Consider the following 43,531-nt stretch of genomic DNA (forward strand, 5'->3'; position numbering starts at 1 on the left):
CTCCGCTACCCTGGAGTGACTGCACACTCAGGCACCTCACCATCGACACGGTGCCGCATATACCGAATCGGAGAACGATGAACGCCGCCAACCCGGTGCCGGACAAGCCAGCCCTCGAGGGCCTGGAAGCCAAGTGGGGCTCCCACTGGCAGACCGCCGGAACCTACCTGTTCCCCCGGGATGCGGCGCTCGCCGCCGACCGCGACTGCATCTACTCGATCGACACGCCCCCGCCCACGGCGAGCGGTTCGCTACACATCGGGCACGTCTTCAGCTACACGCACACCGACGTGGTCGCGCGCTACCACCGGATGCGCGGACAGCACGTCTTCTACCCGATGGGCTGGGACGACAACGGTCTGCCCACCGAGCGCCGCGTGCAGAACTACTACGGCGTCCGCTGCGACCCGACGCTGCCGTACGACGCCGACTTCGTCCCGCCGTTCGAGGGCGGAGACAACAAGAGCAGCAAGGCGGCCGACCAGAAGCCGATCTCGCGCCGCAACTTCATCGAGTTGTGCGAGCGCCTGACCGTCGAGGACGAGAAGCAGTTCGAGGCGCTCTGGCGCTCGCTCGGCCTCTCGGTCGACTGGAGCCAGACCTACCGCACCATCGGCCAGGAGGCGCTGCTCACCTCGCAGCTCGCCTTCCTGCGCAACATCGAGCGCGGCGAGGCGTACCAGGCGATGGCCCCGACACTGTGGGACATCACCTTCCGCACCGCAGTCGCCCAGGCCGAGCTTGAAGACCGCGACCAGCCGAGCGCGTACCACCGGGTGTCGTTCCACGGCGCCGACGGGCCGATCTGGATCGAGACCACGCGTCCTGAGCTGCTGCCCGCCTGTGTCGCGCTGGTCGCGCATCCGGACGACGAGCGGTACAAGCCACTGTTCGGCACCACGGTGACCACCCCGGTGTTCGGCGTCGAGGTCCCCGTGCTCGCGCACCACCTCGCCCAGCCGGACAAGGGCTCCGGCATCGCGATGATCTGCACCTTCGGCGACATCACCGACGTCACCTGGTGGCGCGAGCTCGACCTGCCGAACCGCGCGATCATCGGCTTCGACGGCCGCATCGTGAGCGAGGCGCCTCTCGCCATCGAGACCGAGGCAGGAAAGACCGCCTTCGCGGAGCTGGCGGGCAAGACCGTGTTCTCGGCCAAGCAGGCCGTGGTGGAGTTGCTGCGCGCCTCCGGCGACCTGGAGGGCGACCCCAAGCCGATCCAGCACCCCGTCAAGTTCTTCGAGAAGGGCGACAAGCCGCTCGAGATCGTCTCGACCCGTCAGTGGTACGTCAAGAACGGCGCCCGCGACGAGGTCCTGCGTGCCCGCCTCATCGAGCTCGGTCAGAGCATCGACTGGCACCCCGAGTTCATGCGTGTCCGATACGAGAACTGGGTCGGCGGCCTCACCGGCGACTGGCTCATCTCCCGTCAGCGCTTCTTCGGCGTGCCGATCCCGGTCTGGTACGCGCTCGACGGCGACGGCAACCCGCTGTTCGACGAGCCGATCCTGCCCGCGCACGACCAGCTGCCGATCGACCCGTCGTCGGATGCCGCCCCCGGTTTCGAGGAGTCGCAGCGCAACCAGCCGAACGGCTTCGTCGGCGAGCACGACGTGATGGACACCTGGATGACCTCCTCGCTCACCCCGCAGCTCGCGGGCGGCTGGAAGCGCGACGACGCCCTGTTCGACGCGGTGTACCCGTTCGACCTGCGCCCGCAGGGTCAGGACATCATCCGCACCTGGCTGTTCTCCACGATGCTCCGCAGCGAGCTGGAGAACCATGTGGCCCCGTGGGCGCACGCTGCGCTCTCCGGCTTCATCGTCGACCCCGACCGCAAGAAGATGTCCAAGTCCAAGGGCAACGTCGTCACCCCGGCCGACATCCTGGAGAAGCACGGCTCGGATGCGGTCCGCTACTGGGCTGCGTCGTCCCGCCTCGGCACCGACGCGGCCTTCGACCCACAGAACCCGACGCAGATCAAGATCGGACGGCGCCTCGCCATCAAGATCCTGAACGCGGCCAAGTTCATCCTGGGCTTCGAAGCGACCGGCGCGGACGACCTGGCGCTCGTCACCAGCCCGCTCGACCGGAGCATGCTGCAGAATCTCTCGACGGTGGTCGCCGACGCGACGACAGCGCTCGACGGCTACGACCACGCGCGCGCCCTGGAGATCGCGGAGACCTTCTTCTGGACGTTCTGCGACGACTACCTCGAACTGGTCAAGGAGCGCGCGTACGGCGAAGCGAGCGCCGAGCAGACCTCGGCCGTCGTCGCCCTCCGCGTCGCGCTGTCGGCCTTCCTGCGCCTGTTCGCGCCGGTCGTGCCGTTCGCGACGGAGGAGGCGTGGAGCTGGTTCAACGACGGCTCGGTGCACACCGCATCCTGGCCAGCCCCCTCCGAGGTCGCCTCCGTCGGCGGGGACGCCGCCTGGGACGACCAGGCTGCTGTTCTCGGCATCGTCGGCCGCGCCCTGACCGCGATCCGCGGTGCGAAGACCACCGCCAAAGCCTCGCAGCGCACGGCGGTCGACTCGGCCGTCATCGCCGGTCCGGAGACCGAGATCGCCGCCATCGAGAGCGCGGCGGGCGACCTCCGTTCCGTCGGCAAGATCGCAGAACTGCGTTTCGCAACAGCCGATGAACTATCAGTGACCGATATCCTGCTGGCCCAGGCCCCGAGCGAGGAGGAACGATGACCGTGACGGTCCGGAGTGTGGAAGACAATGAGTTCTTCACCTGGCTCGACCTCTACGCGGGGTACGGCGAGTTCTACGACCAGCCGCTGACGGATGAGAAGGCACTGCTCGTGTGGAGCTGGATCACCGACTCCGGCAACGAGCTCGAAGCGTACTTCGCCGTGAACGACGACGGAACGCCGATCGGCCTCGCGCACGTTCGCGAGTTCGTCCGCCCGCTGGACGGCACGCGCGGCCTCTACCTCGACGACCTGTTCGTCGCGAAGGACGCCCGCGGCGACGGAGCAGGCACGGCACTCCTGGAGGCGCTGCGCGACCGCGCACGCGACCAGGGCCTTTCGGTGGTCCGCTGGATCACCGCGAAGGACAACGAGACAGCACGACGGGTCTACGACCGCGTCGCAGAGAAGACCAAGTGGGTCACGTACGACCTCGTACCGTGACGCACTCGTGCGCATCCCGGACCCCCGACGGCATCGACCGCTCGGGATGCGCGCGATAAGGTCGAAACACGCACCGATGAACTGCCGTGCGGGGAAGGCGAACGGAGGCACCTATGTCGATTGAGATCCGACCGGTCGCAGACGGCGATTTCTTCGCCTGGCTCGACTTGTACGAGAAGTACGCTGCGTTCTACGAAACCCAGCTCACCGACCAGAAGGCCCTGCTGCTCTGGTCCTGGCTCACCGCTCCCGACCACGAGGAAGACGGCCTCGTGGCCGTCGACGACGGTCGCATCGTGGGCCTCGCGCACATCCGCGAGTTCGCCCGTCCGCTGGAGGGCGACCGCGGCCTGTTCCTCGACGACCTGTTCGTCGCAGAAGACGCGCGTAGCAAGGGCGTCGGCCGCGCCCTCATCGACGCCGTCCGTTCGCGCGCCAAGGAACGCGGCCTCGGCGTCGTGCAGTGGATCACCGCCCACGACAACACGCAGGCGCAGCAGGTCTACGACTCGGTCGCGAGCCGCACCTCCTGGGTGACCTACGAGATCGACCTCCCGGCCGCGCAGGCGAGCGCCTGATGCAGCTGGGTACCCGCTGGTCCGTCGGCGACGGCGCGCCGAGCGCTCTTCCCGAGGTTGTCGCGTATGCGGTCAGCACCGTCGAGGAGGAGCTCGTGGCGACCGATGTCGCCACCGACGGCTGGAAGTGGACGCTGACCTGGCTGGAGGGCAATCCGGTGGTCGAGCTTGACGACGGCACGGTCATCCGCTTCAACGCCCACGAGGACTCCGCGACGATCACGCAGCCTGTGCAGCAGGAGCCGGATGAGTTCGACCTGGAGAGCTAGCGAGTTCGACCCGGAGAGCTAGCGAGTTCTCCGGCGCGGGTCATCGCGGCAGCTGAGGCAGGTCGCGCGCGGCGAGGTCGCGTACGCGTTCCACCGCGGCGAGCTGGTCGACGAAGCGTGGCGCCGTGCGGAGGGTCGCCCTGCGCACACCCCACTCGGTGAGGGCGCTGCCGAACTTGATGGCGGTGCGCTGGGTCCAGGTGGCCTGGTGGATGTTCGGGACGGTGACTGCGAAGGCGGTCATGATCCGGTTCCTTCCGTTGCTGGTTCGGTTGTCGATTCGGTGGCCGGCCCATGGGAGCCGGCCGAGAGCAGGAGGCGCACCGCGATGAGCGTCAGTGCGATGACCACGCCGCCGCCGATGAGGAACGGCAGCCGCAGGTCGATGCGGGCGACGAACCCGCCGATCACCGTGGCGATCGGCGTCAGTCCCCAGCCGATGGTGCGCACGATCCCCATTGCGCGGCCGAGCATGTCGTTGGGCACGATCGCCTGACGGAGAGCACCCCAGGGCACGTTCCAGACGGCGACGCCGAACGCGCCGAACGCGTACGCCACGATGGCGACGACCACGTTGCTCGTGACGCCGACACCGACCATGCCGATCCCGCCGACGAGCATCGAGCAGAACATCACCGTTCCGCGTCCGAACCGTTCGACGAGCCGGCTGGCGAACAGCGCGCCCACCAGCGCCCCGACGCCGACCCCGGCCGTCACGACGCCGATGAGGGCGGCAGGGACCGAGAACGTCTGAAGGAGGAGCAGCACGACGCTCCCCTGCGCGAACGCCAGCGCCGAGGCGGTGATGGAGGTGAGGATGATCATCGCCCGTAAGAACTTGTGGTGGACGAGGAACGAGACGACGGCCCGGAACGTCGGCCGGTCGGCGACCGGCTCGCCGTGCACCGTCGCGCCCTTCCGGTATGCGCCTGCCGCCGCAGCCGGGATCGTGAGCGCCAGCATTCCGGCGATCAGGAACCCGCCGCCGGTGAGCCAGATGGGCAGCGCGATGGCCGCGGCGAACAGGAAGCCTGCGATCGGGGTGGCGATGAAGTTCTGCACCACGATCTCCGCCGACTGCATCCGCCCGTTGGCCCTGTCGAGCTGATCGCGGGTGACGAGGCTCGGCACCACCGTGGTGGTGGCGTTGTCGAACACGGTCTCGCCGAGGCCGAAGAGGAGCACGCAGCCGTAAAGCAGCCAGATCGTGAGCGAACCCGTGGTGACGAGCACCGCGAGCAGGGCGGCCACCCCGAATCGCAGTGAGTTGGCGACCGCCATGGCGACGCGCCGGTCGACGCGGTCGAGCAGCATCCCGGCCGGGATGCCGAACAGCAGCCACGGCAGGAACGTCACGGCACTGAGGCCGGCGATCAGGGCGGGGTCGCGGGTGAGGGTGGTCGCGATCAGCGGAACGGCCGTGCGGCCGATCCCGTCGGCGAGGTTGCTGGCGATGGCCGCCGTCCAGAGCCGGTTGAACCCGGCGCTCATCGGCGTCCTGGTGACGCGCTGCTGGGTGGCGGAGGTCATCGCTCGCTCGCCTCCACCAGCGGGAACGCGTTGAACTGCACCTGGACGCGCAGGCTTCCGTCCGCGGTGTCGTCGACGGCCGCGCCGTCGGCGGCGCCGTCAGCGCCTGTCGAGGCGGTGCGCCACTTCTCGCGGAGCCGCTCCTGCAGCGCGTAGTACTCGCGGCCGAATTCGGCGAGCTGGTCCATGGTGAGCTGGAGGTGCGAGGTGGAGAGCGTGCTGGCCTGCATCCACTCGGTGCCGTAGACGTCGAGGCCGCGTCGCAGGAAGGCGGTGAGGCGGCGCTCGTTGTTCTGCTGCCACTCGCGCGAGATGAGCTCGTTGGCCTCACGGCCCGCCGGGGTGGCCAGGGTCTCCAGCGATCCGATGGTGACGCCGCCCGGCGCCATCTTCCACCAGCGTTCGCGTCCCGAACCCTTCTCGGGGTCCTCGACGATGATGTTGTGCTTGGCGAGCTGACGCAGGTGGTAGCTGGTCGAGCCGCTGGACTCCCCCAGTCGCTCGGCGAGGCCGCTCGCGGTGGCTGCGCCGAAGTCGGACAGCTCGTTCATGATCTCGACCCGCAGTGGATGCGCCAGGGCACGCAACGCTTCCATTCCGAGGGCGTCGTGCATCGGGTGGGAGATCGCCGCGGGCTTCTCGGTGGACTTCTCTGCCGGGCTGCCTGCCGGCTTGTCTGCCGGAGTGGGCTGGGTCTCTTCGCGGTCTTCTTCGGTGGCCATACTCAGAGAATACATATGCAAAGACTTCTTTGCAAGCATGTCTTTGCAATTGGATCTTTGCAACTATTCGTTTGCATAGAGACCTTTGCACGGCGGACCGCCGCGGCCCTAGGCTGGATCAATGGCAGACACCAACCCGTTCTTCACGCCCAGCACCCTCCCGTACCAGTTGCCGCCGTTCGCGGACATCCGCGACGAGCACTACCGTCCAGCCTTCGACCGGGGTTTCGAGGAGCAGCTGGCCGAGATCGCGGCGATCACCGCATCCACTGCTGAGCCGACATTCGAGAACACGATGCTGCCGCTGGAGACCTCCGGCCAGACGCTGCAGCGCGTCGCCGAGGTCTTCTTCAACAAGAGCTCGTCCGACTCCAGCGACTTCACGAACGCTCTCGAAGAGGAGATCGCTCCCCTGCTCGCCGCCCACGCAGACGCGATCCGGCTCGACCCAGCGCTGTACGGCCGCATCGCGGCGCTTCACGACCGACTGGATGCACTCGGTCTCGATCCCGAGTCCCGCTATCTGGTCGAGCGGTACTACGAGGAGTTCACCCTCGCTGGCGCGGGCCTCAGCGACGCCGACAAGGCGCGCCTCCGCGAATACAACAAGCAGCTGTCCACCCTGACCACCCGGTTCGAGAAGAACCTGCTCGCCGACACCAACGACCTCGCCGTCGTCTTCGACGACGTCGCCGAACTCGACGGCCTGGGTGACGGCGCCATCTCCGCCGCCGCCGAGGCGGCCAAGGAGCGCGGCCTCGACGGGAAGTACGTGGTCACCCTGGTCCTCCCCACCGGGCACCCGTTCCTCGCAGCGCTCACCGACCGTGGCGTGCGCGAACGCATCATGGCCGCCTCGCGCGCCCGCGGCATCCGGGGTGGCGAAAACGACAACCGCCAGCTCGTGCTCGACATCACCCGCCTCAGGGCGGAACGCGCCCGCCTGCTCGGCTTCAGCAGCCACGCCGCGGCCGTGACCGCAGGCCAGACAGCGAAGACGCCGGAGGCCGTCGCCTCGATGCTCGGCCGCCTCGCCCCCGCCGCCGCCCGCAACGCGCTCGCGGAGCAGGCCGACTTGCAGCTGCAGCTCGGCGACGACGCAGAGCTCGCGGCGTGGGATTGGGCGTACTACACCGAGAAGGTGCGGCAGGCGACCTACGACATCGACGTCGCCGAGATGCGTCCATACTTCGAGGCGGAGCGCGTGCTGCGCGACGGCGTCTTCTACGCCGCCACGCGCCTCTACGGCATCACGTTCTCGGAGCGACCCGACCTGGTGGCCTACCACCCGGAGGCGCGCGTCTTCGAGGTCCGCAACGAGGACGGCACAGAGCTCGGCCTGTACATCCTCGACCTGTACACCCGCGACTCCAAGCGCGGCGGAGCCTGGATGAACCCCCTCATCTCGCAGTCCGCTCTGCTCGAATACCCGACGGTCGTCGTCAACAACCTGAACGTGCCGAAGCCGGCAGCTGGCGAGCCAACGCTGCTCAGCTACGACGAGACGAACACGCTGTTCCACGAGTTCGGCCACGCCCTGCACGGACTCTTCGCGCGGGTGACATACCCGAAGTTCGCCGGAACCAACGTCTACCGCGACTTCGTCGAGTTCCCCAGCCAGGTCAACGAGATGTGGATGCTCTGGCCGGAGATCCTGGAGAACTACGCCGTGCACAACGTCACCGGCGAACGGATGCCGCAGGAACTCGTCGACAAGCTGCACGAGTCGGAGGCGTTCAACGAAGGCTTCCAGACCAGCGAATACCTGGGCGCCGCGCTGCTCGACCAGGCCTGGCACGCGATCACCGCCGACGACACGGTCACCGACGTGGCCGACTTCGAGGCGAAAGCCCTCGCAGCGGTCGGCCTCGACAACCCGGCCGTCCCTCCGCGTTACGCGAGCACCTACTTCGCGCACACCTTCTCCGGCGGCTACGACGCCGGGTACTACTCCTACATCTGGAGCGAGGTCCTCGATGCGGACACGGTGGCCTGGTTCACCGAGAACGGCGGCCTCACCCGCGACAACGGCGATCGCTTCCGCCAGCGCCTCCTCGGCGTCGGCGGCTCGAAAGACCCGCTGGAGGCGTACCGCGACTTCCGCGGCCGCGACGCGGTGATCGAGCCGCTGCTCGAACGCCGCGGGCTCGCCGGCTGACGCCGCGGCGCGTCGCTACCCGGCGCGCCGCCGCCACTGGATGCGCGGGTCCGACCCTGCGCATCCAGTGGGCACCGCTCGTGCGAAAAGTGCGGTCACCGACCCGCGCACCGCACCTTTCGCACGAGGCGACGGCGTGGAACGCAGCGAGCGACGGGCTACGCGGACTTCTCTTCGCGGCGCGGGCGATGCGGCACGATCGTCGGGGCCGCGTTCTCGAGGACGGCCTCGCGCGTTACGACGACGCGGGCGACCTCTGAGCTGGACGGCACCTCGAACATGATCGGCCCGAGGACCTCTTCCATGATCGCGCGCAGACCGCGAGCGCCCGTCTTGCGAAGCACGGCGAGGTCGGCGATCGCCTCCAGCGCCGGCTCCTCGAAGTCGAGCTGCACACCGTCGAGTTCGAACATGCGCTGATACTGACGGACCAGGGCGTTCTTCGGCACCGTGAGGATCTGCATCAGCGCGTCCTGATCGAGCGGCGTGACCGTGGTGACCACGGGCAGACGACCGATGAACTCCGGGATGAGCCCGAACTTGTGCAGGTCTTCCGGAAGCACCTCGCTGAAGAGGTTGACGTCGTCGCCCTTGGAGTGCAGCGGGGCTCCGAAGCCGATGCCCTTCTTGCCCGCACGCTGGGAGATGATGTCTTCGAGCCCGGCGAACGCGCCCGCCACGATGAACAGCACGTTCGTGGTGTCGATCTGGATGAACTCCTGATGCGGGTGCTTGCGGCCGCCCTGCGGCGGAACCGAAGCCACTGTGCCTTCGAGGATCTTGAGCAGCGCCTGCTGCACGCCCTCGCCGGACACGTCGCGCGTGATCGAGGGGTTCTCGGCCTTGCGGGCGATCTTGTCGACCTCGTCGATGTAGATGATGCCCGTCTCGGCCCGCTTGACGTCGTAGTCGGCGGCCTGGATGAGCTTGAGCAGGATGTTCTCGACGTCTTCTCCGACGTAGCCCGCCTCAGTGAGGGCTGTCGCGTCGGCGACGGCGAACGGCACGTTGAGCCGCTTCGCGAGCGTCTGTGCCAGGTAGGTCTTGCCACAGCCCGTCGGGCCGATCAGCAGGATGTTGCTCTTGGCGATCTCGACGTCGTCCATCGTGTCCGCCGAGGTGATGGACGCCTTGGCGCGGACCCGCTTGTAGTGGTTGTAGACCGCCACAGCGAGTGCGCGCTTCGCGGCCTCCTGGCCGATGACGTACTCCTCGAGGAATCCGAAGATCTCCTTGGGCTTCGGCAGGTCGAACTCGCCGGCCGCTTCTTCGCCCGCTTCTGCGAGCCGCTCTTCAATGATCTCGTTGCACAGCTCGACGCACTCGTCGCAGATGTACACGCCTGGTCCGGCGATCAGTTGCTGGACCTGCTTCTGGCTCTTGCCACAGAAGGAACACTTGAGCAGATCGGCGCTTTCCCCGATGCGTGCCATCCCTCTCCCCTCCTAGGAGTCTTTCCCGTCGAGCCTAACCTGTGCGAGCGACATTGGCGTGCACCTGGCCGCATTTGGTCACGCGCGCCCCGCGCGTCCCGTTCTGCTTACAGCAGATGGCGGAAGTAGCGGCCGGGCGCGTCGAGGAACGACCGCCAGTGCCGCACGATCTCCAGTTCCTCCCAGGCACTCTCCCTGATCCCCCACTCGCCCACTTCCAGGATGCGCGCGCCCGGCAACGCGGCGAGGATCGGCGAGTGCGTCGCGCACAGTACCTGCGTGCCGCGCCCGATCATCTCGTTGAGGTTCGCCAGCCAGCGCAGCGACGACTCGAACGACAGAGCCGCCTCCGGCTCGTCGAGACAGACCAGACCGGCGACGAACTGCGGGTGGTTGAGCTTGTTCTCCAGCAGGTCGTTGAACGACTCGCCATGACTGAGCGCATGGAGGTTGCCGTCGGGGCCGCCGAGACTTTCCAGGTATGAGTAATACCCGTGCATCGTCTCCGCGCGCAGGAAGAACCCCCAGCGCGGCGCCGATGGACTGCGCTCCACCGCCAGCCACTCTCCGAGCGGCGACTCCGTTGGCCGCGTCGTGTGCGACCCCTGGTTGCTCCCGCCCTCGGGCGGCAACCCGTATGCGGTGGCGACGCCCTCGACGAGCGTCGACTTGCCGCTGCCGTTCTCCCCCACCAGGAAGGTCACGCCCGGCGCGAGCTCCAGACCGTCACGCAGCACCTGCGCAACAGCCGGGATGTTCGCGGGCCACGCATCCGGATCGTACGCGGCGTCCGCGAACGCCCTGACACGACGAACGGGGCGACCGTCGTCCAGACGATCGCCCCGTTCGTTCATCGCGTCAGGCTCCGCGAGCGCCGGCTACTTGACCAGCGCGGGCAGGGACTTGCGGCTCGTGAGCACCTGGTCGATGAGACCGTACTCGAGCGCCTCGTCCGCCGACAGGATCTTGTCGCGGTCGATGTCCTTGTTGACCTGCTCCTGCGAACGGTTGGAGTGGCGCGCGAGCGTCTCCTCCAGCCAGGTGCGCATCCGCATGATCTCTTTGGCCTGGATCTCGATGTCGGACGCCTGCCCCTGACCGGCCTCGCCGACGGCGGGCTGGTGGATCAGGATGCGCGCGTTCGGAAGCGCGAGGCGCTTGCCCGGCGTTCCCGCCGCGGTCAGCACGGCCGCGGCGGAGGCCGCCTGCCCGAGGACGACGGTCTGGATGTGCGGACGGATGTACTGCATCGTGTCGTAGATCGCGGTCATCGCGGTGAACGAGCCACCGGGCGAGTTGATGTACATGACGATGTCGCGGTCGGGGTCCTGGCTCTCGAGCACGAGGAGCTGGGCCATGATGTCGTCGGCGGACGCGTCGTCGACCTGCACGCCGAGGAAGATGATGCGGTCCTCGAACAGCTTCGCGTACGGGTCCTGGCGCTTGTAGCCGTACGCCGTGCGCTCCTCGAAGCTCGGCAGGATGTAGCGCGAGCCCGGAGCCTGGACCCCGTTGAAGGCCTGACCTCCGAAGTTGGGGATGTTCATGTCGATTCCTATTCCTTCCGAGGTCTTACTTCTCGTCCGCGGTGCCGCCGCCGCCGACGACCTCGGTCGCCGTCTCGCGGATGTGGTCGACGAAGCCGTACTCGAGGGCTTCCTGCGCGGTGAACCAGCGGTCGCGGTCGCCGTCTGCGTTGATCTGCTCGACGCTCTTGCCTGTCTGCGCCGCGGTGATCTCGGCGAGGCGCTTCTTCATGTCGAGGATGAGCTGCGCCTGGGTCTGGATGTCGCTCGCGGTGCCGCCGAAGCCGCCGTGCGGCTGGTGCAGCAGGACGCGGGCGTTCGGGGTGATGTACCGCTTGCCCTTGGTGCCGGCGGTGAGGAGCAGCTGCCCCATCGACGCCGCCATGCCGATGCCGACGGTGACGATGTCGTTCGGGACGAACTGCATGGTGTCGTAGATGGCCATGCCGGCCGTGATCGACCCACCGGGCGAGTTGATGTAGAGGTAGATGTCGCGCTTGGCGTCTTCCGCAGCGAGGAGAAGCAGCTTCGCAGCGATCTCGTTCGCGTTCTCATCCCGCACCTCGGACCCGAGCCAGATGATGCGGTCCTTCAGCAGTCGGTCAAAAACACTGGGTTGCATGCCCATGTCGGCCATGTGTCGCTCCGTTTCGTTGTCGCTTCGGAAATGAATCTATCGGAGGCCGTGCGCCATTTCCGTGCTGTTCGCCCTGGGCAGACGAGCGCGCCGCCGTTTCAGCTGAGAGCGAGCATGGCAACGCCGCCGAGGACGACGACCGCACCGGCCATCCGTTGCGCCGGCCGAGGCTCGCGGAGGATGAGCCAGCCGGCGAGACTCACCAACACCACGCTCAGCTCGCGGGCAGGCGCGACGAGCGACACGGGCGCGAGCTGAATCGCGCTGAGCACCAGGATGTACGACAGCGGGGACAGCACGCCCACGATCACGACCTGCCGCCGATACTGCCGCCACACCGCTGCCACTTCAGCGCGCCGACCGATGAGGGCGGGCACGAGCAGCACCACCTCTCCGAGACTGCAACCCACCATGAACGCCACCGGCGAGACGCCGAGATCGTTGACGGTGAACGCGTCCCACAGCGTGTACACCGCGATGGTCACGCCGGTGAGGAGGCCGTAGAGGATGCCCGGGCCGAGCATCCGGTGGCTGCGGGCGATGCCGGTCGCGGCGTTAGTGGCGTCGGCGGCGTCGTTGGTGCTGGCTGCGCCGTGTGTGCCGGGGCGCTTGCCTGCGCCCGTGCTGAGGCCGATACCGACGATCCCAGCCACGACCACAGCCGCCCCACCGAGTGCGAGGGCCGATGGATGTTCGTGGAACAGCAGGATCGCGAACACCACGGACAGCAGCGGCCCCGTCCCCCGTGCCATCGGGTACACCACGGAGATGTCGCCGTGCGCATACCCGCGCTGCAGCCCCCACATGTACACGACGTGGATCACCGCCGACACGCCGGAGCCGAGGAGCATCCAGCGCAGGTCGGCTCCGTTGATCGCGATGTCGACACCGGCGACCGGGAGCCAGAGCACCGTCGAGGCGACGGCGCCGAGCAGGATGAACGGCAGGCCGGTGGAGCTCGCCCGCTTGGAGGCGAGGTTCCAGGTGGCGTGCGCGAACGCGCCGATCACGACAAGGAGCAGAGCGACAGGTGACACGAGGATCCTTTCGTTCGCCGTGATGGCACGGCGAAGGGATCCTCCGGGCTTTTGTCCTGTCAGATGACGGCGGCGCTGCGCGCTGCCGTGGTGCCGCTCGGACCAGACCTCCCGCGAACTCTTCCGGGGAACGGAACCCTAGGCACTGTCGAGGTCAACGCTACCGGGTGACGAGGTCGTCCGCGTAGTGCGCGACCGCGCGCCCATACTTCGGGAGATGCGTGGCGAGGGTTCCCACCGCTGTTGCGACCGCCTCATCGTGCCGGCCGAGATCGTGCAGGGCGAGCGCAAGGAACGCGCGCGCCGCATCCGACAACTCGTGCCCGGGATGCGCGGCCAGCTCTGCCCGCAGCAGCTCGACGCTCTCCGCCGGCCTGCCGAGGTTCCGGAGCGTGCTCGCGAGCTGGATGACCGCCTGGGCGCGCTGCGGGTCGGTCAAACCGCCGGCGATGGATGCGCGGTAGAGCGGCTCGGCGTCCGCCTCGCTCCCGGCGTAGTCACGGGCGCCCGCCGCCTCGAACAGGGCGACGGGGTCGTCGGCTGCGCGCTCGGCGACGAGCGCGTCGATACGGGCGACGGTCTCGTCCTCCGGAGTCGCCGTCGCCGCATCCCACACCGCGTCGACGCGTCGCTGCCAGTCGTCTGCCCTGTCACCCATCGGCTGCCCCATCTCCTCGTGTCGCCCGTCGTCGTCGCTTCGTTCGCGTTCGTAGCGTCGGCCGCGTTCGTCGCGTCGGCCGCGTTCGTCGCGTCGGTCGCGCGCATCGAGTGGTCCCGACTTGCCGCGTGCTCCATGGTCGCACGGCGATTCGGGACCACTCGTTCGCCACGGGCGTGCAGCGAGTACGCGAAAGGCCGGGCACGTGATGTGCCCGGCCTTTCGTGTGTGACGACTTCTGTGTGACTACTTCTTGGGAGCAGCCTTCTTGGCAGCAGCCTTCTTCTTGGGCTTCTCCTCGGCCGCGGGGGCCTCCTCGGCCTCGGCGGCGTCCGCGGTCTCGACAACCTCTTCGAAGACGTCCTCGGCGGCTTCCTCGTCCTCCGGGAGGGCGGTGAACTCGCTCAGGTCGACCTTCTTGCCGTTGGAGTCGACGACCTCGGCCTTGCCGAGGACGATCGCGAGCGCCTTGTTGCGGGCGACCTCGCCGACCATCGACGGGATCTGGCCGTTCTCGGACAGGATCTTGACGAACTCGTTCGGGTCCATGCCGTACTGCGACGCACCCTGGATGAGGTACTGCGTCAACTCGTCCTGGCTGACCTTGACGTCTTCGGCCTGGGCGATCTCGTCGAGCAGGATCTGGGTGCGGAAGGTCTTCTCGCTGGACTCGGTGACCTCTGCACGGTGCGTGTCATCCTCGAGGCGGTTCTCCTGCTCGAGGTGGCGGTGCACCTCGTCCTCGACCAGCTGGGCCGGGACGGGGATCTCGACGAGCTCGAGCAGCTTGTCGACCAGCTGGTCGCGTGCTGCCGTGCCCTGACCGAAGGTCTTGGCGCGCTCGACCTGGCCGCGGACGCTCTCGCGCAGCTCGGCGATGGTGTCGAACTCGCTGGCGATCTGCGCGAAGTCGTCGTCCGCCTCCGGAAGCTCGCGCTCCTTGACGGCGGTGAGCGTCACGGTGATCTGGGCGGCCTCGCCCTCGTGGTCTCCACCCATGAGCGGAGCCTCGAACGTGGTGGTCTCACCGGCGGTGAGGGTGTCGAGCGCCTCGTCGATGCCCTCGATGAGCTCGCCCGAGCCGATCTCGTAGGAGATGCTGTTGGCGGTGTCGACCTCTTCGTCACCGATGACGGCGACGAGGTCGATCTGCGCGAAGTCACCGGTCTTGGCCGGACGGTCGACCGTGACGAGCGTGCCGAAGCGGCTGCGCAGGCGGTCGAGCTCCTCGTCGATGTCCGCGTCGGTGATGTCCGCGGCGTCGACCGTGATCTTCAGGTCGTTGTATGCCGGGATGGTGATCTCGGGACGAACGTCGACCTCGATGGTCAGCAGCAGGTCTCCGGAGAAGTCGCTCTCCTTCGGCCACTCGGTGATGTCGGCGTCCGGGCGTCCGAGGGGACGGACGTCGTTCTCGTCGACGGCCTGACGGTAGAACCCGTCGAGACCCTCGTTGACGGCGTGCTCCAGGACGGCCGCCTTGCCGACCCGCTGGTCGATGATCGCCGGCGGGACCTTGCCCTTGCGGAAGCCGGGGATGTTGACCTGCTCAGCGATGTGCTCGTAAGCGTGCTTGATTGATGGCTTGAGCTCCTCCGGCGTCACCGAGATGGTGAGCTTGGTGCGAGTGGGGCTCAGCTTTTCGACCGTGGTCTTCACGTTGTTGGCTTCTCCTGATAATTGAAACGATGGTCTCGTCGGAATGACTGGTCGGGGCGACAGGATTCGAACCTGCGACCTCCCGCTCCCAAAGCGGGCGCTCTAGCCAAGCTGAGCTACGCCCCGGGTTATAGCCACAACCCGCCCGGTCCGTAACCACGACGCGCGCAAACCCGTCGGGGGCGAAAGACCACGCGCAAGTCTACTGCACACGGGTGGGTCGGCGCGCGCCGAGGGTGCTCCGGCGGCGCGGCGACGGCACGGCGACCGCGCGGCGGTCAGAGCGGCACCTGAACGTGTAATAGGATGTTCCGGTGCCCATCGCGAGATGGAAACGGGGATGTAGCTCAATGGTAGAGCCTCAGTCTTCCAAACTGATTACGCGGGTTCGATTCCCGTCATCCCCTCCAAAACCTCCACCGCGTCACGTTCGCACGTGCAGCAGCACGTCCTCCGTTGCGAAGCCCGCCCGCTCGTAGAAGCGCACAGCTCCCGGGCTCGAATGCACTGTCACGCGTTCCAGACCTTGCTCTTTCGCGCGCTCGAGGACGGCGCGAACCAAGCGAGCACCCACCCCGCCACTGCGCAACTCGGGCCGGACGTATGCGCATTGCAGATCGCCGGACGCCCGGTCGAACGCCCGCGCGCTCGGCACGCGGAGTGTGACGGCGAGCCAGGTCATCCCGACGACGGAGCCGTCGGCGACGGCGACGAAGCAGGTGTGCGTCGTTCCGTTTGCACCCGCCCAGTCGGCGAACCGTTGGGCGAAGACCTCGCGCGCCGACTCGGGCTCCCCGCCGTTCTCGATGAGCGAGTCCCACCGAAGCCCGCCGACCTCGACCAGTTCGGCCGGCGAGGCGACCCTGACATCTATGTTCATCCCGTCACCATACGCAGAAGCGGCCCGTCCCTCAGGGAACAGGCCGCCTCGCACGCGAATCGCCGGGACTAGTCCGTCCCGACCGCCTTGTCGGCCTGGTCGCGTGCTCCGTCGATCTGGTCCTGGAACTTGCCACCGGTGACCTTGTTGGCCGCACCGGCGACGCCGTCGAGGAGCTTGTCGCTGATGTCTTCCGCCTGCTCGCTCTTGAGGGCGTCTTTGACCTGGTCGCTCTCGAGGAACTCTTTCGCCTTGCCCGTGATGTCGTCGAATCCGGCCATGCTGGCACCTGCTTTCGTGGTTGGAACGAAGTGCCACCAGTCTGGTGCCGCGGCGCACCGGCGGCAAGGGTCAGCGTTGCAGGAACGCCAGGACCGCGAGCACCCTGCGGTGGTCGTCGCCCGAGTCTTCCAGGCCGAGCTTCTGGAAGATCGACGTCACGTTCTTCTCCACCGCGCCGACGCCGATCACGAGGCGCTGGGCGATGCCCGCGTTCGTCCGGCCTTCGGCCATCAGTTGGAGCACCTCACTCTCGCGCGGCGTCAGCGACGCGAGCGGGTCGGTGCGGCGCACGAGCAGTTCGCGCACGACCTGGGGGTCGAGGACGGTTCCGCCGTCGGCGACGCGGGTGACCGCATCCCGCAGTTCGTCGAGGGAGGCGATGCGGTCTTTCAGCAGGTAGCCTGTGCCGCCCTGGCCGCTCGCGAGCAGTTCCTGCGCGTACGTGCCCTCGACGTACTGGCTGAGGAGCAGCACGCCGATTTCCGGATGCTCGGCCCGCAGGGTCAGCGCGGCACGGACGCCCTCGTCACGGAACGTCGGCGGCATCCGGACGTCCAGCACGGCGACATCCGGTGCGAGCGAACCGACCTCGGCGAGCAGGGAATCCGCGTCGCCGTAGGCGCCGACCGTGTCGAAACCCGCCTCGTCGAACAGCCGCACCAGTCCTTCGCGCAGCAGCACGGAGTCGTCGGCGATGACAAGGCGAAGGCCGGCGGGGTCAGAAGTCACCCCACCAGCCTAGGGCCGCCGCTACACCGGGATGCGCGCCCCGATCCGCGTCGGACCGCCCGCCGGACTGTCCACCACGAACTCACCTCGGAGCCCGTGCACACGCTCGTCCAGTCCGGCGAGACCGTGCCCTGCGACCTTCGACGCTCCCCCGCTGCCGTTGTCGGTCAGCCACACGCTCAGCCAGGTCGCGCCGGTCGCCTGGTCGACCGTGCGGTCGAGGAACAGCCGCGCCTCCGTCGCCCCGGAGTACTTGGCGAGGTTGGCGGCGAGCTCGGCCGCCACGAAGTACACGCTGCGTTCCAGCTCGGGCGAGAACCGGATGCCGGGGTCCAGCGACGACTCCACCCGCAGCGGGATGGGGCTGCGCGCGGCGAGCGAGTCGATGGCGGCGGCCAGTCCCCTGTCTTGCAGGATGGGCGGCGCGAAACCGCGAGACAGCGCGCGCAGCTCCTCCAGGGTCTCGTGGGCCTGCTGGCCGGCCTCCGCGAGGATGGCACGTGCCGCATCCGGATCGTCGGCGAGTTTGCGCTCGGCCGACGCGATGTCCATCTGCAACCGGACGAGACGCTGCTGCGGGCCGTCGTGCAGGTCGCGTTCGAGGCGGCGGAGCGCCTGGTCCTCGGCGACGACGGCTGCGCCACGGGAGGCGGAGAGGTCGGCGACCTCGCGCTGCAGGGCTTCTGAGCGCCACGCCCCGAGCATCCCGTGTGCGATGACGCTGTGCAGCGAGGTGAGCCCGCGGGTGACGAACGGGAGGGTGACGGCGAAGATGATGCCGAGGATCAGGTTGAGGATCGCATCCCCTGCCCGAGGATCGAACGTCGAGTGGATGCCGAACGTCCAGTCGACGATCACGCGGGAGAGGTAGAACTCCTTGTCGCCCGACGGGATGAACCGCTCCCAGAACCATCCCGTCAGCCCGCCGAGCGCGAGGGAAGTCCAGGCGATCGTGAGCGTCCACGAGACGATGCTGACGATCGGGTTGATGATCAGCGTGTGCAACAGGTAGAGCCAGTAGTGGCCGTTGACGAACGGTCCGAACATCGTGCGCCAAAACGTCGTCGGCCGGTTCGGGTCCGTCCACTGCGGTTCGGTGATCGACGGACGGCCCGCCCAGCGCAGGCGGGTGATCTCCAGCGTCCCGAACGCCCGGACGACGTAGAACGTCGCGATCAGCACGAACAGCCCGACGTAGATCACGATGGTGCCGACGCCGGCCCAGAACATGGTCAGCCCCACCGACATGCCTGCGATGGCGATCGGCATGGTGAGCAGCAGGAAGCCGAGCTCGCGGGGCACGCCGCGCCACAGGGCGCCGTAGCCGCGCCGCGGTGCGGTCGATGCCGGTGCAGTGGATGCGGGTGGATGCTGCTCGGCGGTGCTCACAGCTCCCAGAGTGCCAGATGCCATCGGTTGGTCGGTGCTCACGGTGTTCTCCTGTCGGGGTGGCGGGGATGACTCCAGCCTCCCGAACCCGGCATGACATGACTATCGGGTGGCCAACCGAAGGCGTCCGGGGGTTATCCCACCCTTACTAAGCGGAGGCTCAGCTTCGTTGCGGAATTCACACGGACGCGTAGCGTTGTCACCAGTCAGTAGAAAGGACGCCAACCCATGACGGACATCGCCGCAACCCAGAGTGTTTCGAACCCCGACGTCGCCGCCGGAGTCGCCCAGTTCCTGAGCCCCGTGGTCATCGACCTCACCGCCCTCGTCGTCAACGGCAAGCAGGCGCACTGGCACGTGCGCGGCGCCAACTTCATCGGCGTCCACGAACTGCTCGACACGATCGTCGCCCACGCGCAGGAGTGGGCGGACACCGCCGCGGAGCGCATCGTCGCCCTCGGCCTCCCCGTCGACGCACGCCTCTCCACGGTCGCCGCCAAGACCAGTGCGAAAGACCTCACCGCAGGCTTCCGCCAGTCCGACGACACCATCGTCGAGATCATCGGCCAGATCGACGCGGCGCTCGCGAACGTGAACACCGCGGTCAAGGAGCTCGACGAGCTCGACCAGACCAGCCAGGACATCGCGATCGAGATCGCCCGCGGCCTCGACAAAGACCGCTGGTTCCTGTTCGCGCACATCAGCAAGTAGCGCGCACCGAACCACGAACGGCCCTGGATCGCCCAACGATCCGGGGCCGTTCCTTATGTCTGGGCGGCGAGCGTGTCGTGTGTGAAGCGCCCGGCGAGCAGCGTCCCCGCCACGGGCATCCTGCGCAGGTCGGCGGCACGGCAGGTGAACGGGTCGGCGTCGAGCACGGCGAGGTCGGCGGGCTCCCCCACCCGGATGCTCGACCTGTTGGACGCGCGCAACGCGGCATCCCTGGACAGCGCCTGCTCCGGATGCCACGGCTCCCGGCCGTCGCGCGACCGCGTGACGGCCGCCGCCAGCGCGATCCACGGGTCGAGCGGCGCGACGGGCGCGTCGGAGCCGAAGACGATGTGCGCGCCCGACGCGTGCAGGTCGGCGAGCGGGAAAGCCCGGTCGGTGCGCCCCGCCCAGAGCACGTCGGCGACGTCGCGGTCGTCCATCGCGTGCTCCGGCTGCACGCTCGCGGTCACCCCGAGGCAGGCGAACCGCGGGACGTCGGCGACGTCGATGAGCTGCGCGTGCTCGATCCGTCCACCGCAACCGACCGTCTCGAACGCGTCGAGCGCCAGGGTGTTCGCGCGGTCGCCGATGGCGTGGACGGCCGGTTCGAGGCCGTGGGAGGCGGCCAGCCGCATCCACGTGGCCAGTTCGGCGGTGCTGAGGTTGGCGACGCCGTGGCCGCCGTCCGGATACGCGCCGGTGCAGAGGGCCGTGCGGGTATTGAGCGATCCGTCGGTGATCACCTTGGCCGGGCCAACGGTGAGCAGGCCGCCGGTTCCGTCGATCACCGCGCCGGTGCGGAGTCCGGCGGCGATGGCACGGTCGAGGTCGTCCGGGTATGTGCCGGTCGCCACCCGGAGGGAGGCTGCTCCCCCGCCCATCCTGCGTTGCCACACCTCCACGTTCCAGCCGTATTCGAGGTCGACGATGCCGACAACGCCGCGAGCGGCCGCGGCGGACGCCGCCTCGGCCGCCCACCGGTCGAGGGTGGCGTCGTCGGCCGCGGAGAGCAGGCTGGTCACCGCGAAGCTGGCGTCCTCGCGCAGGACCGCGGTGGCAGGATCGCCCGCGGTGGTCGGCGCGAAGCGGCGGGCGGCGGCGGTGCTCAGCCAGGAGCAGTGCAGGTCGCCGGCGATGAGGACGACGGCACGGCCGTCAGCGGCGTCGTCGATCAGCGCTCGGGTGGGCAGGTCCGGCCAGAGCGCGTCGTGAAAGCCGAAACCGACGAGCGGTTCCTCGGCCGAGGAGCCGGCGCCATGGGCAGAACCCGTGGCGCCGGCGGCGCGCTCGGCCGTGACCCGCTCGCGCACCAGGTCGGCCGCCTCCGCCGCTGAACGCGCACGAGACAGGTCGAGGCGCCGGGTGGTCTGCGCCCACTGCGTGAAGTGCACGTGCTCGTCCCAGAGTCCTGGCACGAGCCACCGGCCGTCGAGCTCGACGTGACGGGGAGCAGAACCGCCACGCGCCTCCACGCTCCCCACGGGGCCGATGGCCGCAATAACCCCGTCGCGCAGCAGCACGTCGTGCTCGTCGTCGACACCCGGGATGCGCGCCCCCGTCAGGAGCAGCGTCACCGTGCCGCGCGCATCCGGTCGTGTACCCGCCGCATCTCGGCGGCCAGGTCGGCGCTGGCGTACACGCCGTCGCCGTCGAGTTCGCCGATGATCCTGTCGACGATCTCGGCCGGCTTGTTCTGGCTGAGCTTGCTCTTGGCGACGATCTTCGTGGGCGTCAGGCGCATCCCGACTGTTCCCGACTGGATGCGCTGGGCGTACGCGGCGTCGTGCGGGGAGCCTTCCATGCGGCGCGGCTCCGGCATCCGGTCTTCGAAGTGGTCGACGAGACGGCCGAGCACGGCGAAGTTCTCCTCGGCGCTCAGGATCTCCGGCACGCCGCTCAGATGCGCGGCGGTGAAGTTCCAGGTGGGGACGGCGGGGTTCGCGTCGTACCAGCCGGGCGAGATGTAGCCGTGCGGTCCCTGGATGACCACGAGAAGTTCGTGCTGCCCCAGCTCGTGCAGCAGGTCGTCCGGGCGGCCGACGTGGGTAAGGATCGAGAGCGCCTCGCGGGTCTCGTCGACGATGACAGGGTAGTGCGACGCGACCAGACCCTCCGCCGTGTTGCTGACGATGGTCGCCCAGGGGTTCAGGCGGATCAGCCGCTTGATCTCCTCCACGTCGGCGAGGGCGAAGCTGGGGTTCTGTCTCATCGCTGCACTCCTGTCAGGCCTGATCTTTCGGGCACCAGTACAGTTTGCGCCCGCCGAGCAGCTCCATCACGATGTTCGTTCCGCAGACCCGGCACGGCAGGCCCTCGCGCTTGTAGACCCAGTGCCGGTCGTCGCGGCTCGCCATCGCCTTCGCGAACGACTCCGGATCGAGGTCGTCCATCGTCATCATCTGACCGGTCTCCACCCCGATCTTCAGCAGCGTGGCCCAGTCGCGCCAGAGTGCGCGCGCGGTGTCCTCCGGCAGTTGCTTGCCCGGCGTGTGCGGGTTGAGCCTGGCGCGGAACAGCAGTTCGGCGCGGTAGACGTTCCCGATGCCGGCGACCACGTTCTGGTCCATCAGCAGCAGGGCGATGGAGGTCTGCTTCTTGCGGACCGCCGTGACGAACCGGTCTTCGGCCGCCTGATCGTTCTGCAGGAGCGGGTCCGGCCCGAGTTTGGCGATCACCGCATCCACCTGGGCGGGGTCGAGGACCTCGCACGCGGTCGGACCGCGCAGGTCGGCGACGGCGGTGTCGCTGAGGAGGCGTACGCGGACCTGTCCGATCGGCTCGGGCGGGAATGTGGTGATCTCGTCCTCCACCTTCTCGGACTCCGCCATGCGCAGCCGGGTGCGACGCGGCGCGCCGATGCTGTGCAGTGAGTTCTCGCCCGCGCTGTCGAGCACGGCATCGCCGTCGACCACCGTTCCGCGCTGGTTGGTCTGCCCCATCCGTCCATTGGCCGCGGCGATGGTCGGGTCGATGCTGATCTCCCCCGCGAAGTCCCACGCGCCATAGATGCCCAGGTGGATGCGCAGCCAGAGCCCGTTGTCGAATTCCAGGAACATCTGTTTGCCGACGGCGCGGGAGTCCGTCATCACGTGCCCGTCGATGCGGGACGCCCCTTCGGCGAAGCGCCCCTGCGGCGAGGACACGGCGATGCGGTGCCCGACGAAGTTGCTCGCGAACTGCCGCGCGATGCGGTGGACGGAGTGGCCCTCGGGCATCAGCGATCCACGCTCTTTCCCGCGATGTCTCCCGTCGCCTCGAACTCGGCGAGCTGAGCGATGCGGCGGACGTGCCTCTCTTCCAGCGAGAACGGCTCGGCGATGAAGACGTCGATGAAGCGCGTCGCCTCCTCGACCGTGTGCTGGCGGGCGCCGATGGAGATGACGTTGGCGTCGTTGTGCTGACGGGCCAGCTGCGCGGTGCTCTCGTTCCAGACCAGCGCCGCACGCGCGCCGAGCACCTTGTTGGCGGCGATCTGCTCGCCGTTGCCCGATCCGCCGAAGACGACGCCGAGCGCATCCACCCCCGCCTGCTGGTCGGCGACGACGGCCTTCGCCGCATTGATGCAGAACGCGGGGTAGTCGTCGATCGGGTCGTAGCTCTTCGGGCCGTGGTCGACGACGTCGTGACCGGCCGCGGCGAGGTGCTGCTGAAGGTGGGTGCTGAAGTCCAGACCGGCGTGGTCGGTGGCGATGTGGATGCGCATGGACCCAGTTTAGGGACGGCGACCGACACGGCAGGACCGGGAGCATCCGATGCGTCTAGGGTTGTCCATTGGACACAATCCGTCGTCGAATCTTCAAGGAGCCAGCGTTGCCAGGAGAAAACCTCACCCGCGTCGAAGCCCAGGAGCGTGCATCGCTCGTCAGCACCAGCAGCTATGACGTCGTCCTCGATCTGACCACCGGTCCGGAGACGTTCCGCAGCACCACCACCGTGCGCTTCGCCGCCACGGAGGGCGCGTCGACGTTCATCGACGCGATCACCCGCACCGTGCACTCGGTCACCCTGAACGGCGTCGAGCTCGACCCGGCCCAGGTGAGCGACGGCGTGCGCATCCAGCTGGACGGTCTCAAAGCAGAGAACGAGCTGACGGTCGTCGCGGACGCGATCTACACCAACACCGGCGAGGGCCTGCACCGCTTCGTCGACCCGGTCGACGGCGAGGTGTACCTGTACAGCCAGTTCGAGGTGCCGGACTCGCGGCGCATGTTCGCGGTGTTCGAGCAGCCCGACCTCAAGGCCGAGTTCACCTTCACGGTCACCGCCCCAGCGCACTGGGCCGTCGTGAGCAACTCCCCCACCCCGGAGCCGACCGACGCCGCAGACGGCGCCAAGACCTGGGCGTTCCCGGCCACCAGCCGCATCTCCTCATACATCACGGCGCTCATCGCCGGTCCGTATGCGTCGGTGCACAGTGAGCTGACCAGCCGCGACGGCCGCACCATCCCGCTCGGCGTCTACGCGCGCAAGTCGCTGGCCGAGTACCTGGATGCGGACTACATCTTCGAAAAAACCCGCCAGGGCTTCGCGTTCTACGAGGAGAAGTTCGACTACGCGTACCCGTTCGAGAAGTACGACCAGCTGTTCGTGCCGGAGTTCAACGCCGGAGCGATGGAGAACGCCGGGGCGATCACCTTCACCGAGACGTACGTCTTCCGCTCCAAGGTCACCGACGCCATCAAGGAGCGTCGCGTCGTCACGATCCTGCACGAGCTCGCGCACATGTGGTTCGGCGACCTGGTGACGATGAAGTGGTGGAACGACCTCTGGCTGAACGAGTCGTTCGCCGAGTACGCATCCACCCTCGCCACGGCCGAGGCCACCGAGTGGCACGAGGCGTGGACCACCTTCGCCGCGATGGAGAAGAGCTGGGCGTACAAGCAGGACCAGCTGCCGTCCACGCACCCGATCGTCGCGACGATCAACGATCTGGAAGACGTACAGGTCAACTTCGACGGCATCACGTACGCCAAGGGCGCCTCGGTGCTCAAGCAGCTCGTGGCGTGGGTCGGCCAGGACGACTTCCTCGCCGGCGTCGCCCAGTACTTCAAGAAGCACGAGCACTCCAACACCGAGCTGCGCGACCTGCTGGTCGAGCTGGAGGCCACCAGCGGCCGCGACCTCACCGACTGGTCGGAGAAGTGGCTGGAGACCGCGGGCGTCAACACGCTCCGCCCGGAGCTCGAGGTGGATGCGGACGGCACGATCACGTCGTTCGCCGTGCTGCAGACGGCCGCGGCCGACTACCCGACCATCCGCCCGCACCGCCTCGCCATCGGGTTCTACAACCTGGTCGACGGCCGCCTGGTGCGCGACCACCGCATCGAGCTCGACGTCGACGGTGAGCGCACAGACGTCGCCGAGCTGGTCGGGCTCACCCGCCCGGCTCTGGTGCTGCTGAACGACGACGACCTCGCATACGCGAAGATCCGCCTCGACGAGCAGTCGCTGCAGGTCGCCATCGAGCACCTCTCTTCCATCGAGAACCCGCTGGCCCGCTCGCTGGTCTGGGGCGCAGCCTGGGATGCGACCAGGGATGCGGAGACCCCGGCGAGCGACTACGTGCGCCTCGTCCTCGGCAACATCGCGCCGGAGACCGAGTCGACCACCATCCGCACGACGCTCAGCCAGCTGCTGCTCGCCGCCGGATCGTACGTCGCACCTGAGCGCCAGCAGGCCGCCGTCGAGGAGGTCGCCTCCACCCTGTGGACGCTGGCCGGTCAGGCGGCGGCAGGCAGCGACGCGCAGTTCCAGTTCGTCAAGTTCTTCGCGGCGGCTGCGTCCACCGACGAGCAGCTCGCGAACGTCGCGGCACTGCGCGACGGAACCGTCACACTGCCGGGCCTCGAGGTCGACACCGACCTGGCCTGGGAGCTGCTCATCGCCCTCGCAGCGGGCGGCAAGGCAGGCAAGCCGGAGATCGACGCGGCCCTCGCGGCGGACAACACCGCGAACGGCGCGCAGTTCGCCGCCCAGGCCGCAGCGAGCATCCCGAGCCAGGAGGGCAAGCAGGCCGCCTGGGACTCTGTGTTCGCGCAAGACACCCTGCCGAACACGATCGTCCGGTACACCGGCCTCGGGTTCCAGCGCGCGGCGGACAAGGACGTGCTCGCCACGTTCGTGAAGCCGTACTTCGACGCGCTGCAGGGCGTGTGGGAGTCGCGCAGCTACAAGATCGCGGAGTACCTGGTGGCTGGGATGTACCCGGCGCCGCTCGCGAACGTGGAGCTGCGCGACGCGACCCGAGCGTGGCTGTCGGCGAACGCCGAGCCCGCCGCGCTGCGTCGCCTCGTCGTCGAGAACCTCGCGGCCGTCGAGCGTGCCCTGGCCGCGCAGGAGCGTGACGCGAGCTAGCCCCGCTGGTCCCGCATCGAGTGGTCCCGAATTGCCGCGTGCATCCTGTGCGCACGGCAATTCGGGACCACTCGTTTTGTGGGGCGCAGACGCCTCGTACTGCAGTACGACGGGGGCGGGATGCGGGACAGGACCACGCGGCGATGTTGCGAACGCCCTGCGTTCAATAGGGTTCTAGCATGATCGAACTTCAGCGCCTCACGAAGACGTACGGTCCCAAGACCGCCGTCAACGACATTTCGGCGACCATCCAACCGGGCAAGGTCACCGGTTTCCTCGGCCCGAACGGTGCGGGCAAGTCCACCACCATGCGCATGATCATGGGACTCGACCGGCCGACGCACGGCACGGCCCTCGTCAACGGCAAGCGCTACGTCGAGCACAAGTCACCGCTCACCGAGGTGGGCGCGCTGCTCGACGCGAAGGCGGTGCACACCGGCCGGAGCGCATACAACCACCTGCTCGCCATGGCGGCGACCCACGGCATCCCGAAGTCCAGGGTGCACGAGGTCATCGGCCTCGCCGGACTCGAAGCGGTCGCCGGCAAGCGCGTCGGCGGCTTCTCGCTCGGCATGGGACAGCGGCTCGGGATCGCGGCGGCCATGCTCGGCGACCCGGCCACCCTCATCCTGGACGAGCCGGTCAACGGACTCGACCCGGAGGGCGTGCTCTGGGTGCGCCAGTTCGCCAGGCATCTCGCGTCGGAAGGCAGGACGGTGTTCCTGTCGTCGCACCTGATGAGCGAGATGGCACAGACCGCCGACCACATCATCGTGCTCGGCCGGGGACGCATCCTCGCCGACGCCCCCGTCGCCGACATCCTCGCCGGGGCAACCCGCAACGCCGTGCGCGTCCGCACCCCGCAGGCCGAGCAGCTCGCCCGCGCCATCGCGGGAGCCGACGTGACGATCACCGGGATCGAGGCCAGCCTGCTGGAGGTCTCCGGCCTCACCAGCGCGCAGGTCGGAGAGGCGGCGTCGCAGTACGGCGTCGTCCTCCACGAGCTCACCCCCCTCAACGCCTCGCTCGAAGAGGCCTATCTCGAACTGACACAGGACGAGGTCGAATACCGCACGGAGGTCTCCCGATGAGCACCGCAACAGCAACCGTCACTGTCCACCACAGCTCACTCGGGCACCTGAACTTCGCCCGCGTCATCCGGTCGGAGTGGATCAAGCTCCGCTCGCTGCGCTCCACGTTCTGGACGTACGCGATCGTCGTCGTCCTGGGTCTCGGGTTCACCGCGCTGGTCGCGTTCTCGATCCCGGACACCATCGCATCCCGGATCCCTGCCGCACAGCACTCCGCTTTCGTGGTCAACACCGCGTCGTTCGGCGTGAACTTCGGGCAGCTGGCCGTCGCCGTGCTCGGAGTGCTCGCCATCAGCGGCGAGTACTCGACGGGCATGATCCGCTCCTCGTTCGCCGCCGTGCCGAAGCGCCTGCCGGTGCTCGCCGCCAAGGCGATCGTGCTCTTCCTCACGTCTTTCGTGGTCGGCATCGTCACCTCGGCCGCCTCCTGGGCGATCGCAGCACCCGTGCTGTCCGGCAAGGGCTTCAGCGCCGACTTCGGCTCCCCCGACACACTGTGGGCGATTCTCGGCGCCGGCACCTACCTCGGCCTGGTCGCCGTGTTCGCCCTCGGACTCGGCACGATCCTGCGTGCAGGAGCCGGCGGCATCGCCGCGGCCCTCGGCGTGCTCTTCCTGCTTCCGATCATCGTCAACCTCGTGCACTCGCTCACCAACATCGACTGGATCGGCAAGGCGAGCAACTACCTCATCAGCGCGGGAGGAAGCGGCATGGCCGGGTCGGACAACGGCGGCTTCGAGCCCTGGGCGAACGTGCTCATCGTGCTGGCGTGGACCGTCGTCTCGGTGGTCATCGGCGCGATCGTCCTCAAGCGCCGCGACGCGTAGCGCAGCGAACACCCCCGCATGACCGACGAACAGCTCACCCCCGGCCGGACCACACCGGCCGGGGGTGATCTGCAGCTTCCACGCCCTCCGGGAGCCATCCGGCGCACGATGGCCGCGCATCCAGTGGTCGTCGACGCCGTCGTCGCGGGAACCTACCTCCTTCCCACCCTCTTCGCCGGCGTGGTGGGGATGGTTCTGCATCCCACCTGGCAGCTCGGCGTGCAGCTCGGGCTCGCCGCCGTCGCCGGCGCTGCGCTCTTCCTGCGCAGGCACAACCCGGTGGCAGTCTTCGCCATCGGCGTGATCGTCATGGCGATCAGCGTCTTCCTCGGCCACGACGTGGATGCGGTCCCCGCGATCTACGCGCTGTACGCCCTCGCGGTCTACCAGTCGGCACGCGCCGCCTGGATCGGGCTCGGCGTGCTCACTGCCGTCGCCGTCGCCACTCTCGGTCTCTCCGTGGTGGTCACCAAGTCCCCCATCTTCTCGCCACTGGAGACGGCCGTCGTCCCGTCTGCGGTGACGGTCTTCTCGTTCGCGCTGCTGTTCGTGCTCGTCGGCACCAACATCGGCAACCGGCGGCGCTACCTCGTCGCCCTCATCGACAGGGCGCAGCAACTCGCCAGGGAGCGCGACCAGCAGGCGGTGATCGCGGCGACCGCCGAGCGCAACAGGATCGCCAGGGAGATGCACGACATCGTCTCGCACAGCCTCACCGTGATGATCACGCTCGCGGACGGCTCTGCTGGGCTCGCAGACACCTCGCCGGAGCGCTCCGCCGAAGCGATGCGGATGGTCGCGGAGACCGGGCGCGGCGCGCTCGGCGACATGCGCCGCCTGCTCGGCGTTCTGCGGCCGGTGGACGGCGACGGCGACGAGCGCGCGCCGCAGCCGGGCGTCGGCGAGCTGAGCGAGCTGGTCGAACGTTTCCGCGCCGCCGGGCTTCCGGTGCGCGTCACCGTCGACGGCCTCCCTCCGACGGACGTCGGGCAGCAGCTGACCATCTTCCGTGTGGTGCAGGAGGCGCTGACGAACGCCCTCCGATATGCGGCCCTCGCCTCGACGGTGGAGGTGCGCATCCGGTTCAGGCCGGACACCATCGAGATCACCGTCGACGACGATGCGGCTGTGCACGGCACGCAGGGACAGGGCTCCGGGCGCGGGCTGCTCGGGCTGAGCGAGCGAGTCGCACTCTACGGAGGCCGCCTGGAGGCCGGACCGAGGCCGGGCGGAGGGTGGCGGCTGCGCGCGGTGTTCGACACGATCCCCCCGGCGGGTGGGCGGACGACTTCCACCGACAGCACTCCCGCATCCGGTAGCACTCCCGCATCCGACAGCCCTCCCGCATCCGACAGCACCGCCGCATCCGACCCGACCACCGCATCCGACCCGACCACCGCATCCGACACCGAGGAGAACACTCCGTGACCGACGACAACCCGATCCGCGTCCTGCTGGTCGATGACCAGTCCCTCGTGCGTCTCGGCTTCCGCATGGTGCTCGACGCCGACAGCGGCCTGCACGTGGTCGGCGAGGCGGCGGACGGCCTGCAGGCCATCCGGCTCGCCGTCGAGACCAGGCCGGACGTCATCCTGATGGATGTGCGGATGCCGAACCTCGACGGCATCGAGGCGACCAGGCGCATCGTCGCGGCCAACCCGGAGGCGCGCATCATCATCCTCACCACGTTCGACCTCGACGAGTACGCCTTCGGCGGCCTGCGTGCAGGCGCGAGCGGCTTCCTACTGAAGGACGCGCGGCCAAGCGAGCTGACCGACGCGATCCGGGCGGTCGCGGCCGGAGACGCGGCGGTGTCCGGGCGGGTGACCAGGTCGATGCTCGAACTGTTCGCCGACCGGCTGCCCGCCGCATCCACGGGTGGGCAGAGCGGCGTCGACCCGACCGCGGCGCTGACCCCGCGCGAGCGCGAGATCCTGATGGCCATCGCGGACGGGCTCTCCAACGGCGAGATCGGCACGAAGTTCTTCCTCACCGAGTCGACGGTGAAGACCCATGTGGGGCGCGTCCTGGCGAAGCTGCAGCTGCGCGACAGGGTGCACGCGGTGATCTTCGCCTACGACAACGGGCTGATCGAGCGCTGAGACCGGCCTCCCGGTCCAGGAGGCGTGGAGGCACGGCTCTGTAGGCTTGCATTCCTATGGTGAAGATGAATTTCTGGACTGATTTCGGCGCCTGGGCCGTGGCGAGCGGATGGACGCTGCTCAACGTCGCCTCGATCATCGTCGGCGCGTTCGTGCTCAGCTGGATCCTGCGACTGGTCATCCGCCGCGTGGTCAGACAGATCGTCACAGGGGTCAAGAAGAACCAGAACGTAACGGACACGCAGGCGATCTCCGCGTCGCCGCTCGCGGCCGTTCGCGTCGTGCAACGGACCAGGACGCTCGGCTCCGTGCTCAGCAACATCGTCAACGTGACGATCGGGATCATCGCCATCGTCATGGTCATCGGGGTGCTCGTCCCGAACGCGCTGACCTCGTTCGCTCTGCTCTCCGCCGCGATCGGCGCCGGCCTCGGTTTCGGCGCCCAGAACATCGTCAAAGACGTCCTGAACGGCCTGTTCATGGTGATGGAGGATCAGCTCGGCGTCGGCGACGTCGTCGACCTCGGCCCCGCGACGGGCGTCGTGGAGGCGGTCGGCATCCGGATCACCCAGGTGCGCGACGTGAACGGGACACTCTGGTTCGTCCGCAACGGCGAGATCCTGCGCGTCGGCAACATGTCGCAGGGCTGGTCGCGCGTGATCATCGACCTGGCGGTGCCGTACGACGTGGATGTGGAAGCCGTCGAGGCGAAGATGCTGGAGACCGCGACGACCCTCGCCACAAGCCCGAAGTGGCGTTCGCGCGTGCTGGAGAAGCCGGAGCTGTGGGGGCTGGAGTCGATCTCCGCCGACGCCCTGGTCATCCGCATCGTCATCAAGACTCGGACGACAGCGAAAGACGACGTGTCCCGCGAACTCCGGGTGCGGCTCAAGGACGCGCTCGACGAAATGGACGTGAAGCTGCCGTCCCTGAACGCCATCGTGCTGAGCGGCTTCGACGGCGCCGGCAGCGTGACAGGGGCGCACCCTCCCCGCACCCGGCCGACCCCTGTGGTGGCCGATGCCGCCCCGCTGAAGGGCCGCAAGGCGCGCGCCGCCGCCAAGAAGCGCTCGGGCGTCGCCCCGGCCGACCCGCGGGCGCTGCGGATCGCGGGCGTGAAGACGGAGGCCGTCGTGAAGCCGGCGAGGCCCGCGACTGGGCAGACCGCGAAGCCTGCCCCCGGCCAGACAGCGAAGCCCACCACGGGCCAGACAGCGAAGCCGGCCACCGGCCAGACGACGAGGCCCACCACGGGCCAGACAGCGAAGCCGGCCACCGGACAGACCCCGAAAGCGTCCGGCACGACGCCACCGACCACCGGCGACGACGACGCCCCCAAGACCAAGCCACCGGCGGAGTGACATGACCATCCCCATTCAACCGACTCCCCCGCGCCCGACGGACGACCCGGGCGGGGAGACCGCCTCCACGTTCTACGAGCAGATCGGCGGCCGTGACACGTTCCGTCGCCTCGTGGACGCGTTCTACCGCGGCGTCGCCGACGACCCCGTTCTGAAGCCGATGTACCCGGAGGACGACCTTGGCCCGGCCGCCGAGCGCCTCACGATGTTCCTCGAACAGTACTGGGGCGGACCGGGCACGTACAGCGAGCAGCGCGGCCACCCCCGGCTCCGGATGCGGCACATGCCGTTCAAAGTCAACCCGGACGCCCGCGACCGCTGGCTCGCCCACATGCGCGTGGCCGTCACCGAGCTGGACCTGCCTCCGCTGGCCGAGGAGACCCTCTGGTCGTACCTGGAGCGCGCGGCGCACGCGATGGTCAACACGTTCGAGGACTGACCCCCGGAGAGTCTTCCGCCCCGCCTTCCGCCCTGACTTCCGCAGGGCGGCTGCGAACCGCGATACTGTCAGAGAAATCGCGTGCCGAAGGAGACACAGGATGACCCGAACCCCGCAGCAGCCGGATGCGATCATCGTCGGAGCCGGCCTCGCCGGGCTCGCCGCAGCGGGTGAACTCCTCGATGCCGGCAAGTCCGTGACCATCGTCGAACAGGAGCCGGCCGCCTCCCTCGGCGGTCAGGCGTGGTGGTCGTTCGGCGGCCTCTTCCTCATCGACTCGCCCGAACAGCGCAGGATGGGCGTGCACGACTCGCTCGCCCTCGCCCGGCAGGACTGGTACGGCAGTGCGGGCTTCGACAGGGACGAGGACCACTGGCCGCGCCGCTGGGCCGAGGCGTATCTGCAGTTCGCCGCCGGTGAGAAGCGCGCCTGGCTGCACGAGAAGGGCGTGCGGTTCTTCCCGATCGTCGGCTGGGCGGAGCGTGGAGGATACACCGCTGGCGGCCACGGCAACTCGGTCCCGCGGTTCCACATCACCTGGGGCACCGGACCCGGCGTCGTCGCGCCGTTCGCCTCTCGCCTCGCCGACGGCGTGGCGACGGGGCTCGCGACCGTGCTGCACCGGCATCGCGTCGACGAGCTGATCCTCGAAGACGGCCGGGTCACCGGCGTGCGCGGCGCGGTGCTCGCGGAGGACACCGCCGTGCGCGGCGCCCCGAGCAACCGCGACCAGGTCGGCGACTTCGAGCTGCGCGGCGGCTCCGTCATCGTCACCAGCGGCGGCATCGGCGGCAACCACGACCTCGTGCGTGCAGCCTGGCCGGAACGCCTCGGAACACCGCCGGAGCACATGCTCTCCGGCGTCCCAGCGCACGTCGACGGCCGGATGCTCGGAATCGCGGAAAAGGCGGGCGCGCACCTCATCAACGGCGACAGGATGTGGCACTACACCGAGGGCATCCAGAACTGGGATCCGGTGTGGGCCCAGCACGGCATCCGCATCCTGCCCGGACCATCGTCGCTGTGGCTGGACGCGGGAGGCGACCGGCTGCCCGTGCCGCTGTTCCCCGGTTTCGACACCCTCGGGACGCTCGAACACCTCCGCAAAGTGGGCTCGGACTACAGCTGGTTCGTGCTCACCCAGAAAATCATCGAGAAGGAGTTCGCGCTCTCCGGCAGCGAACAGAACCCCGACCTCACCGGCAAGGATCTGAGGCTGCTCGCCAAGCGCGTCTCCCCAGGCGCGCCGGGCCCGGTCGAGGCGTTCAAGGAGAAGGGGGCCGACTTCGTCGTCGCAGACACGATCGACGAACTGCTGGCCGGGATGCAGAAGCTCGCCGACGTTCCCCTCGACGTCGAACTGGTCGCCAAGCACATCCGGGAGCGGGACCGCGAACTCGACAACGACTTCGGCAAAGACCTGCAGCTCACGGCCATCAGGGGCGCGCGGGAGTACCGCGGAGACAAGCTCATCCGCGTCGCAGCCCCGCACAAGCTGCTCGACCCGAAGGCCGGGCCGCTGATCGCGGTGAAGCTGCACATCCTGACCAGGAAGAGCCTCGGCGGCATCGAGACCGACCTGGATGCGCGCGTCCTCGGCACGGACGGCTCCCCCATCCCCGGGCTCTATGCGGCGGGCGAGGCGAGCGGTTTCGGCGGCGGAGGCGTGCACGGCTATCGCGCCTTGGAGGGTACGTTCCTCGGCGGCTGCCTGTTCAGCGGCCGCCAGGCTGGCAGGGCGGCGGCAGCGGCGGTGTAGCGGCAGCCGCAGCCCGGCCGTGCAGGCTCAGGCGCGCAGGCTCAGGCGCGCAGGCTCAGGCGCGCAGGCTCGACCGCCCAGGCTTAGGCGCGCAGGCTCCACGCCTGACGGCGCACCAGCGTGTGCCCGCGCTTGGTCGTGAGGCGCGTCCACGGACCGGTCTCCAGGATGGTCACCGCTTCGCCGTCCGCCAGGAACCCGAGGCTCTCCGCCGCGAACGCCGCACCGGCAGGCACGTAGTCGAGCGTGTCGATCGGCCTCCCCCACACTTCCGCGCGCACCCTCTGCACGAGCTGCTCGCCCGTGCCGCTCGGGATGGCCTCCGCCACCTCGGCGATGCCCTCCTTCGCCGTGCGCTCCAGCAGCTCAACGCTGGTCTCGCCGACGGGACGCCAGCCGCCGCGCGGCGGGGAGATGCCCGCCCACGTCACGGTCGACACCTCCAGCGGCATCCGGATCTCGACGGGACCGACGCCCTCGGCGGGCGTGATCGCCTCCGCTATGCGGGCCAGCCGGTCGAGCAACGACCGGATCGGCACCACGGCGTCGAAGTCCGGACCCTGCACGATCGCGAACGTGCGCAGGCCGAGTACGGTCGGGGTCTGGTCGAGGAGCCCGCGCGGATAGAGGATCGCCGAATAGACGGCGAGCACCCCCGATCCACCGATCAGGCGTACCGACCCTTCCTCGACACGGGCCGCTCTGGAGAGGTAAGTCTGCAGGTCGGCGACGGCGAGGGAATCCACAAGAGAAAATGACTGGCTCATCTGCTGTCTAAACTACCAACAGAGAACTCAATGGAGGCACTGTGACCGAGCCCCTGGCATCCCTTCTGACCGCGCTCGATCTGACCGACACCGGAGCGAGGACCAACGAAGACATCTTCACCGGCCCGTCCCAGTGGATGCCGCTCGGGCGCGTCTTCGGCGGCCAGGTGCTCGCGCAGTCGATCGTCGCCGCATCCCGGACCGTCGCGGACGACCGCGCCATCCACTCGATGCACGGCTACTTCCTGCGGCCAGGAGACGTGAATCTGCCGATCACGTTCTCCGTCGACCGCATCCACGACGGCCGGTCGTTCTCAACCAGGCGCACTCAGGCCTACCAGGGCGGGCAGCCCATCCTGTCGATGATCGCGTCGTTCCAGGACGAGGACGAAGGGCTCGACCACCAGGTGGGGATGCCGGACGACCTCCCCGACCCGGACACGCTCCCGAACTCGGCGGACGCACTTGAAGACGTCGAGCATCCGGTGGCCCAGTACTGGGCGAGCAAGCGACCGTTCGACATCCGGCACATCACCTCGCCGATCTACCTGAAGGTGGAGGGTGAGCACGTCGCGCACCAGGCGGTGTGGTTCCGGTCGATCGGCTCGCTCCCGGACGACCCGGACCTGCACCGCGCGGCCCTCGCATACGCGAGCGACTACACGATCATGGAGTCGGTGATGCGCCGGCACGGCGTCGCCTGGGCGACGCCCGGGCTCAAGGCGGCGAGCCTCGACCACGCGATGTGGTGGCACCGTCCGGCCCGCGTGGACGAGTGGCTGCTGTACGTACAGGAGTCGCCGAGCGCCAGCGGAGGGCGCGGTCTCGCGCTCGGCCGCATCTACAGCCGCGACGGACGGCTCATCGCGAGCGTCGCGCAGGAGGCGATGGTGCGGGTTCCGGGGCTGTAGCGCGCTGCGGGCGCGTCGGACGCGTCGGACGCGTCGGACGCGTCGGACGCGCCGGACGCGCCATCCTGCGACGGCCGCGTCAGCCGAACGTGCTCTGAGGAGCACCGTCCCGTCGGTCGCCGACCGGATGTCGATGGAGGCGATGTCGGCCTTGTCCACGCTCGTCGTCCCCGTCGGCGTCACCGTGCTTCCGGCCTCGGCGTTCCAGGTGGCCACCTGGGTCTGCTTGCCGTTCCGGTCGGTGACGACCATCGCGTACGCCCAGGTCTTGTCCGCCGATCCTGCGACCTCCGCGTAGCTGCAGCTCGACTCGATCCTGGTGCCCCACGGCTCGGTGACGAGGGTCACGTCGGCGGACAGAGCGCTCGGCTCCACCTGCGACATCGTCACACTCGTCCCTGCCACGACGGCGTGCGGGGCGACGGCGGCCGGGATGGCGATCACGGCGACGGCCACGATCGCGGCGGCAGCCAACAGGGCGCCCGCCGTCCACCAGCGGGTGCGCGTGCGACGGCGGCGGGCCGCGCTCAGCAGTGCAGGGAGCACATCCGGGGCCGCCTCCGTGGTGCCGTCCGGACGTGCGGACGCTTCCGGAGCGTCGTCGAGCAGCGCGAACGCGTCGTCGGCGGGCACCAGCCGCAACAGGCCTGGCAGACCGGCCAGTTCTGTCACCGCACCGGTGCAGACCGGGCAGGTGCGCAGATGCTCCTCGTACGCCCGGCGGTCGGCGGGCGACAACGCGCCGAGCACGTATGCGCCGTCCCAGGTGGCGAACTCCTCATGGTTCGTCATCGCTCCGTCACTCCCCTCTCCTGCAGGGCGAGTCGCAGCGCTCGCAGACCATAGTGGATGCGCGACTTGACCGTCCCCTCCGGAACGTCGAGTTCGCGCGAGATCTCCGCGATCGACCGCCCGCCGTAATACGCGTGGACGATCACCGCCCGGTGCTCGACGGAGAGCTCGGCCAACGCATCCGACACCAGCCACGCATCCAGGACGGCGTCGGACTCGCTCTCCCCCGCCCCCGGACGCTCGGGGAGCACATCAGTGCCGAACTCGTGGAGGTTGCGGGCGCTGCGCTTGTCGTCGATGACCAGATGCCGGGCGACGGTGAACAGCCACGCCCGCGCCGAGGATTGCGACTGGTCGAGCACGGCGGGCCGCTTCCACGCACGCAGCAGCGTCTCCTGCACGATGTCGTCGGCCATCGCCCTGTCGCCGGTGAGGTGCACGACGTATCGCCAGACCGCCTGGGCGTGCTGGTCGTGCAGCTCGCGCAGCAACCGCGCATCCTCGTTCGGCATGGACACCTCCATCACAGACACGGGACAGGCTGCGAAAAGGTTCATCGGGCACACTGCCCGATGAACCACATGCACAGGCGGTTCGTGCATACCGTAAGAGAAAGCTACGCCGACCGGGAGGAACCCCGTATGAACGACGCGACACCGCTCACCCGCCGCACCCTTGTATCGATCGGCAGTGCGACCGCTGTCGGCGCCGGGGCACTGTTCCTGACGGCATGCACGGCCGACGGCACGGGCGGATCGGGCGGTGGTTCTGGTTCCGACCCGGTGACGATGCCGCTCTCGTCTATCCCGGTGGGCGGCGCGGTGTCGGCCAAGCTGGGTTCGACGCCGATCGTGGTGTCGCAGCCGACCGCGGGCAAGGTGGTCGCGTTCAGCGCGGTCTGCACCCACCAGGGATGCACGGTCGCCCCGCAGAATTCGGAGTTCGACTGCCCCTGCCACGGGTCACGGTTCAACGGCACGACGGGCGCGGTGCTTCAGGGGCCGGCGAACGCGCCGCTCACGCAGCTGAAGGCCACTGTCTCCGGCGACACGGTCAGTGTGACGCAGTAGTCGATGGGGCGCCCCGGCGCTTCGGCGCCCAGTCAGCCTCGCTTGGTGAACTGCACCGGCTCGTCGAGGTACGGCTCCCACGCCGCGCGCTCGCGCTCGTTGATGCGGCGGGGACGCTGGCTGGCCGCATCCACCAGCACGATGGTCGTCGCCGCCCGCGAGAACAGGATCTCCGGTTCGGTGCCGACCGGCGACCGCACCTCGTAGCAGACCTCCAGGCTCGCGCCGCCGAGCCGACCGAGCCAGAGCTGCACGTCGAGCGGCTGCCGCAGATACGGGATGGGCGCGAGGTATTCGATCTCCTGCCGGGCGATCAGCGTGAGCGTGTCGGCACCCGGTCGTCCGTCGAGGACGGCGGTCGAGCCTCCGACCGCCTCCTCGGCGTCGTCCGTGATCCAGAACGCCTCGATGCGCGCCTCTTCGAGGAGGCGCAGCATCTCGGCGTTGTTGACGTGCCCGTACGCGTCCAGATCGCTCCACCGGAGTTTGATCGGAACGTGCAGTCGCATCGCAGGCCGCCCTTTCGTTCTAGTCGCGCGTGAGCTTGCGGTACGCGGAACGGTGCGGCTTCGCGGCATCCGGGCCGAGACGCTGCACCTTGTTCTCCTCGTACGCCTCGAAGTTGCCCTCGAACCAGTACCAGTTCGCGGGATCCTCCTCTGTGCCTTCATAGGCGAGGATGTGCGTGGCGATCCTGTCGAGGAACCACCGGTCGTGGGTGATGACCACGGCACAGCCGGGGAACTCGAGGAGCGCGTTCTCCAGGCTCGACAGGGTCTCGACGTCGAGGTCGTTGGTCGGCTCGTCGAGGAGCAGCAGGTTGCCGCCCTGCTTGAGCGTCAGCGCCAGGTTGAGCCTGTTGCGCTCACCACCGGACAGCACGCCGGCCTTCTTCTGCTGGTCCGGCCCCTTGAACCCGAAGGTCGACACATACGCACGCGACGGCACCTCGGTTTTGCCGACCTGGATGTAGTCGAGCCCGTCGGACACGACCTCCCAGAGCGTCTTGTTCGGGTCGATGCCGCCACGCGACTGGTCGACGTAGGAGATCTGCACCGTCTCGCCGATCTTCAGGTCGCCGCCGTCGAGCGGCTCGAGCCCGACGATGGTCTTGAACAGCGTCGTCTTTCCGACACCGTTCGGGCCGATGACGCCGACGATGCCGTTGCGCGGAAGCGTGAAGGTGAGTCCGTCGATGAGCTGACGGTCGCCGAACCCCTTCTGCAGATTCTTCGCGTCGATGACGACCTGCCCGAGTCGCGGTCCCGGCGGAATCTGGATGTCCTCGAAGTCGAGCTTCTTGGTGCGCTCGGCCTCGGCCGCCATCTCCTCGTATCGTGCGAGACGGGCCTTGGACTTGGCCTGTCGGCCCTTGGCGTTACTGCGGACCCAGTCGAGCTCCTCGGAGAGACGCTTGGCGAGCTTCGCGTCCTTCTTGCCTGCGACCTCGAGACGTTCGCGCTTCTTCTCCAGGTAGGTGGAGTAGTTGCCTTCGTACGGGTAGAGGTGACCGCGGTCGACCTCGGCGATCCACTCGGCGACGTGGTCGAGGAAGTATCGGTCGTGGGTGACGGCGAGGACGGCACCGTGGTACTTCGCCAGGTGCTGCTCCAGCCAAAGCACACTCTCGGCGTCCAGGTGGTTGGTGGGCTCGTCGAGCAGCAGGAGGTCCGGCTTCTGCAGCAGCAGCTTGCAGAGCGCGACACGGCGCTTCTCACCACCGGAGAGCGTGTTCACCGGCCAGTCGCCCGGCGGGCAGCGGAGGGCATCCATCGCCTGCTCCAGCTGGGAGTCGAGATCCCACGCGTCGGCGGCGTCGATGTGCTCCTGCAGGGTGCCCATCTCGGCGAGCAGCGTGTCGAAGTCGGCATCGGGGTCGGCCAGCAGGCCGGAGATCTCGTTGAAGCGGTCGACCTTGCCCTTGATCTCGCCGACGCCCTCCTGGACGTTCTCGAGAACGGTCTTGCTCTCGTCGAGCACGGGCTCCTGCATCAGGATGCCGACCGAGTATCCGGGGGTGAGCTTCGCTTCGCCGTTGCTCGGGGTGTCGAGCCCGGCCATGATCTTGAGAATGGTCGACTTACCGGCGCCGTTCGGTCCGACGACACCGATCTTCGCCCCGGGCAGGAACGCCATCGTGACGTCGTCCAGAATCAGTTTGTCGCCGACCGCCTTGCGGGCGCGCACCATCGAGTAAATGTATTCGGCCATGTCAACGAGTCTAATCGGCGCGGGAACGGAGCCTGTCACATCCCTGACCGTTCGACGCCGAGGACGAGTCACCAGAAACGAAGAAGCGATCGCAGAGAGCTGCGCGCGACCTACCAGTCGATCGCCCTCGTCTGGCCGATGAGACAGCCGCCGGTGGCGAGTACCGGAGTGGTCATGCTGTTGTAGCCACCCGCGTCTGCTCCGTTCTGGCCGATCAGGCAGGTGTCGCCGAGCTTGACCGAGAACTGGATCGAGTTGGCCGCGAGGCCGATCGTGGTGGTGTCGACCGTGAGTTGCATCGCCGACTTGTCGAAGCCTGCTGCGACGAGAGCGTCGATGAAGTCGCGGCCCTTCGCCGAGGGGTTCGCCGCGAGCGTCGCCTTGTTGACCTGGTCGAAGAACGGGAGGTTCTGCTCGGCCGTGCCGCCAGGGATGAGTTCGGGCTTGGTCGGCGGCGCTGTGGTAGCGGTGGAGGTCGGGGAGGACACCGGCGTCGTGGTGGCCGGAGTCGGCGTCCCTCCGACGCATCCGGCCAGGGAACCGGCGACGAGCAGCACGCCGGACGCCGAGACAAGGAGGCGTGAGACGGCGGCTCGCCTGATCGCGCTGCGTCCGGCCGGGTGGGGACTGGTCAGGTGGGGCATGGCTCTCCGTCGCTCGACTCCGGCCCGGGCGGGCCCCTGCCGTGGCGGCAGCACTCACATCGTTATCTCTCATTCTAGGCAGCCGTCGCTGAGGAAACGTCGCCAATCGACACGTCGGAGGCGTCGGCGGCCGCCCCATCCGCTGGCCTGGTCGTCGCCGCTGCTCCGGCTCCCGGGCGTGCGACCGTGCGCGAGAACGACGCACAGCCCCAGGCGAGATCGTGTCCGATCGCGTCCGCCTCGATCTCGGCGGTCACCCCGGCTTCGCATCGCTCATCGTCCGAGGTCCATTCACACACGCGCAGACGACCGGACACCAGCAGCGGGTCTCCCCTGCCGACGCATCCGGCGACGTTCGAGGCGAGTTGGCGGTCGGCGGTGACCGTGAACCAGTTGGAGTGGGTTCGCCGCCAGGCGTCGGCGTCGGCGTCGTATTCCGTGCTCGTCGTGATGATCCGGAAGCTCGTGACGGAGAGGCCTTCCTCTGTGAGGATGTGGCGCGGATCCGTCGCGACGATTCCGCAGATCGTGATGTTGTCGTTCATAGTGCTCTCCTGGTGGGACTCGATGTGGCCGGGGTGAATCGAGTCTGCGAGGAGGGAATTCGTCACGGTTGACGGTCTCGGAATCTGTGGAAAAGGAGGCAGCGGAACGGCGCTGTGCAGGGGCCGACGATGACGTACGTGTGCATCAGTATCCCTTCGGTGGCGAAGGTCACCCCGTCTCCTACGATGAATGCATGGCTTATGAAGCAGCGGACGACCGCTACGAAACGATGACGTACAACCGCAGTGGACGCAGCGGCTTGAAACTCCCTGCACTGTCCCTCGGGCTCTGGCACAATTTCGGCGACGAGCGCGGCATCGAGACGCAGCGCGCGATCGTGCGACGCGCCTTCGACCTCGGCATCACCCACTTCGACCTCGCCAACAACTACGGACCGCCCGCCGGGTCGGCCGAGACCAATTTCGGTCGAATCTTCCGCGACGACCTGCGGCCATACCGCGATGAGATCGTCGTCTCGACCAAGGCCGGCTACTTCATGTGGAACGGCCCGTACGGCGAATGGGGCTCCCGCAAGTCCATGCTGTCGTCACTCGATCAGAGCCTCGGCCGCCTCGGACTCGACTACGTCGACATCTTCTACTCGCACCGGCCAGACCCGGAGACGCCGATCGAGGAGACGATGGGAGCACTCGCCACGGCCGTGAAGCAGGGCAAGGCGCTCTACGCCGGCATCTCCAACTACTCGCCGGAACAGACGCTCGCAGCGGCAGCGGCCCTCGCCGACCACGGTGTCCCCCTCCTCATCCACCAGCCGCGATACTCGATGTTCGACAGGCACATCGAAGACGGCCTGTTCCCCGTGCTCGACGAGGTCGGAGCGGGAAGCATCGTCTTCTCCCCGCTCGCCCAGGGGATGCTCACCGACCGCTACCTCGACGGCACCGTCCCCGCAGGCTCCCGCGCAGCGACCAGCCACTTCCTCTCGGAGAACCAGCTCAGCCCCGTGTATCTGGAACGCGCACGCGCGCTCAACGACATCGCAGCATCCAGGGGCCAGTCGCTCGCGCAGCTCGCCCTCAGCTGGGTGCTGCGGCAGCCGGGCGTCACGAGTGCGTTGATCGGCGCATCCAGTGTCGGCCAGCTGGAGCAGAACGTCGCGGCACTCGACGCCCTGCCGCTCACCGCCTCGGAGACCGAGCAGATCGAGCCGTTCGCCGTGCACGGCACGGAACACCTCGAAGAGGACTAGCCGCACGCACGGGTGTCGCGTTGGTCACGAGTCCGCGACACCCGGAGCGGCGTGCACCGGATGCGAGTCCGTCGAGGTTAACATCAGCGGCATGCAGTGGTGGAATGATTTCGTGGCTTGGCTCACTTCGTCCGACGCGCAGCCGGTGGTCTTCAACGCGGTGGTTCTCGCCGTCGCCGTGATCATTGCCGGTCTGCTGGGCGCCTGGATCGCGCGAAGCGCGGTCAAAGGGCTGCTCTCCCCGTACCGACCGTCAGCAAAAGGCGTCCGCCATCGCGGCACTCGTCGACGCCGCGACAGAGGCCTCGGTCTGGAACTCGCTCACCCCTGGCGAGCAGGTGCTCTCCGACCGCGCCGTCGGCCAAGCCGACATCATGGTCAGGCTGCTCCCCATCAAGAACTCCGGCATCGCCGCGAACTGGGCAGGACACCAGCTGGCGGAGATGAAACGAGCGTCGGCGACGTTCGGCTACCAGCTCGACCCGGCCATCGCGGAGTTCCGCGACCGCCTCATCGAGTGGCAGAACAAGCCGAGCCGGGCCCGCAAGATCTTCCAGGGCGACCTGGAACGCTGGCGCTTCGAGAACACCGACACCGACCGCACGCTGATCGCGCAACAGGATGCGTGGGTCGCCCAGCAGCACCACGAACAGTTCGTGCCGGCTCAGGCAGCCAACACCCCCGGCCAGCAGGCGCAGGTGGCCGCGCCCGCTCCTGTTCCGGCCGCCGCGTTCACCCGGGACGGCGACGTCACCTCCGACACCGCCCCCACTTCCAAACTCAACCAGCCCGTCTAGCGAGGCGGACGCCCACGAACGAGTGGACCCGAATTGCCGTCTGCGCAGAGCGCGCACGGCAATTCGGGACCATTCGTCGTTAGCGGGGCAGTCGCGGCGGGCGGACCAGGAGCGCCAGGCGCGTCAGCGGGAGTAATCGCCGCGCTGGTGCCACCACGCGTCGAACATGCTGGCCGGCATACGCCGTTTGTGCTCCGTGGCCAGGTACCGGGCCTCGATGGTCGACGCGACCTCGTCCGCCACGTCCTCGCCCTCGAGGAACGCGTCGATGTCGGCGTAGCCGAGGCCGAGGTTGTCCTCGTCGGTCTGGCCAGGGTTGTGGTCGAGGAGGTCGGCGGTCGGCGCCTTCGTGTAGAGGCGGGACGGCGCATCCAAGTGTTCGAGGAGCGCGCGGCCCTGCCGTTTGCTGAGGCCGGCGAGCGGAAGGAGGTCGGTGCCTCCATCGCCGTACTTGGTGTAGAAACCGGTCACCGCCTCCGCCGCATGGTCGGTCCCGACCACCAGCAGTCCGCGCTGGCCGGCGATGGCGTACTGCGCGACCATGCGGGCGCGCGCCTTCACGTTGCCCTTGTTGAAGTCGGACATGTCGTCGCCGATCGCATCCAGGTACTCGTCCTCGATGCCGTCGACGCCGCGCTGCACGTTGAAGGTGACCGTGCGCTGCGGCTGGATGAACGATAGAGCGAGCTGCGCGTCGTCCTCGTCGTGCTGCACCGCGTACGGGAGACGGACGGCGATGAACTCGGCGTCCACGCCGCGCTCGGCGAGACGCTCGACCGCGAGCTGACAGAGACGCCCGGCGAGCGACGAGTCCTGCCCGCCCGAGATGCCGAGCACGAACCCGGAGGCCCCGCTCGTGGTGAGGTATTCGACGAGGAACCCGACGCGCTTCTCCACCTCGGCGGCGGGGTCGATGGTGGGACTCACGTTCAGTTCGTCGATGATTCTGGCCTGAAGTTCACGCATGGCAAACACCATATCCCCGGCGCGTTTCCGCCGTGTGAACGACCGCTGGAGGTGCGCCTCCAGTAGCATCGGCGCATGGACCCCGCCGTCTCAAGCATTGTCCTCGTCCCGCTGCTGGCAGTGGTGGCATCACTGCTCGCAACCGCGGTCGGCCGGGTGGCGAAGATCCCGCTGGTCGTGTTCGAGATCCTGCTCGGCCTGCTGATCGGTCCGGCGATCCTCGGCTGGGTGCCGAAATCCGACGCGCTCGACTCGTTCGCGAACTTCGGGCTCGCCTTCCTGTTCTTCATGGCGGGGAACGAGATCGACTTCGCGTCGATCAAGGGACGGCCGCTGAAGCG

Annotated in this window: 46 protein-coding genes, 2 tRNA genes and 1 pseudogene (1 of these 49 running past the window's edge); 22 read left to right on the forward strand and 27 right to left on the reverse strand. The window is 68.4% G+C overall.

Annotated features, from left to right (window positions below):
* The 5 genes from AC37TH_RS14535 to AC37TH_RS14555 form a co-directional block, all read left to right on the forward strand.
* Window positions 1–19, forward strand: partial view of an MFS transporter gene (locus tag AC37TH_RS14535; RefSeq protein ID WP_490765043.1) — the 3' end only. It extends 1,337 nt beyond the left edge of the window; only the last 19 of its 1,356 coding nucleotides appear in the window; its start codon lies off the left edge, out of view; the stop codon is at window positions 17–19.
* A gap of 58 nt (window positions 20–77) precedes the next feature.
* Entirely contained in the window at window positions 78–2,702 is a 2,625-nt protein-coding gene (gene valS, locus AC37TH_RS14540) for a valine--tRNA ligase (protein WP_490765044.1), read from the forward strand.
* Window positions 2,699–3,145, forward strand: coding sequence for a GNAT family N-acetyltransferase (locus tag AC37TH_RS14545; RefSeq protein WP_490765045.1), 447 nt, complete (start codon window positions 2,699–2,701; stop codon window positions 3,143–3,145). The genes valS and AC37TH_RS14545 overlap by 4 nt, the downstream gene beginning before the upstream one ends.
* Window positions 3,146–3,258: 113 nt before the next feature.
* A complete protein-coding gene (locus tag AC37TH_RS14550; RefSeq protein WP_490765046.1) occupies window positions 3,259–3,723 on the forward strand; it encodes a GNAT family N-acetyltransferase in 465 nt (154 codons plus the stop codon).
* Window positions 3,723–3,992 (forward strand): hypothetical protein, encoded by a 270-nt coding sequence (locus AC37TH_RS14555; RefSeq protein WP_490765047.1) that lies wholly within the window; start codon window positions 3,723–3,725, stop codon window positions 3,990–3,992. The genes AC37TH_RS14550 and AC37TH_RS14555 overlap by 1 nt, the downstream gene beginning before the upstream one ends.
* A 40-nt stretch (window positions 3,993–4,032) precedes the next feature.
* On the opposite strand, the gene AC37TH_RS14560 is transcribed toward AC37TH_RS14555, so the two are convergent.
* Genes AC37TH_RS14560 through AC37TH_RS14570 form a run of 3 tightly spaced genes read right to left on the reverse strand, consistent with a single transcriptional unit; the run spans window position 4,033 to window position 6,244 of the window.
* On the reverse strand, window positions 4,033–4,236 hold the full coding sequence (locus AC37TH_RS14560; RefSeq protein WP_490765048.1) for a hypothetical protein: 204 nt from the start codon (window positions 4,234–4,236) through the stop codon (window positions 4,033–4,035).
* Window positions 4,233–5,522: an MFS transporter gene (locus AC37TH_RS14565; protein WP_490765049.1), complete on the reverse strand. Its 1,290-nt coding sequence runs from the start codon at window positions 5,520–5,522 to the stop codon at window positions 4,233–4,235. Before AC37TH_RS14565 ends, AC37TH_RS14560 begins: the two co-directional genes overlap by 4 nt.
* On the reverse strand, window positions 5,519–6,244 hold the full coding sequence (locus tag AC37TH_RS14570; protein ID WP_490765050.1) for a helix-turn-helix domain-containing protein: 726 nt from the start codon (window positions 6,242–6,244) through the stop codon (window positions 5,519–5,521). The genes AC37TH_RS14565 and AC37TH_RS14570 overlap by 4 nt, the downstream gene beginning before the upstream one ends.
* 121 nt (window positions 6,245–6,365) lie before the next feature.
* Here AC37TH_RS14570 and AC37TH_RS14575 point away from each other — a divergent pair, with 121 nt between their 5' ends.
* Window positions 6,366–8,402 (forward strand): M3 family metallopeptidase, encoded by a 2,037-nt coding sequence (locus AC37TH_RS14575; RefSeq protein ID WP_490765051.1) that lies wholly within the window; start codon window positions 6,366–6,368, stop codon window positions 8,400–8,402.
* A gap of 158 nt (window positions 8,403–8,560) precedes the next feature.
* Here the strand turns inward: AC37TH_RS14575 and clpX are convergent, their stop codons facing one another.
* The 8 genes from clpX to AC37TH_RS14615 form a co-directional block, all read right to left on the reverse strand.
* Window positions 8,561–9,835, reverse strand: a complete 1,275-nt coding sequence (gene clpX / locus AC37TH_RS14580; protein ID WP_490765052.1) for an ATP-dependent Clp protease ATP-binding subunit ClpX — start codon at window positions 9,833–9,835, stop codon at window positions 8,561–8,563.
* Between the two features lie 107 nt (window positions 9,836–9,942).
* Window positions 9,943–10,689 carry an AAA family ATPase gene (locus AC37TH_RS14585; protein ID WP_490765053.1) on the reverse strand — a complete coding sequence of 249 codons (747 nt, stop codon included), beginning with the start codon at window positions 10,687–10,689 and terminating at the stop codon, window positions 9,943–9,945.
* Window positions 10,690–10,713: 24 nt separating this feature from the next.
* Window positions 10,714–11,382 carry an ATP-dependent Clp protease proteolytic subunit gene (locus AC37TH_RS14590; RefSeq protein WP_490765054.1) on the reverse strand — a complete coding sequence of 223 codons (669 nt, stop codon included), beginning with the start codon at window positions 11,380–11,382 and terminating at the stop codon, window positions 10,714–10,716.
* Window positions 11,383–11,407: 25 nt separating this feature from the next.
* Window positions 11,408–11,998: an ATP-dependent Clp protease proteolytic subunit gene (locus AC37TH_RS14595; protein WP_490765055.1), complete on the reverse strand. Its 591-nt coding sequence runs from the start codon at window positions 11,996–11,998 to the stop codon at window positions 11,408–11,410.
* 98 nt (window positions 11,999–12,096) lie between these two features.
* Complete coding sequence (locus AC37TH_RS14600) at window positions 12,097–13,035, reverse strand: DMT family transporter (protein ID WP_490765056.1); 939 nt, start codon at window positions 13,033–13,035, stop codon at window positions 12,097–12,099.
* A 160-nt stretch (window positions 13,036–13,195) separates the two neighbouring features.
* Complete coding sequence (locus AC37TH_RS14605; protein ID WP_490765057.1) at window positions 13,196–13,693, reverse strand: tetratricopeptide repeat protein; 498 nt, start codon at window positions 13,691–13,693, stop codon at window positions 13,196–13,198.
* Between the two features lie 246 nt (window positions 13,694–13,939).
* A complete protein-coding gene (tig, locus tag AC37TH_RS14610; RefSeq protein ID WP_490765058.1) occupies window positions 13,940–15,352 on the reverse strand; it encodes a trigger factor in 1,413 nt (470 codons plus the stop codon).
* A gap of 48 nt (window positions 15,353–15,400) precedes the next feature.
* Window positions 15,401–15,478: transfer RNA gene (locus AC37TH_RS14615), tRNA-Pro, on the reverse strand.
* 210 nt (window positions 15,479–15,688) lie between these two features.
* On the opposite strand from AC37TH_RS14615, the gene AC37TH_RS14620 reads away from it, so the two are divergent.
* Window positions 15,689–15,762: transfer RNA gene (locus AC37TH_RS14620), tRNA-Gly, on the forward strand.
* A 14-nt stretch (window positions 15,763–15,776) separates the two neighbouring features.
* On the opposite strand, the gene AC37TH_RS14625 is transcribed toward AC37TH_RS14620, so the two are convergent.
* The 4 genes from AC37TH_RS14625 to AC37TH_RS14640 form a co-directional block, all read right to left on the reverse strand.
* Window positions 15,777–16,232 carry a GNAT family N-acetyltransferase gene (locus tag AC37TH_RS14625; RefSeq protein WP_490765059.1) on the reverse strand — a complete coding sequence of 152 codons (456 nt, stop codon included), beginning with the start codon at window positions 16,230–16,232 and terminating at the stop codon, window positions 15,777–15,779.
* Window positions 16,233–16,300: 68 nt separating this feature from the next.
* Window positions 16,301–16,513: an antitoxin gene (locus tag AC37TH_RS14630; RefSeq protein WP_490765060.1), complete on the reverse strand. Its 213-nt coding sequence runs from the start codon at window positions 16,511–16,513 to the stop codon at window positions 16,301–16,303.
* A gap of 70 nt (window positions 16,514–16,583) precedes the next feature.
* Window positions 16,584–17,243 carry a response regulator transcription factor gene (locus AC37TH_RS14635; protein WP_490765061.1) on the reverse strand — a complete coding sequence of 220 codons (660 nt, stop codon included), beginning with the start codon at window positions 17,241–17,243 and terminating at the stop codon, window positions 16,584–16,586.
* Between the two features lie 21 nt (window positions 17,244–17,264).
* Window positions 17,265–18,674, reverse strand: coding sequence for a sensor histidine kinase (locus AC37TH_RS14640; RefSeq protein ID WP_490765062.1), 1,410 nt, complete (start codon window positions 18,672–18,674; stop codon window positions 17,265–17,267).
* 186 nt (window positions 18,675–18,860) lie between these two features.
* On the opposite strand from AC37TH_RS14640, the gene AC37TH_RS14645 reads away from it, so the two are divergent.
* Window positions 18,861–19,343, forward strand: a complete 483-nt coding sequence (locus tag AC37TH_RS14645; protein WP_490765063.1) for a Dps family protein — start codon at window positions 18,861–18,863, stop codon at window positions 19,341–19,343.
* Window positions 19,344–19,396: 53 nt separating this feature from the next.
* Here the strand turns inward: AC37TH_RS14645 and AC37TH_RS14650 are convergent, their stop codons facing one another.
* The 4 genes from AC37TH_RS14650 to AC37TH_RS14665 are packed head-to-tail and all read right to left on the reverse strand — an operon-like array spanning window position 19,397 to window position 23,046.
* Window positions 19,397–20,917, reverse strand: a complete 1,521-nt coding sequence (locus AC37TH_RS14650; protein WP_490765064.1) for an amidohydrolase — start codon at window positions 20,915–20,917, stop codon at window positions 19,397–19,399.
* The gene (locus tag AC37TH_RS14655; protein WP_490765065.1) at window positions 20,914–21,552 is read right to left on the reverse strand and encodes an FMN-binding negative transcriptional regulator; all 639 of its coding nucleotides are present in this window, start codon (window positions 21,550–21,552) and stop codon (window positions 20,914–20,916) included. The genes AC37TH_RS14650 and AC37TH_RS14655 overlap by 4 nt, the downstream gene beginning before the upstream one ends.
* A gap of 13 nt (window positions 21,553–21,565) precedes the next feature.
* Window positions 21,566–22,558: an Fpg/Nei family DNA glycosylase gene (locus tag AC37TH_RS14660; RefSeq protein WP_490765066.1), complete on the reverse strand. Its 993-nt coding sequence runs from the start codon at window positions 22,556–22,558 to the stop codon at window positions 21,566–21,568.
* Window positions 22,558–23,046, reverse strand: a complete 489-nt coding sequence (locus tag AC37TH_RS14665; protein WP_490765067.1) for a ribose-5-phosphate isomerase — start codon at window positions 23,044–23,046, stop codon at window positions 22,558–22,560. The genes AC37TH_RS14660 and AC37TH_RS14665 overlap by 1 nt, the downstream gene beginning before the upstream one ends.
* A 107-nt stretch (window positions 23,047–23,153) precedes the next feature.
* Between AC37TH_RS14665 and pepN the strand changes: the two genes are divergently transcribed.
* The 8 genes from pepN (at window position 23,154) to AC37TH_RS14705 (ending at window position 33,276) form a co-directional block, all read left to right on the forward strand.
* Window positions 23,154–25,697, forward strand: a complete 2,544-nt coding sequence (gene pepN, locus AC37TH_RS14670) for an aminopeptidase N (RefSeq protein WP_490765068.1) — start codon at window positions 23,154–23,156, stop codon at window positions 25,695–25,697.
* A 179-nt stretch (window positions 25,698–25,876) separates the two neighbouring features.
* Window positions 25,877–26,788, forward strand: a complete 912-nt coding sequence (locus AC37TH_RS14675; RefSeq protein ID WP_490765069.1) for an ATP-binding cassette domain-containing protein — start codon at window positions 25,877–25,879, stop codon at window positions 26,786–26,788.
* Window positions 26,785–27,615: an ABC transporter permease gene (locus tag AC37TH_RS14680; RefSeq protein ID WP_490765070.1), complete on the forward strand. Its 831-nt coding sequence runs from the start codon at window positions 26,785–26,787 to the stop codon at window positions 27,613–27,615. Before AC37TH_RS14675 ends, AC37TH_RS14680 begins: the two co-directional genes overlap by 4 nt.
* 18 nt (window positions 27,616–27,633) lie before the next feature.
* Window positions 27,634–29,043, forward strand: a complete 1,410-nt coding sequence (locus AC37TH_RS14685) for a sensor histidine kinase (RefSeq protein WP_490765071.1) — start codon at window positions 27,634–27,636, stop codon at window positions 29,041–29,043.
* Window positions 29,040–29,717 carry a response regulator gene (locus tag AC37TH_RS14690; protein ID WP_490765072.1) on the forward strand — a complete coding sequence of 226 codons (678 nt, stop codon included), beginning with the start codon at window positions 29,040–29,042 and terminating at the stop codon, window positions 29,715–29,717. Before AC37TH_RS14685 ends, AC37TH_RS14690 begins: the two co-directional genes overlap by 4 nt.
* A gap of 56 nt (window positions 29,718–29,773) precedes the next feature.
* Window positions 29,774–31,078, forward strand: a complete 1,305-nt coding sequence (locus AC37TH_RS14695) for a mechanosensitive ion channel family protein (protein WP_490765073.1) — start codon at window positions 29,774–29,776, stop codon at window positions 31,076–31,078.
* A gap of 1 nt (window position 31,079) precedes the next feature.
* The gene (locus AC37TH_RS14700; protein ID WP_490765074.1) at window positions 31,080–31,517 is read left to right on the forward strand and encodes a globin; all 438 of its coding nucleotides are present in this window, start codon (window positions 31,080–31,082) and stop codon (window positions 31,515–31,517) included.
* Window positions 31,518–31,617: 100 nt separating this feature from the next.
* Window positions 31,618–33,276, forward strand: a complete 1,659-nt coding sequence (locus AC37TH_RS14705; RefSeq protein WP_490765075.1) for an FAD-binding dehydrogenase — start codon at window positions 31,618–31,620, stop codon at window positions 33,274–33,276.
* An 83-nt stretch (window positions 33,277–33,359) separates the two neighbouring features.
* Here AC37TH_RS14705 and AC37TH_RS14710 read toward each other — a convergent pair whose 3' ends face one another.
* Entirely contained in the window at window positions 33,360–34,043 is a 684-nt protein-coding gene (locus AC37TH_RS14710; RefSeq protein WP_490765076.1) for a DUF8185 domain-containing protein, read from the reverse strand.
* 41 nt (window positions 34,044–34,084) lie between these two features.
* Here AC37TH_RS14710 and AC37TH_RS14715 point away from each other — a divergent pair, with 41 nt between their 5' ends.
* Both AC37TH_RS14715 and AC37TH_RS14720 read left to right on the forward strand, forming a co-directional pair.
* On the forward strand, window positions 34,085–34,954 hold the full coding sequence (locus tag AC37TH_RS14715) for an acyl-CoA thioesterase (RefSeq protein WP_490765077.1): 870 nt from the start codon (window positions 34,085–34,087) through the stop codon (window positions 34,952–34,954).
* 142 nt (window positions 34,955–35,096) lie between these two features.
* The gene (locus tag AC37TH_RS14720; protein ID WP_490765078.1) at window positions 35,097–35,252 is read left to right on the forward strand and encodes a hypothetical protein; all 156 of its coding nucleotides are present in this window, start codon (window positions 35,097–35,099) and stop codon (window positions 35,250–35,252) included.
* A 419-nt stretch (window positions 35,253–35,671) separates the two neighbouring features.
* Here the strand turns inward: AC37TH_RS14720 and AC37TH_RS14725 are convergent.
* A pseudogene (locus tag AC37TH_RS14725) lies at window positions 35,672–35,746 on the reverse strand (anti-sigma factor); the annotation flags it as partial.
* The gene (locus AC37TH_RS14730) at window positions 35,743–36,258 is read right to left on the reverse strand and encodes a sigma-70 family RNA polymerase sigma factor (RefSeq protein WP_490765079.1); all 516 of its coding nucleotides are present in this window, start codon (window positions 36,256–36,258) and stop codon (window positions 35,743–35,745) included. The pseudogene AC37TH_RS14725 and the gene AC37TH_RS14730, both read right to left, overlap by 4 nt.
* A 129-nt stretch (window positions 36,259–36,387) precedes the next feature.
* Here AC37TH_RS14730 and AC37TH_RS14735 point away from each other — a divergent pair, with 129 nt between their 5' ends.
* Complete coding sequence (locus tag AC37TH_RS14735; protein WP_490765080.1) at window positions 36,388–36,816, forward strand: Rieske (2Fe-2S) protein; 429 nt, start codon at window positions 36,388–36,390, stop codon at window positions 36,814–36,816.
* A 32-nt stretch (window positions 36,817–36,848) separates the two neighbouring features.
* Here the strand turns inward: AC37TH_RS14735 and AC37TH_RS14740 are convergent, their stop codons facing one another.
* The 4 genes from AC37TH_RS14740 to AC37TH_RS14755 all read right to left on the reverse strand — a co-directional run bounded on the left by AC37TH_RS14740 (window position 36,849) and on the right by AC37TH_RS14755 (window position 40,216).
* A complete protein-coding gene (locus tag AC37TH_RS14740) occupies window positions 36,849–37,325 on the reverse strand; it encodes an acyl-CoA thioesterase (protein ID WP_490765081.1) in 477 nt (158 codons plus the stop codon).
* Between the two features lie 19 nt (window positions 37,326–37,344).
* Window positions 37,345–39,027, reverse strand: coding sequence for an energy-dependent translational throttle protein EttA (gene ettA / locus AC37TH_RS14745; RefSeq protein ID WP_490765082.1), 1,683 nt, complete (start codon window positions 39,025–39,027; stop codon window positions 37,345–37,347).
* Between the two features lie 110 nt (window positions 39,028–39,137).
* Window positions 39,138–39,671, reverse strand: coding sequence for a DUF6993 domain-containing protein (locus tag AC37TH_RS14750; RefSeq protein WP_490765083.1), 534 nt, complete (start codon window positions 39,669–39,671; stop codon window positions 39,138–39,140).
* A 74-nt stretch (window positions 39,672–39,745) separates the two neighbouring features.
* A complete protein-coding gene (locus AC37TH_RS14755; RefSeq protein ID WP_490765084.1) occupies window positions 39,746–40,216 on the reverse strand; it encodes a single-stranded DNA-binding protein in 471 nt (156 codons plus the stop codon).
* A 194-nt stretch (window positions 40,217–40,410) separates the two neighbouring features.
* Here AC37TH_RS14755 and AC37TH_RS14760 point away from each other — a divergent pair, with 194 nt between their 5' ends.
* Window positions 40,411–41,427 carry an aldo/keto reductase gene (locus AC37TH_RS14760; RefSeq protein ID WP_490765085.1) on the forward strand — a complete coding sequence of 339 codons (1,017 nt, stop codon included), beginning with the start codon at window positions 40,411–40,413 and terminating at the stop codon, window positions 41,425–41,427.
* A gap of 185 nt (window positions 41,428–41,612) precedes the next feature.
* Window positions 41,613–42,224: a hypothetical protein gene (locus tag AC37TH_RS14765; RefSeq protein ID WP_490765086.1), complete on the forward strand. Its 612-nt coding sequence runs from the start codon at window positions 41,613–41,615 to the stop codon at window positions 42,222–42,224.
* A gap of 123 nt (window positions 42,225–42,347) precedes the next feature.
* On the opposite strand, the gene nadE is transcribed toward AC37TH_RS14765, so the two are convergent.
* Entirely contained in the window at window positions 42,348–43,190 is an 843-nt protein-coding gene (gene nadE, locus AC37TH_RS14770; protein ID WP_490765087.1) for an NAD(+) synthase, read from the reverse strand.
* A gap of 75 nt (window positions 43,191–43,265) precedes the next feature.
* Here nadE and AC37TH_RS14775 point away from each other — a divergent pair.
* On the forward strand, window positions 43,266–43,531 hold a 266-nt coding region (locus AC37TH_RS14775; protein ID WP_490765088.1), incomplete at its 3' end, for a cation:proton antiporter domain-containing protein.

It is taken from the genome of Leifsonia sp. McL0627 (assembly GCF_058244615.1).

What these genes read in the sequence shown, in the direction of transcription:
- AC37TH_RS14630 (WP_490765060.1), bottom strand. Translation starts at nt 16,513, where the DNA reads ATGGCCGGATTCGACGACATCACGGGCAAGGCGAAAGAGTTCCTCGAG.
- valS (WP_490765044.1), top strand. Translation starts at nt 78, where the DNA reads ATGAACGCCGCCAACCCGGTGCCGGACAAGCCAGCCCTCGAGGGCCTG.
- clpX (WP_490765052.1), bottom strand. Translation starts at nt 9,835, where the DNA reads ATGGCACGCATCGGGGAAAGCGCCGATCTGCTCAAGTGTTCCTTCTGT.
- AC37TH_RS14710 (WP_490765076.1), bottom strand. Translation starts at nt 34,043, where the DNA reads ATGAGCCAGTCATTTTCTCTTGTGGATTCCCTCGCCGTCGCCGACCTG.
- AC37TH_RS14585 (WP_490765053.1), bottom strand. Translation starts at nt 10,689, where the DNA reads ATGAACGAACGGGGCGATCGTCTGGACGACGGTCGCCCCGTTCGTCGT.
- AC37TH_RS14545 (WP_490765045.1), top strand. Translation starts at nt 2,699, where the DNA reads ATGACCGTGACGGTCCGGAGTGTGGAAGACAATGAGTTCTTCACCTGG.
- AC37TH_RS14645 (WP_490765063.1), top strand. Translation starts at nt 18,861, where the DNA reads ATGACGGACATCGCCGCAACCCAGAGTGTTTCGAACCCCGACGTCGCC.
- AC37TH_RS14550 (WP_490765046.1), top strand. Translation starts at nt 3,259, where the DNA reads ATGTCGATTGAGATCCGACCGGTCGCAGACGGCGATTTCTTCGCCTGG.
- AC37TH_RS14760 (WP_490765085.1), top strand. Translation starts at nt 40,411, where the DNA reads ATGGCTTATGAAGCAGCGGACGACCGCTACGAAACGATGACGTACAAC.
- AC37TH_RS14750 (WP_490765083.1), bottom strand. Translation starts at nt 39,671, where the DNA reads ATGCCCCACCTGACCAGTCCCCACCCGGCCGGACGCAGCGCGATCAGG.
- AC37TH_RS14740 (WP_490765081.1), bottom strand. Translation starts at nt 37,325, where the DNA reads ATGCGACTGCACGTTCCGATCAAACTCCGGTGGAGCGATCTGGACGCG.
- AC37TH_RS14605 (WP_490765057.1), bottom strand. Translation starts at nt 13,693, where the DNA reads ATGGGTGACAGGGCAGACGACTGGCAGCGACGCGTCGACGCGGTGTGG.
- AC37TH_RS14685 (WP_490765071.1), top strand. Translation starts at nt 27,634, where the DNA reads ATGACCGACGAACAGCTCACCCCCGGCCGGACCACACCGGCCGGGGGT.
- AC37TH_RS14680 (WP_490765070.1), top strand. Translation starts at nt 26,785, where the DNA reads ATGAGCACCGCAACAGCAACCGTCACTGTCCACCACAGCTCACTCGGG.
- AC37TH_RS14720 (WP_490765078.1), top strand. Translation starts at nt 35,097, where the DNA reads ATGTCGGCCTTGTCCACGCTCGTCGTCCCCGTCGGCGTCACCGTGCTT.
- AC37TH_RS14575 (WP_490765051.1), top strand. Translation starts at nt 6,366, where the DNA reads ATGGCAGACACCAACCCGTTCTTCACGCCCAGCACCCTCCCGTACCAG.
- AC37TH_RS14655 (WP_490765065.1), bottom strand. Translation starts at nt 21,552, where the DNA reads ATGAGACAGAACCCCAGCTTCGCCCTCGCCGACGTGGAGGAGATCAAG.
- AC37TH_RS14595 (WP_490765055.1), bottom strand. Translation starts at nt 11,998, where the DNA reads ATGGCCGACATGGGCATGCAACCCAGTGTTTTTGACCGACTGCTGAAG.
- AC37TH_RS14705 (WP_490765075.1), top strand. Translation starts at nt 31,618, where the DNA reads ATGACCCGAACCCCGCAGCAGCCGGATGCGATCATCGTCGGAGCCGGC.
- AC37TH_RS14675 (WP_490765069.1), top strand. Translation starts at nt 25,877, where the DNA reads ATGATCGAACTTCAGCGCCTCACGAAGACGTACGGTCCCAAGACCGCC.
- ettA (WP_490765082.1), bottom strand. Translation starts at nt 39,027, where the DNA reads ATGGCCGAATACATTTACTCGATGGTGCGCGCCCGCAAGGCGGTCGGC.
- nadE (WP_490765087.1), bottom strand. Translation starts at nt 43,190, where the DNA reads ATGCGTGAACTTCAGGCCAGAATCATCGACGAACTGAACGTGAGTCCC.
- AC37TH_RS14700 (WP_490765074.1), top strand. Translation starts at nt 31,080, where the DNA reads ATGACCATCCCCATTCAACCGACTCCCCCGCGCCCGACGGACGACCCG.
- AC37TH_RS14565 (WP_490765049.1), bottom strand. Translation starts at nt 5,522, where the DNA reads ATGACCTCCGCCACCCAGCAGCGCGTCACCAGGACGCCGATGAGCGCC.
- AC37TH_RS14625 (WP_490765059.1), bottom strand. Translation starts at nt 16,232, where the DNA reads ATGAACATAGATGTCAGGGTCGCCTCGCCGGCCGAACTGGTCGAGGTC.
- AC37TH_RS14560 (WP_490765048.1), bottom strand. Translation starts at nt 4,236, where the DNA reads ATGACCGCCTTCGCAGTCACCGTCCCGAACATCCACCAGGCCACCTGG.
- AC37TH_RS14660 (WP_490765066.1), bottom strand. Translation starts at nt 22,558, where the DNA reads ATGCCCGAGGGCCACTCCGTCCACCGCATCGCGCGGCAGTTCGCGAGC.
- AC37TH_RS14555 (WP_490765047.1), top strand. Translation starts at nt 3,723, where the DNA reads ATGCAGCTGGGTACCCGCTGGTCCGTCGGCGACGGCGCGCCGAGCGCT.
- AC37TH_RS14735 (WP_490765080.1), top strand. Translation starts at nt 36,388, where the DNA reads ATGAACGACGCGACACCGCTCACCCGCCGCACCCTTGTATCGATCGGC.
- AC37TH_RS14695 (WP_490765073.1), top strand. Translation starts at nt 29,774, where the DNA reads ATGGTGAAGATGAATTTCTGGACTGATTTCGGCGCCTGGGCCGTGGCG.
- AC37TH_RS14590 (WP_490765054.1), bottom strand. Translation starts at nt 11,382, where the DNA reads ATGAACATCCCCAACTTCGGAGGTCAGGCCTTCAACGGGGTCCAGGCT.
- AC37TH_RS14665 (WP_490765067.1), bottom strand. Translation starts at nt 23,046, where the DNA reads ATGCGCATCCACATCGCCACCGACCACGCCGGTCTGGACTTCAGCACC.
- AC37TH_RS14730 (WP_490765079.1), bottom strand. Translation starts at nt 36,258, where the DNA reads ATGCCGAACGAGGATGCGCGGTTGCTGCGCGAGCTGCACGACCAGCAC.
- AC37TH_RS14570 (WP_490765050.1), bottom strand. Translation starts at nt 6,244, where the DNA reads ATGGCCACCGAAGAAGACCGCGAAGAGACCCAGCCCACTCCGGCAGAC.
- AC37TH_RS14755 (WP_490765084.1), bottom strand. Translation starts at nt 40,216, where the DNA reads ATGAACGACAACATCACGATCTGCGGAATCGTCGCGACGGATCCGCGC.